The sequence below is a fragment of the Erwinia sp. PPS120 genome, from assembly GCF_047918655.1.
Taxonomy (GTDB): domain Bacteria; phylum Pseudomonadota; class Gammaproteobacteria; order Enterobacterales; family Enterobacteriaceae; genus Erwinia; species Erwinia tasmaniensis_A.
In genome coordinates this window covers 115344-173014 of record NZ_JBLREF010000007.1, presented here as the reverse complement: position 1 = coordinate 173014, position 57671 = coordinate 115344, and the positions used below count along the sequence as shown (strand labels likewise).

The following is a 57671-nucleotide window of genomic DNA, read 5'->3' as shown; positions in this document are numbered from 1 at the left end:
GTCAAAAACTTTTGATAATGGCGTTATCTGTGCTTCCGAGCAGTCCGTTATCGTGGTTGATGCTATTTATGATGCGGTCCGTGAACGTTTCTCCAGCCACGGTGGCTACATGCTGCAGGGCCAGGAGCTGAAAGCCGTTCAGGACATCATTCTCAAAAATGGCGGCCTGAATGCCGCTATCGTCGGTCAGCCAGCGTTAAAAATTGCCGAGATGGCCGGGATTAGCGTACCGGGTAACACCAAAATTCTCATTGGCGAAGTGGAAAGGGTTGATGAGTCGGAACCTTTCGCACATGAGAAGCTCTCCCCTACTCTCGCGATGTACCGGGCAAAAGATTTTGAAGATGCCGTGGCTAAAGCTGAAAAACTGGTTGCGATGGGCGGTATCGGGCACACCTCTTGCCTCTACACCGATCAGGATAATGAGCGTGAACGCGTCAACTTCTTCGGCGACAAGATGAAAACGGCACGTATCCTGATTAATACACCGGCGTCTCAGGGAGGCATTGGCGATCTGTATAACTTCAAGCTGGCCCCTTCACTGACGCTGGGCTGTGGTTCCTGGGGGGGTAACTCCATTTCTGAGAACGTCGGACCTAAACATCTGATCAACAAGAAAACCGTGGCCAAGCGAGCAGAAAACATGTTGTGGCATAAACTTCCCAAGTCTATCTATTTCCGCCGCGGCTCCTTGCCTATCGCTATGGAGGAAGTGGCGAGCGATGGGGCCAAACGCGCCTTTATCGTGACAGACCGTTATCTGTTTAACAACGGCTATGCCGATCAGATCATTACCGTACTGAAATCTCACGGTATTGAAACGGAAGTGTTCTTTGAGGTTGAAGCGGATCCGACGCTAAGCGTAGTGCGTAAAGGCGCTGAACAGATGCACTCGTTTAAGCCCGACGTGATTATTGCCCTGGGCGGTGGTTCGCCAATGGATGCGGCTAAAATCATGTGGGTGATGTACGAGCATCCTGAAACGCACTTTGAAGAGCTGGCACTGCGCTTTATGGATATCCGTAAACGCATCTACAAGTTCCCTAAAATGGGTGTAAAGGCAAAAATGATTGCCATTACCACCACCTCCGGTACCGGTTCTGAAGTCACACCTTTCGCCGTGGTTACCGATGATGCGACCGGTCAGAAATATCCGCTGGCAGACTATGCGCTGACGCCGGATATGGCCATCGTAGACGCCAACCTGGTGATGAACATGCCAAAATCCCTGTGCGCTTTTGGCGGTCTGGATGCGGTGGTTCATTCACTGGAAGCCTACGTGTCAGTACTGGCAAATGAATATTCTGATGGCCAGGCGCTACAGGCACTAAAACTGCTCCAGGAGAACCTGCCTGCCAGCTACAGTGAAGGGGCCAGGAATCCAGTGGCGCGTGAGCGCGTGCACAATGCGGCTACCATCGCGGGCATCGCCTTCGCAAACGCCTTCCTCGGCGTTTGCCACTCTATGGCGCATAAGCTGGGTTCAGAGTTTCATATTCCGCACGGTCTGGCCAACGCCCTGCTCATCGCTAACGTTATTCGCTATAACGCCAACGATAACCCCACCAAACAGGCTGCATTCAGTCAATATGATCGTCCGCAGGCCCGCCGTCGCTATGCCGAGGTTGCTGATCACCTGCGCCTGACCGCGCCTGGCGATCGCACTGCTCAGAAGATTGAGAAGCTGCTTAACTGGCTTGAAGAGATGAAAAGTAAGCTGGGTATTCCAAAATCCATTCGTGAAGCCGGCGTACAGGAAGCAGACTTCCTGGCGAAAGTTGACCAGCTGGCGGATGATGCCTTTGACGACCAGTGTACCGGTGCCAACCCACGTTATCCGCTGATTGCCGAACTGAAACAAATTATGCTGGATAGTTTCTATGGCCGCGATTTTAGTGAACCCTTTAGCAACATAGCAGAAGCCATTGCTTCGCAGTCGGTAGAAATAAATACCCCGGTGAAAAAAAGCAAAAAGGTGAAAGAGTAAAATTTTCGTAAAAAAAAACCCGCTTTTGGCGGGTTTTTTCCAGTAATGTTCAATAAAACTAATAGACCACAGAAATAAGAAGCAGGCTATTCATATACCTGGCTGCTAAAATAACGGTGATCAGCTACTGCCCTTATTGTCGGTTTTACCGTGAATAGCCAGTAGACAGCCCTGTTCGATTGCCGCGTTATAATGCTTACGACAGACGGAAACATAGCGTTCATTTCCGCCAATGACCACCTGTTCACCCTCTTTAAAAGGTGCCCCGTTTTGGTCCAGCCTTAATACCATTCCGGCTTTACGCCCGCAGTGGCAAACGGTTTTTAATTCAACCAGCTTATCTGACCAGGCAAGTAAGTAGTGGCTGCCGGTAAATAACTCTCCCCGGAAATCTGTACGTAAGCCATAGCACAGTACAGGTATATCAAGATTATCTACTACTCTGGAAAGCGCCTTAACCTGATCGCGGGTCAGGAACTGACATTCATCTACCAGCACGCAGTTAACGGGTTCAATACTCTGCTCAGCGTTAATTTCGTCAAACAATGCAGTCTCGTTATTATACAATTTTGCTGGAGATGAAAGTCCAATTCTGGAACTGACCTTACCCACCCCGAAACGATTATCTATTTCAGCGGTATAGACCAGCGTGCGCATCCCTCGCTCCTGATAGTTGTAGGATGACTGCAACAGGGCAGTTGATTTACCTGCATTCATAGCAGAATAATAAAAATACAGCTGAGCCATTTTGCTCGACTCCGGATACAGGTTGCGTGGTAAGCCGTAAAGTATATCACACCTCCCCCGAGCGGCGAACCGCGACACCTTAGCGCTGAGGCTTATAATCTACAGAAGAGGTTCAGATCTGAACCCGGGGTGGACAGGCCCGTGCTGTAAGCTGCGTTGAGGACAGTCACTTTAACAATTTCCGCGCAATAGCTTAGTAATAAATGATATGTAAGCTGAGATTACCCGCAGACTGTTCTAATAGTTAGCCGGTATACCCGCTGAAAAGGCGATCTAATATACTGTCACAAACAGGTAATTTACAGGCTGTTTATCTACTAAATGGCGGCTGTCAGCATGGTGGGTTACCGGGTGATATTGCCTTTCAATTTACTTCCTTACTGCATTATTAAGAGCAGTAAACGCAAGAATGACTTGTTATTCTGAATTCCTTACAAAATTATCTATTGCAGTTAGGATCAACGCCCTCTATTATTATCAGGCAAACAGCCCCCCACTTTTTTATAATTTTGAGATTTAGACAATGAGCGAAGCACTTAAAATTCTGAACAACATTCGTAGCCTGCGTGCGCAAGCCAGAGAATGTACGCTTGAAACTCTGGAAGAGATGCTGGAAAAGTTAGAAGTTGTTGTTAACGAGCGCCGCGAAGAAGAGAGCCATGCTCAGGCAGAGAATGAAGAACGCAGCCGCAAACTGCAGCAATATCGTGAAATGCTGATTGCAGACGGTATTGATCCTAACGAATTACTGTCAACGCTGGCGGCTGTTAAAGCACCGGGTAAAACGAAGCGGGCTGCACGTCCAGCTAAATATAAATATATTGATGAGAATGGCGAATCCAAAACCTGGACCGGCCAGGGTCGTACGCCCGCTGTAATCAAGAAAGCTCTTGATGACGGCAAATCTCTCGATGATTTTCTGCTGTAAATTGAAGTCTGACGGCATTTAAACGTGTCTACGTTGCAGGCCACATTTTAATGGTGTCAAGATTCAACTCTCTGTGGCGTTTCAGATAGCCACAAAAAAAGGAAGCCATGAGCTTCCTTTTTTATTTACTGCCTGCGGTTAAACCTTATAAAACTCACGATACCAGCTAACAAAACGCTGGACGCCGGACTCCACGCCCGTCTGGGGCTTGAAATCAATCGCGTCGAAGAGTGCAGCCGTATCCGCACTGGTTTCCAATACATCGCCGGGCTGCATAGGCATCATATTTTTGTCGGCTTTAATACCCAGTGCTTTTTCTAACGCCTCAATATAGGCCATTAGCGTAACCGGCTGGCTGTTGCCGATGTTATAAACACGGTAAGGCGCTGAGCTACTCGCAGGATTACCCTCCTCCACCGTCCATTCCCGATCGGGCTGCGGGATAACGTCCTGCAGGCGAAATATGGCTTCAGCAATATCATCGATATAGGTGAAATCACGTCGCATCTGACCGTTGTTATAGACGTCAATTTTCTCACCGGCGAGCATAGCACGGGTAAATTTAAACAGTGCCATATCCGGACGCCCCCACGGCCCATAGACGGTGAAAAATCTCAGGCCAGTGGTTGGAATACCATACAGATGAGAATAGGAGTGGGACATGAGCTCATTGGCTTTCTTCGTCGCCGCATACAGCGATACGGGATGGTCCACGCTGTCATTTGTTGAAAATGGCAGCTTGCGGTTAAGACCATATACCGAACTTGAAGAGGCGTACAGCAGATGCCCCACCTGATGATGCCGGCATCCCTCAAGAATATTCAGATGCCCAATCAGGTTAGCGTCGGCATAGGCCAGAGGATTTTCCAGCGAATAACGTACGCCAGCCTGTGCGCCCAGATGGATGACGCGGTCAAATCCTTCGTTGCGAAACAGCTGGGCAATACCCTCGCGGTCGGCGAGATCGCATTTGATAAAGGTAAAGTCAGAGGATTGAATTAACGCCAGGCGGGCCAGCTTGAGGTTTACATCATAATAGTCATTCAGGTTGTCGATACCGACAACCTGGTGACCGGCAGCAAGCAGGCGTTGTGCAACGTGATACCCTATAAAGCCTGCTGCGCCGGTAACCAGATATTTCATACTGCCCTCGTTAATTATGCAATTTGTATTGAAGCACCGCGGCCGATTGCATAATAAACAAACCCGCGTTTGCTGACTCTTTCAGGATCATACAGGTTACGACCATCAAAAATCACCGCTTCTTTCAGGGCATTTTTAATTACGTCGAAATCTGGCGCGCGGAAGTTCTGCCATTCGGTACAGATAACCAGACCATCAGCACCCTGCAGGGCCGCTTCTTTGGTTCCCATCAGCTTAAGGTCGCTGCGGTGGCCGTAAATACGCTGTGCTTCATCCATCGCTTCCGGGTCAAACGCCTGCACGGATGCACCCGCCTGCCAGAGAGATTCCATCAGCACGCGACTGGAAGCCTCACGCATATCATCGGTGTTTGGCTTAAAGGACAGTCCCCAAAGCGCGAAGGTTTTACCCTGCAGATTCTCACCGAAATGACGTTTGATAAAGGCAGGCAGCTTGGTTTTCTGCGAGTCGTTCACGTCTTCTACCGCCTGAAGCAGGCGCGGCTTATAGCCAATCTGTTCTGCGGTTCTGATCAGGGCCTGAACGTCTTTCGGGAAGCACGAACCGCCGTAACCGCAGCCTGGATATATAAACGAGTAGCCAATACGGGAATCTGAACCAATACCCTGACGAACTTTCTCTACGTCTGCACCCAGACGCTCTGCCAGGTTGGATATTTCATTCATAAAGCTGATTTTGGTGGCCAGCATGCAGTTAGCCGCATATTTGGTCAGCTCAGCGCTACGGATATCCATCAGGATCATGCGATCGTGGTTACGGTTGAACGGCTCATAAAGCTCGCGCAGCAGTTCCACCACCTCATCATTATCCGTACCGACCACGATACGCTCAGGACGCATGCAATCGCTGACTGCTGCACCTTCCTTCAGAAACTCCGGGTTAGATACCACATCAAACGCGATCTCAGCACCACGGGTTTTCAGCGTTTCTTCCATTACTGCACGCACTTTGTCAGCGGTACCCACGGGCACGGTTGACTTATCAATCACCACTTTGTGGCTATTCATATGCTGCGCGATGGTTCGCGCAACGGCAGTAACGTATTTCAGATCGGCAGAGCCGTCTTCATCCGGTGGTGTACCCACGGCAATAAACTGCATCACGCCGTGGTTAACGCCCTCTTCCGCGTTGGTGGTGAACCTGAGGCGACCTGCCTCATAGTTCTGCATAACCAGCGGCGTCAGGCCTGGCTCAAATATTGGAATGATCCCTTTCTTCAGATTTTCGACTTTATTTTCGTCGACATCGATGCAAAGAACGTCATGTCCGACTTCGGCCAGAACCGCAGCCTGAACCAGACCAACATAGCCGATACCAAATACGGTGACTTTCATTGAATTGTCCCGGTTAGAAATTAAACTTATTTTTTATTGCCAACAGTGCTTTCAAGCCACTCTTTAAAGTCGCTGCCCAGCGTATTGTGACGTACGCCGTATTCTACGAAAGCCTGCATATAGCCCAGTTTGTTGCCACAGTCATGGCTGATGCCTTTCAGGTGGTAGGCTTCAACCGTCTCTTTATCCATCAGCATGGCGATGGAGTCAGTAAGCTGAATTTCGTCGCCAGCGCCCGGAGGGGTTTTAGCCAGCAGAGGCCAGATATCCGCAGACAGCACATAGCGGCCCACAACGGCCAGGTTAGATGGCGCTTTATCCGCTTTTGGTTTCTCAACGACGCCAACCATAGGCGCACTTTCACCCGCATTGAGCTCTGCACCCTGGCAATCAACAACGCCGTAGGCGGTTACGTCTGCCACTGGCTCAACCATGATCTGGCTGTGACCGGTTTCATCGAAGCGACGCATCATATCGGCGAGGTTATCCTTTGCCAGATCTGATTCGTACTCATCAATGATTACGTCAGGCAGAATAACGGCCACAGGCTCATTGCCGACAACCGGATAGGCACACATTACTGCATGGCCCAGACCCTTTGCCAGGCCCTGACGCACCTGCATAATGGTGACGTGTGGAGGACAGATAGACTGGATCTCTTCCAGTAGCTGGCGCTTAACGCGTTTTTCCAGCATAGCTTCAAGCTCGAAGCTGGTGTCAAAATGGTTTTCAATCGAGTTTTTAGACGAGTGCGTAACCAGCACAATCTCGGTAATGCCTGCTGCGATACACTCATTAACGACATACTGAATTAACGGCTTATCAACCAGCGGCAACATCTCTTTAGGAATTGCTTTGGTTGCTGGCAGCATACGCGTACCCAAACCTGCTACAGGGATTACCGCTTTTTTTACTTTAGACTTATAGGCAGACATCAAAGTACCTCTCTTTAGGCCGTTCAAGTTATTACTTGATATGTCGAGTTTAAAAACGAGATGAGTATACCAGTTGTATACGGGTGGATTTATCCTGGTTGAACCATTTCAACGCAAATTAAGATTATTACCCAAGTGTAAAGCCAATTTTTGGTCCTGCTAATCCGACACAGCGCAAAATAAACCCTTAAACGGTTATTCCGTCGTCAACATCAGGCGCAGTCTGCCGCCCGCGCCCCATACCTGGCACTGCCACGTATCACAGCGCTGGCTTATTTGGTTAAGATGCGTACTACCCAGCGTGCCAAGGGGAATACCATTACTCAGCTGAATTTGATGGGTGTTAACGTTGAGCGTGGCGTTTAAACCCGCGGAAACTAAAATCAGATTTTTTAAACCCTGATGGTAGTAGCCAACCAGCAAAGGAAATTGTCCCTTGAGGTTAGCCTGCCGAAGCAGCAGATTAACCTGTTTTAGCAGGCCGTTTAATTCAGGCAGACGCGGAGCCTGGCCGGATAATTGATCCTGGAGTAACCCGTTGAATAACGCCCGCAGCAGAAGCGCGGCTAACACGCCGTTGTCACCTGCGCGCGTGACGTCCAGACAGTAGAAAGCCAAATCTTTTTCAGACAGGGCTGCCACATCCAGGACCAGTCCCGGCTGCTCGGCCATCGTCAGCTGGCGGTAATTGATACGGCAGTTGGCGATAACCTGCTGCACCGGCGGCTGTAGCTGCTTGAGCAATTTGGCGGCGGCCTGAGGATCGCTAACCAGCGCATCCCAGTCCTGAAACAGCTGTTCGTCCTCTTCCACTTTAGAGGTAAACATAGAGGGATAGAGGCATTCGTAAACCGCCTCCCGCAGCCGGTCCAGATCTTTGAGCGGTTTCAGCAGCACGTCCTGAACGCCCAGGCGCAGCACCCGCGCGATATCCGCCATGTTTTCGGTCGCGGAGATAACCAGAATAGGCACCGCGCTGCCTTTGCTGCGCAGATGTTCTACCAGTTTAAGCCCGTTCATTTTGGGCATAGCAAGATCGCAGATAACCAGGTCGGGTGTTAGCTGGTTCATTTTTTCCAGCGCCTGCAGTCCATCATCTGCCAGTATGTTTGTCGCGCCAAGCGCAATAAGAAAATTGTCCAAAAGAGAGCGGAAAACGACCTCGTCTTCAACAATCAGAATCTGTTTCCCCGTTAATGGTTTGTCCATTATCCCCCCTCACACAGCAGATAACTCAATAGTGGCTCATAATCAACATCCGTGCCCGTCAGAATTACCTTACGTATTCTCATTCAAACATCCGGCAGCGCATTCTGGTGGACCAGGGGAAGTAATTCATCCATTTTCTTCTCAACGGCCAGCCTGCCGGCTTCAATTGCCTCTTCCGCGCGGTGGAAGTCCAGCGTGGAAATTTGCGGGCAAAAGGGTTGTATCAGTATATCCGGTGGATCGCCAGCCATGCGGTTCCGCTTAAGGCGATTCTCCAGCACCTGAATGGATGTTGTCATTATTTCCATCGCGCCCGGGCTTTGATTAACTTTGCGCTGCACCTTTTTCACCAGGCTTTGTCGTAGCCTTCCTCCCCAGCTATTAACCGACTGGCTGGCCTCTTCTTGATCTCCGGGCGTAACGGACAGCAGATCCTGCTGCATCAGGTGCGCATCATGCTGCAGATCAACGGCGATGACGATATCTGCTCCCAGCGCCCGTGTCAGAGAGATGGGGACCGGATTGACCACCGCACCGTCCACCAGCCAGTAGCCATTCCAGCTAACGGGCGCAAGCAGACCCGGCATGCTGCAGGAGGCACGAACGGCCTGATGCAAATCTCCTTCGGTAAGCCAGAGTTCACGACCCGTGCTAAGATTCGTGGCGACAGCGCCAAAAGGCAGCGCGCACTGCTCGATTTTGTCATGCTGAACCAGCCGCCTGACATGATTGAACACGCGTTCGCCTCTGAGCAACCCACCGCGACGCCATGAGAAATCCATCAAGCGGATAACATCCCAGTAGCTGAATGACCGGACCCAGGTCTCCATCAGTGGCAGCCGATGGCTGGCATAAGCCGCACCAACCAGCGCGCCGACGGAACAGCCCGCAACGACATCGATTTTTATACCTGCCCTTTCCAGCGCATGTATAACGCCTATATGAGCCCATCCTTTGGCAGCGCCTGAACCTAGCGCCAGTCCGATTTTAACCTTTCTCATCCCACCTCTGGCGTTGACTTGAGTTACAAATAGCATCATCCCTGCTGCTCGGTTACCATGGTGCCCTGGTTTTAAATCAGCATCTTAATTTTTCTATCGGAGTCAATGTGTCAGACCCTTGCCCCTGCTGTAGCGGATTGGAGTATAGCCTATGTTGCCACCCCTATCTAAACGATATGGCGATAGCCCCAACGCCTGAAACGCTGATGCGTTCGCGCTATACCGCTTATGCAATGCAAAATGCAGATTATTTGATCGCGACCTGGCACCCTTCCTGCGGCGCCGAGGGCTTTCGCCCGGCGCTTGAAGCGAGCTTTGTAACTACCCGGTGGTTAAGTTTACATATTATTGAAGCAAAAAAACCACGGGATTCTTCTGAAGGGTTTGTTACTTTTTTTGCCAGATTCTCTGAAAATCAGTGTCATAGCTTTATCAGCGAACGTTCACGCTTTCTTCGTGAGGAACAACGCTGGTACTATATCGACGGAATATTCCCTGAAACGGGGCGAAATGACCGCTGCCCCTGCGGCTCAGGTAAAAAATTTAAGAAATGCTGCGGCCAGTAGCCTTAGCCATTAACACAAGAATTGCTTCGACAGGACCCCCATCGCAATGCACCCGCAAACACTGCAACGAAAAGTTTTAAGAACAATCTGCCCGGATGCCAAAGGGCTGATCGCAAAAATCACCAATATTTGCTATAAGCACGAGCTGAATATTGTGCAGAACAATGAGTTCGTCGATCACCGTACCGGGCGCTTCTTTATGCGTACCGAACTGGAAGGCATATTTAACGACACGACGCTGCTGGCCGATCTGGACAGCGCACTGCCTGAGGGTTCGATACGTGAGCTTAATTCTGCCGGACGTCGCCGCATCGTTATTCTGGTGACCCGGGAAGCGCACTGCCTGGGCGATCTGCTGATGAAAAGCGCTTACGGCGGACTGGATGTTGAGATCGCAGCGGTCATTGGCAATCATGAAACCCTGCGCACGCTGGTCGAGCGCTTTGATATTCCCTTTATCTTCCAGAGTCATGAAGGTCTGACCCGCGACCAGCACGATAACAATATGGCTGCGGAAATCGATCGCTTTCAGCCCGATTACGTGGTGTTGGCTAAATATATGCGCATACTGACGCCGGAGTTTGTTCAGCGCTACCCTAACCAGATAATCAATATTCACCACTCCTTCCTGCCTGCTTTTATCGGTGCCCGTCCTTATCACCAGGCCTACGAACGTGGTGTGAAAATTATCGGCGCCACGGCGCACTACGTGAATGATAACCTTGATGAAGGGCCTATTATTATTCAGGACGTCATCCACGTTGATCACAACTATACGGCCGAAGATATGATGCGCGCCGGACGTGACGTTGAAAAAAACGCACTGAGTCGCGCGCTTTATCAGGTGCTGGCACAGCGCGTTTTCGTGTATGGCAACCGCACGATTATCCTGTAATGGCCCGGCCTGTAATGGCGTAAAAGGCTTTTTTGACTGACAATGCAGCAGTCAGGGCAAAAAAACGGCAAACGGTTGATATTCGGGGCGCGCGGGGTTTACACCCGTATTTCATCTGATATGATGCGCCCCGCTTGAGTAAACATATCAGGCAAGCAAGGCCAGTGGTGGGGTTCCCGAGCGGCCAAAGGGAGCAGACTGTAAATCTGCCGTCATCGACTTCGAAGGTTCGAATCCTTCCCCCACCACCATTCGCACTGCCGTTCATTGATAGCCTTTTTCAAGCCATCCCGCACCGCAAGGTAAAGGATGAGAAGTTTCAGATTTGATTGTGTTATACGCTACCCCTGGTGGGGTTCCCGAGCGGCCAAAGGGAGCAGACTGTAAATCTGCCGTCATCGACTTCGAAGGTTCGAATCCTTCCCCCACCACCATTATGATAGCCCCGCTTAATCCCGTTTCCTGCCGTTACCCATTGACATACTGCCCCATACACATGCTGCTATATCCGCGTATGCCACCTGCCTTATTTGCGTATGTTACCCCTCTGCCACCTATGTTATCCCCTCATCTACGTATGCTACCCCTTATCTACATATGCTACCCCATTATCCACGCACAAATTTTCGTCTACAACTAACCTGCTCCGTCAGAAAATGCGACAGGTGAGCGTTAGCATGGCGGATGACATATACCGCCAGACTCTGCTACCATCCGGGCTTATTCCTTCGTAAAAACGGCCTCCGCCATGAAATTTGTTTCTTTTAATATCAATGGGCTGCGCGCCCGCCCTCACCAGCTAGCCGCCATCATTGAGCAGCATCAGCCTGACGTTATCGGCCTGCAGGAAACCAAGGTTCACGACGATATGTTTCCGCTTGATGAGGTCGCCAGCCACGGCTACCACGTCTTTTATCATGGGCAAAAAGGTCACTACGGTGTAGCCCTGCTAACGAAAGCCGAACCCCTCACTGTCAGACGTGGTTTCCCGGGAGATGATGAAGAAGCCCAGCGTCGCCTGATCATGGCCGAAATCCCCAGTCCGGCAGGAAAGATCTTGGTGATTAACGGCTACTTCCCCCAGGGTGAAAGCCGTGACCACCCGACCAAATTCCCGGCAAAAGAAAAATTCTATCGCGACCTGCAAAACTTGCTGGAGACTGAGCAGAAGCCCACCAATCAGGTGTTAATCATGGGTGATATGAATATCAGCGCTGCCGATACCGATATCGGCATTGGTGAAGATAGCCGTAAGCGCTGGCTGCGGACCGGTAAGTGTTCTTTTCTGCCTGAAGAACGGGAATGGATGGACAGGCTGATGGGCTGGGGCCTGGTGGATACCTGGCGGGCGCAGAACGCTGAGGTGAACGACCGCTTTTCGTGGTTCGATTACCGCTCAAAGGGCTTTGATGATAATCGCGGTCTGCGTATTGATTTGCTGCTGGCCAGCAGGCCACTGGCCGAACGCTGCGTAGCAACCGGTATAGACTATGACATTCGCGGAATGGAAAAACCCTCCGACCATGCACCGGTCTGGGCGCAGTTTAGTTTTGATTAGTCCGTTAATCTGACCGGGCAAATGCCCGGTTATGCGTTAATCAACAGAAAAGCAGATCTACCTGACCGGCACCCGGTAACGCGTTACTGGTTTGAACACCAGCCTGTCTGACGCACAGGCACCCGATTAACGTTAATTCTGATGCAGCGTTTGCCAGGTCAGGTTATTAGTGCCGACCGAACGTTCGTCACGACGGCACTGCAATAGTACCCCTTCCATTTTCACTACCGATCCTTCGGTATAGCTGCGATTCTCCCAGGTGCAGCAGCGCAGGCACGGTGGCTGATTGCTGTTTTGCCCCTGGGTCCACGCCTCAGGCGGCATCTCCACCACCACGCCGGTATTATTTCTTCCTGCGGGCGCATAGCCGCCGCCCGCCCCGTATTCACTGTTCACGTCACTGCCCTGGCTGCCGCCAAGGTGCAGGCTCTGGCTGGTAGCCGCTGCCTGACCGCTGAACAGCAGTGCAGTAAACAACATCACTACGGCGTTTCTTCTCATTACTCGGTTTCCTTCGCTTTGGACGCCCTGCGACGCGCCGGTTTTTTTCGATTTTCTGCCGCAGGAAGACCACGAAAAGCATGCACGGCGGGCTGCTGCCGGGCCTGCGAAATCAGATTATGCAGCGTCTCTACCAGCGGCATCATAAAATCCTGATAGCGGCACTGCTTTTCACTGATTTTAGTCAGCGTGGACTCCCACTGGGCAGTCATATCCGGTCTGGCTGCCATCTCTGGCAGCGAGTGGATCAGCGCTCGCCCGGCGGGACTGGCATGAATATAGCGTCCTTTCTTAAACAAAAAAGCCCGTTTGAAAAGCAGCTCGATGATCCCGGCACGCGTAGCCTCTGTTCCTAAACCATCGGTCGCACGCAGCACTTTCTTTAGATCTTTATCCTGAACGAAGCGCGCAATGCCGGTCATCGCTGAGAGAAGCGTGGCATCGGTAAAGGGTCTGGGCGGCTGCGTCTGTTTTGCGACCACTTCTCCACGTTCACAGAGTAGCTCATCGCCTTTTGCCACCACCGGTAGCGGCGTACCGTCATTCTCTTCATCCCGTTCTTTACTGCCCAGGAGCGCGCGCCAGCCCGCTTCGGCAAGAAAACGGGCCTTCGCCATAAATTTCCCGCCGTTTATATCAAGTTCAATCACACATTTGCGGTAGACGGCATCGGGGCAAAACTGCATCAGATACTGCGTGGCGATCAGCCGGTAGATACTGCTTTCGTTTTCACTTAAACGAAGGGTGCCGCCACGCGCCGTTGGGATAATTGCATGGTGCGCATCCACTTTTTTATCATCCCAGCAGCGGTTTTTGCGGTCGCTGTCAAAATCGGCGGGTGGTTGCAGATCGGGCTGATGCACCCCTATCGCGTTGAGAACGGCATGACGTCCGGCGAAGTGCTCATCCGGGAGGTAACGACTGTCCGAGCGGGGATAAGTGATCAGCTTGTGGGTTTCGTAAAGCTTCTGGCAGGTATCAAGCACGGTCTGCGCACTGAGGCCGAAGCGCTTCGCCGCCTCAATTTGCAGCGTGGAAAGGGAAAACGGCAGCGGTGCCGTGTCATTTTCCCGCCTGTCGTTATAGCCGTTGACGTGAGCAGGCTGACCGCCAATACGCGCCACCACATGGTCTGCCAGCGGGCGGTGCAGCAAACGCCCCTCTTCGTCCTGCCAGGATTCGCAGGCATCGCTGGGCTGCCATAGTGCGACAAAGCGCTCATCAGCAGGCGTGACAATATGCGCCTTAACCTCGTAAAAATCTTTTGGTACGAAGCCTTCGATATCTTCATCCCGCCGCACCACCAGGCCCAGTACCGGCGTTTGCACCCGACCGACCGACAGCAGGCCATCGTAGCCTGCATTGCGCCCCAGCAGCGTGTAGGCACGGGTCATATTGATGCCGTAAAGCCAGTCAGCCCGCGCCCGCGCCAGCGCAGAGACGCACAGCGGGATAAATTCGCGATTTTCACGCAGCCGCCCCACTGCCCGTTCTACCGCCTGGGGGTTGAGATCGTTAATCAGGCAGCGCTGCACCTTTTCGCGCTTACCTGCCGGCAGCGCCAGATAATCCAGCACCTCGTCCACCAGCAGCTGTCCTTCCCTGTCCGGGTCACCGGCGTGGATCACTTCAGTGGCCTGTTCCAGCAGCGTTCTGATCACATTGAGCTGTTTAGCCACCGAAGGCCGCGGCTGGAGCTGCCATTTTTCCGGGACAATCGGCAGGTCGGCCAGCGACCAGCGCGCATAGCGGCTGTTATAGCTGTCCGGCTGCGCCTGTTCCAGAAGGTGCCCGACGCACCACGTCACCATATTGTCGGGGCCGCAGGCAATGTACCCCTCGCCCCGGCGGTGCGGCTTAGGTAAGACATCCGCTATCGCGCGGGCAAGGCTGGGTTTTTCGGCAATAAACAAACGCATGCGAAGTGACATCCTGCTTAACTTACAATTTTGTTACTGTACGCCCGGCTTAAGGCGGCATCAGTTCACCCGATGACGCCAGAATACGCTGGCGTGCATCTCAACTGCCCTGCTGCGAGGCCGTGGGTATCATGGCCCGCAATGGTAACCTGTCAGGATAAGCGTGGTAAGTCCGGGCGCATAATTGCCTCTCCGTTTGCTTATTATCGCGACAAACTGCAGGGCGGATCACAAGCCTGGAGGTATTGCGCGCTGGTGTCACTCAGAAATAACTGACAAACGGCGCAGTGTCAGGTGGAAAAACGGTGGTAGAAGATTTGAGCTGGGGTGTGCCAAGGTATAAAAAACCTACCAGACTATCCTGCTCACGGCAGCCAAACGCCTCGCGCACCACCTGATGCTCAGTCCATGCGCCGGTGCGCCAGACGCCATTAAACCCCTGCGCCAGCGCGGCCATCTGCATTGCCATGACCGCGCAGCCCGCGGAAACCACCTGCTCCCAGCGTGGCACCTTCGGATGGTCCTCGCAGCGCGCCACAACGGTGATGATCATCGGTGCGCGAAACGGGGACTGTTTTGCCTTCTCAATGGCCTTTAGATCCATATTATCCTGGCGGGCCGTTGATTCCAGCAGCTGGCTGAAGCGCTCGCGCCCCTCGCCCTCTATGATACTAAATCGCCACGGCTGGAGCGTACCGTGATCGGGCGCGCGCATACCGGCGCGAAGAATATTCTCCAGCGCTTCACCTGCAGGCGCCGGTTCGCTGAGTCGTGAGGCCGAACGACGGTTTACCACTAAATCCAGCGCATCCATAAATTTCTCCTGATAATGATTCTGATTTAGCAGAAACTAGCACAGGATGATGATTTGTTACAGCATGGCGCTTTTTCCTGCTGACAATAGCGCCCTTGCTAATTAGGATGTCACCATCCTGCTCCGCTTTCGACGTTGGTGCGCTTTCGCACCCGGTGAAACGGGCTTTATTACCGCGATTATGGAGATAATATGCGCACATTGTGGCGAGCAATTGCTGGTTTTTTTAAATGGACCTGGCGACTGCTGAATTTCGTCCGTGAGGTCATTCTTAACCTGTTCCTGGTGGTATTAATTCTGGTGTGTATCGGGATCTACTTCCAGATCAGCCGCCCTTCCACGCCAGAGCAATCCCCTAAAGGCGCGCTGATTGTCGATTTAACAGGTACGGTGGTGGATAAGCCCTCCGTCAGCAATAAGCTCAGCAAAATTGGTCGCCAGCTGCTGGGCACCAATAGTAACCGTCTGAAAGAGAATTCGCTGTTTGACGTGGTGGATGCCATTCGTCAGGCGAAAGGCGATGACAATATTACCGGCATGGTGCTCGATCTACGCGATTTCGCCGGTGCCGATCAGCCCTCGCTCCAGTATATGGGTAAGGCCCTGCGCGAGTTTCGCGACAGCGGTAAACAGATTTACGCCACCGGTGACAGCTATAGCCAGGCACAGTACTACCTTGCCAGCTTCGCCAATAAAATTTATCTCTCGCCGCAGGGTACGGTTGATATCCACGGTTTTGCCACTAACGGGCTCTACTATAAGTCACTGCTGGATAAGCTGAAGGTCTCTTCACACGTCTTCCGCGTGGGTACTTATAAGTCGGCGGTTGAGCCATTCCTGCGTGATGATATGTCTCCGGCCGCCCGCGAGGCGGATAGCCGCTGGATGGGCGAGCTGTGGCAGAACTATCTCAATACCCTGGCGGCCAACCGTCAGATCACCCCGGACCAGGTTTTCCCGGGTGCGCAGGGCCTGCTCGACGCACTTCAGAAAACCGGCGGAGACACGGCTGAATATGCCAAAAATGCCCGGCTGGTGGATGAGTTAGCTTCGCGCTCAGCGGTTGATCAGCAGCTGACGAAAGTGTTCGGCTGGGATAAAGAGGCAAAAGATTTCAACGGCACCAGCATTTACGACTATCAGGTCAAAGATAAGCAGTCAGCCGACGGCAATATCGCGGTGATTATGGCTAACGGCGCGATTATGGATGGCGAAGAGACGGCGGGCAGCGTGGGCGGCGATACCACCGCGATGGAAATCCGTCAGGCACGTCTGGATCCGAAGATTAAAGCTATCATTTTCCGCGTTAACAGCCCCGGCGGCAGCGTAACGGCCTCTGAAACCATTCGCGAAGAGCTGGCAGCGGCGAAGGCAGCTGGTAAACCTGTGGTCGTCTCCATGGGGGGTCTGGCAGCATCAGGTGGCTACTGGGTTTCCACCCCGGCCAACTACATCATTGCCAGCCCGAATACCCTGACCGGCTCGATTGGGATTTTCGGGGTTATCAATACCGTCGAAAACTCGCTCGGTGCGATTGGCGTTCATACGGATGGCGTGTCTACCTCGCCGCTGGCCGATGTGGCTACCACTAAGGCGCTCCCGCCTGAAGTTCAGCAGATGATGCAGCTGAGCATTGCGAACGGCTATAAAAACTTCCTCGATCTGGTGGCACAGGCCCGTCATAAAACGCCGGAGCAGATCGACCAGATTGCTCAGGGTCACGTCTGGACGGGCAGCGATGCCAAAGCAAACGGACTGGTTGACGCGCTGGGCGACTTTGACGATGCCGTTGCCAAAGCGGCCGAGCTGGCTAAGCTGCAACAGCCCCAGCTAAACTGGTATCAGGACGATCCGGGCATGCTTGATATGCTGTTCAGTCAGATGGATGTTTCCATTCGCGCCGCGCTCCCTGACGTCCTGAAGGTGTGGCTGCCTGCGCCGGTTATGGACACCATGGCAGCGATGAGAAATCAGCCCGGCCTGTTTGATAACCTTAACGATCCGCAAAATCGCTATGCCATCTGCCTGACCTGTGGTCAGGTGAAATAACCCGGTGGCAGCCCGGCATCACGTCGGGCTGCCTTTACCCCTATTCCTGTCATGCGCCTGTACGACAGGCCAGAGCTTATACATGCAAAAGAAATCTATCTACGTAGCCTATACCGGTGGAACCATAGGCATGCAGCGTTCTTCCCAGGGCTATATTCCGGTATCGGGGCATCTGCAGACCCAGCTGGCAAATATGCCTGAGTTTCATCGCGCCGAAATGCCTGACTTTACCATCCATGAGTATCAGCCACTGATTGACTCATCGGATATGACCCCGCAGGACTGGCAGATCATCGCCGATGATATTCGTCTGAACTACCATCGCTATGATGGCTTTGTGATCCTGCACGGCACCGATACCATGGCCTTCACCGCCTCTGCGCTCTCTTTTATGCTGGAAAACCTCGCCAAACCGGTAATCGTGACAGGGTCACAGATCCCGCTTGAGGAACTTCGCTCCGACGGGCAGCAGAATCTGTTAAATGCACTCTTTGTGGCGGCCAACTTCCCGATCAATGAAGTCTCTCTATTTTTTAACAATACCCTTTATCGCGGTAACCGCACGACCAAGGCTCATGCCGATGGCTTTAATGCCTTCGCCTCGCCTAACCTGGCCCCGCTGCTTGAAGCCGGTATTCATATCCGACGTCTGAACACCCCGCCAGCTCCCCACGGCGAGGGTGAGCTGATCGTGCATCCAATTACCCCGCAGCCGGTTGGCGTGGTGACGATATATCCGGGTATCTCAGCAGATGTGGTGAGCAATTTTCTGCTGCAGCCGGTAAAGGCGCTGATCCTGCGCTCTTATGGCGTGGGTAATGCCCCCCAAAATCCTGCCTTCCTGAAGGAACTTAAAGCGGCTTCCTCGCGGGGGATAGTGGTTATCAACCTGACTCAGTGTATGTCTGGTAAAGTGAATATGGGGGGTTATGCGACCGGCAACGCGCTCGCGCTTGCTGGGGTCGTCAGCGGTTACGATTTAACGGTTGAGGCGACACTAACCAAGCTCCACTTTTTACTGTCACAGGGACTTTCAAGCGACAGGGTACGCCAGCTGATGCAGGTAAATCTGCGCGGTGAACTGACGCCTGACGAGAAATAGAGGTAAATAATGAAAACGCAGCAGGCACTGTTACTGATTGATTTACAGAATGACTTTTGTCCGGGCGGCGCGCTGGCCGTGAACGAAGGTGATGCGGTTATTGCCGTGGCAAATCAGATTGCGCTGCGTTTTCACCAGCGTGGTCAGCCGGTGGTCGCCACGCTCGACTGGCATCCGCATAATCACGGCAGCTTTGCCTCCATTGCCGGAGAAGCGCCCGGGACCCTGGGGAAGCTCGACGGGCTGACTCAGGTCTGGTGGCCCGATCACTGCGTTCAGGGGAGTTGGGGCGCAGAACTGCACCCGGAGCTCAATCGCACTCTTATCACCCAGCAAATCCACAAGGGAACACACCCCCGCACAGATAGCTACAGTGCCTTCTTCGATAATGGCCAGCGCAGCCAGACCGGGCTGGATAGCTGGCTGAAATCGCAGGGAGTGACGGCGCTGACGGTGATGGGCCTGGCGACAGATTACTGCGTAAAATACAGCGTGCTGGATGCGCTAAGACTGGGCTACAGCGTCAGCGTGGTTGTCGCGGGCTGCCGGGGGGTAAATCTGGAACCGGACGACAGCGAGCGGGCACTGGCGGAGTTGGTAGCCAGCGGCGCACGGCTTATTGAGGCTGAAGGAACGCTCCTCTAAAGCTTACTGCCGGGAACTACCGGGGGAGCCTGCCGTGAACCCCCAACGATTATTCCTCCAGGAATAATTTATTGCAGCCTGATGCGGGTGACAGTGTCATCAACGATGCCAAATGCTTCCTTAAGCTCTTTTTTGCTTTTTGTCACCATTTCGCCCCCCTTGCCAATGCTCATATGCTGCGGCTGCTCATTATATTTCGCCTGCCACATCATAACCAGCTGCAGGCTGTTCTCTTTCTGCGCGTCAGTCAGCGCGACGCCGTCGGCCCATTTACCCGTTTCAACGGCAGTCAGCAGTCGCTGGTAAACATCGGGCGTCATGGCATTAATCATCTCATCCAGAACCATTGTGGCTATCCTTTAATATTGTTGCCTTCTTCGTCAGAAAAGCTTAACGAAGCGGAGTTGACGCAGTAGCGCTCGCCAGTAGGCTGAGGGCCATCCGGAAAGACGTGCCCCAGGTGGGCATCACAGCTGCCGCAGCGGATCTCAATGCGCTGCATACCGTGCGAGTCATCTTCAATGTAGCGAATAGCATCATCGCTTACGGGCTGATAAAAGCTGGGCCAGCCGCAGCCTGAGTCGTACTTGGTTTCCGACAGGAACAGCGGCGAATTGCACACGAGGCAGTGATACAGACCCTCGCCTTTGTTATGTAACAGCTTGCCGGTAAAGGGTCTCTCGGTACCGTGCTCCTGAGTGACATAACGCTGTACTTCGTTTAAATCGGTTTCTGGGTTCAGATGTTTGTTAGCCATATCAATACTCTCTGGCGGTGTGTCCGGGATAATGTTTAACATTCTAACAAATACCTGACAACGTCAGGGGGTTTTTTCGCTTACAGAGATATCTGAAAGTAAAAGCAGTCGATTATGTGATTCAGATCACCCTTTGATACCCCTGACCCTTTATATTCGTGCAGGAAGGCCCAAGATTAGGTTCTAACGGGTGGCGCGAATCAGGCTTTCAGATAAATTATTCCTGTTCTCAGGTTTGATTTGTCGCAACAATTGAAGCGATTCCGCTTGACGCCTGGTAAGGTTTTTGTAATTTTACAGCCAACCTTTTATTCACTAACCAATAGCTGGTGGAATATATGACTATCAAAGTAGGTATCAATGGTTTTGGCCGTATCGGTCGCATCGTTTTCCGTGCTGCTCAGCAGCGTTCCGATGTAGAAATCGTTGCAATTAACGATCTGCTGGACGCCGAGTACATGGCATACATGCTGAAGTACGACTCTACCCACGGCCGTTTCGACGGTACTGTAGAAGTCAAAGACGGCCATCTGGTTGTTAACGGCAAAACCATTCGTGTTACCGCTGAAAGGGATCCAGCTAACCTGAAATGGGGCGAAATCGGCGTTGACGTTGTTGCTGAAGCAACCGGTATCTTCCTGACCGACGAAACCGCACGTAAGCACATTCAGGCTGGCGCGAAGAAAGTCGTACTGACCGGTCCTTCTAAAGACAACACCCCAATGTTTGTTATGGGCGTGAACCACAAGTCTTACGACGGCCAGGACATCGTTTCTAACGCATCCTGCACCACTAACTGCCTGGCACCGCTGGCAAAAGTGATCAACGATAAGTTCGGCATCGTTGAAGCACTGATGACCACCGTGCATGCAACCACTGCAACCCAGAAAACCGTTGATGGCCCGTCTCACAAAGACTGGCGTGGCGGTCGTGGCGCATCTCAGAACATCATCCCTTCTTCTACCGGCGCAGCAAAAGCCGTAGGTAAAGTGATCCCTGAGCTGAACGGCAAACTGACCGGTATGTCTTTCCGCGTGCCTACGCCGAACGTCTCCGTGGTTGACCTGACTGCTCGTCTGGCTAAGCCTGCCTCTTACAAAGAAATTTGTGATGCAATCAAAGCGGCTTCTGAAGGCGAACTGAAAGGCGTTCTGGGCTACACCGAAGATGACGTGGTTTCTACCGATTTCAACGGCGAAGTTCTGACTTCTGTTTTTGATGCCAAAGCAGGTATCGCTCTGAGCGACACCTTCGTCAAACTGGTTGCCTGGTATGACAACGAAACGGGCTATTCAAACAAAGTTCTGGATCTGATCTCTCACATTGCTAAATAAGCAGGTGAAGGACTAATGAGGGCGACTCCGGTCGCCCTTTTTTTATCGGCTTGAAAAAGGTTTCCTCATGAGCGAAAAACTCTTTTCCCTGGCGGTTATTGACCAGATCACACCCTATATTTCGCAGAGAAAGATGGGCGACCTGCCCCTTTTGACCATCGTTCATCCAAAAGTCAGGGCAGCCATCACCCTACAGGGCGCGCATCTGATTGCCTGGCAGCCAGGCGGTGAAAAGCCCGTCATCTGGCTTAGCGAGAAAACGGCCTTCACTGCCGGGAAAGCCATACGGGGCGGCGTACCCATCTGCTGGCCATGGTTTGGTCCGGCAGGTGAACCCGCTCATGGCTTTGCGCGTAGCCTGCCGTGGACGCTGTCGGCACACGATGAGAATGAAGAGAGCGTGATGCTGACCTTCGTCCTGGAAAGTGACGAGCGCACGAAGAAGCTCTGGCCACATGATTTCACCCTGATTGCACGCTTCCGCTTCAGCGATCGCCTCGAAATTGAACTGGAGGCGCACGGAGACTTTGAGGCAACTGCCGCACTGCACAGCTACTTTAACGTTGCCGACATCGCCGGTGTTGAAGTGAGTGGGTTGGGCCACCCCTATATTGATAAGGTCAGTGACGGGGCTGAGGGAAACTCTGCATCCGGCAGGCAAACCTACCCCGATCGCGTCGATCGGGTGTATACCCAACCTGAAGACTGTAGCGTTATCACCGATACCTCTGGTCAGCGCACTATTGAAGTGTATCACCATCATCATAGTGACGTTGTCACGTGGAATCCTGGCCCTGCGCTTTCATGCAGCATGGGAGACATGGCCAATGAGGGTTACAGAACGATGGTGTGCGTGGAAACGGCGCGTATCTCATCCGCAATGAAGAGTTCTGACGAATGTCCCTCACGGCTGGCTACCACCATCAAAGTGCGTAGAAACGCCTGACGATACGCAGTGAGGCAGTAAAAAAGGGACCGCCTCACCAGGTTCCAGTCCCGTACTGCCTCCTTGCTACCCGATCGGGTTTAACTAACGCTTAACGCGACCCGGCGTCTGAGCCAACTTGTCCGATGTCGAGCGCGACCCTGCATCAGGCCCGGCTTGTACGACGTCGAGCGCGACCCGGCGACTGGCATGGCTTAAACGACGTCGAGCGCCACCTTGCTGGCCGGCGGTGGAAAGGCCTGGTCCATCAGCGTCAGCTCCTCGCTGTTCAGCACCACTTTTAACGCAGCCGCATTCTCGTCAACGTGTTGCACCGATCCCGCTTTGGGGATGGCCATCACGCCGTGCTGTCGAATCACCCAGGCCAACAGCAGCTGGGCTACACTGATAAGCTTTTGCTGTGCAATGTCTGCCAGCACAGGGTTATTCATCAAATCGTGACGCAGACGCCCCGCCTGCGCCAGCGGGCAGTAGGCCATCACCGGAATGCCGCGCTGCTGACAGGCAGGCAGAAGATCGAACTCAATTCCGCGCGAGGCCAGGTGGTAAAGCACCTGGTTAGCCGCGCAGTCCGCTCCCCCTTCTTCTGTCAGCAGGTCCTGAAGATCGCTGTTGTCGAAATTGGAGACGCCCCAGTGCCTGATTTTGCCCGCCTGCTGGAGCCGCTGCATAGCGGTGATGGTTTCCTCAAGCGGAATGCTGCCCGGCCAGTGAAGAAGGTAGAGATCGAGATAATCCGTTTTCAGCCGCCGCAAACTGCGTTCGCAGGCGTCAATAGCGCTCTCCGCCCCGGCATTCCAGGGATAGACTTTTGAGACCAGCCAGGCCTTGTCCCTTCTTCCCTGCAATGCTTCGCCAACCACTTCCTCTGCTCCGCCGTCAGCATACATTTCAGCCGTATCAATTACGTTCAAACCCAGTTCGAGTCCGTGCTGCAAAGCGGCGACTTCTGATTTACGGTGGTCGCTATTTTCGCCCATATACCAGCTCCCCTGACCGATGGAAGGCAGGGTAATCTCGTTTGAAAAATTAATGGATGAGCTCATGTATTTCTCCTGCACTCTTTTGGGGGGTGACTGTCGTGCAAAAGGGCGCAAAGCGCCCTTTTTCGGTGCAATGAATGGCGATCAGAACGTGTAGCTAACGCCCGTCCACAGCATGACCTGGGAATTATTGTCGACCATCGGACTGTCTTTTACTTCGCTGCTCAGACGGGTGTAGCGGCCTGATAGCGAGGCGTTCCAGCTCTGATTAATTGCATAGGCGGCGGTCAGCTCCAGATAGGGGCTCCAGCTATCCCCGGCGTCATAGCTGCTAAGTCCGCTACGGCGCGATTCGCGTCTGGAGACGCCGTAGTAGTAGTCATTTTGATTTTTACTGCTGTACAGCGCACCAATACCCGGCGTCAGGCTGAGATCGCCCATCTGGAAGCGATAAAGATAGGCCAGATCCCAGATAATGCCGTTGCTGTTATCAAGCAGATCGCCCGCGACCACGGTGCGCAGGATGCCCCAGTCACTGGTATGACGGTAAGCAAGCCCGCCCATCGCGGTCATATGGCGATTATCAAGCTTCTTTAGCTGCTTGTTATCGGTGTCGCTGGTTTTGAAATTTTCCGGTGAACCCAGCACGGTCAGCGACAGCTGATCCTGTTTGTCATTCCAAAGGTAGTACCCGGCCTGAAAGCTACGAACGTAGAAGCTGTCACCTTCATAATTAATGATGGGTAAAGGGTAGTAGCGGTTCTGCCCCCCTTTATACGGGCTCTGGCTGTAGATAACAGAAGCCCCGAGGGTTAAGGGGTTGGCCTCGGCCAGGGTTGAAGCCAGAGATGAAGATAAAATTACGGTTAAAGCACTAACTTTGAAATAGTTCACAATTTATTCGTTCCATAAATATAACAATCAGGTACGGCAGTTTAACAATTTCTGCCGCGTGAGTTAAAATTCTTATACAACCTGTAGCACTCAGAATCAATTATTGCCATCACCCCCGGACGAATCAACGGCAGCGGCTTATTTACAAATTTCTGCCAGACCGCACCAGGTAAGGTTATTGCTAAGTTGAATTATAACTTTGTTATTGAAATATCATTGAAAAGCTTTTTGGCGTCAGGACATTTTACGAATGCCAACTACGCTTAACTCTATGACGCTACATTTTCAATGAGCAGAGTAACCCCAGGATTTGCGTATTCCGATAAAAAAATGCCTGGTTGGCATAAGGGTTGCTGTACTCGTTTATCAGTTCCTTCAGGAGCTAATCCCACTTAGGCTCCTGGTTCCTGTGCTAAAAATGAAAGGACGGGCATCGCTATGAATATATTCGATCACTATCGTCAGCGTTATGAAGCTGCCAAGGACGAAGAGTTCACTCTGCAGGAGTTCCTGACCGTATGTCGTCAGGATCGCAGTGCATACGCCAACGCGGCAGAACGTCTGTTAATGGCTATTGGTGAGCCAGTAATGGTAGATACTGCCCTGGAGCCACGCCTTTCCCGCCTGTTTTCCAACCGCGTCGTTGCACGCTACCCCGCTTTTGAAGAGTTCTATGGCATGGAAGAGGCGATTGAACAGATCGTTTCCTACCTGAAACATGCCGCGCAGGGGCTGGAAGAGAAGAAACAGATCCTCTATCTGCTGGGTCCGGTAGGCGGCGGTAAATCCTCCCTGGCCGAACGGCTTAAGTCGCTGATGCAGCGCGTGCCTATCTATGTGCTGAGCGCCGATGGCGAAAGAAGTCCGGTTAACGACCATCCACTTTGCCTGTTCAATCCGCAGGAGGACGCCCATATTCTGGAGAAAGAATACGGTGTACCGCGTCGCTATCTTGGCACCATTATGTCACCGTGGGCGGCCAAACGCCTGCATGAGTTCGGCGGTGACATCTCCCGCTTCCGGGTCGTTAAGGTCTGGCCCTCTATCCTGGAGCAGCTGGCCATTGCCAAAACTGAGCCGGGTGATGAGAACAATCAGGATATCTCCGCACTGGTTGGTAAAGTGGATATCCGTAAGCTCGAGAACCATGCGCAGAACGACCCTGATGCTTATGGTTATTCCGGTGCACTTTGTCGGGCAAACCAGGGGATTATGGAGTTCGTCGAGATGTTTAAAGCGCCAATTAAGGTGCTGCATCCCCTGCTTACGGCCACTCAGGAGGGTAACTATAACGGCACCGAGGGAATTTCTGCCCTGCCGTTCAATGGCATTATTCTTGCGCACTCGAATGAGTCAGAGTGGGTAACCTTCCGTAATAACAAGAATAATGAAGCCTTCCTTGACCGCGTTTACATCGTCAAAGTGCCGTACTGTCTGCGCGTCTCTGAAGAGATCAAAATATATGACAAGCTGCTTAATCACAGTGAGCTAAGCCATGCCCCCTGCGCGCCTGGCACGCTGGAGACGCTGGCCAGATTCAGTATTTTGTCTCGCCTGAAAGAGCCGGAGAATTCCAGCACCCACTCTAAAATGCGGGTTTACGATGGCGAAAGCCTGAAGGATACCGATCCCAAAGCTAAATCCTATCAGGAATACCGTGACTATGCGGGCGTCGACGAGGGCATGAACGGACTCTCAACCCGTTTCGCCTTTAAGATCCTCTCCCGCGTGTTTAACTTTGACCATGCGGAAGTGGCGGCGAACCCGGTGCATCTTTTCTACGTACTGGAGCAGCAGATTGAACGCGAACAGTTTCCGCAGGATGTTGCCGAGAAATACCTGGAGCACCTGAAAGGCTATCTGATCCCGAAATATGCTGAGTTTATCGGCAAGGAAATTCAGACCGCCTATCTGGAATCCTATTCTGAATATGGTCAAAACATTTTTGATCGTTACGTGACCTACGCAGACTTCTGGATCCAGGACCAGGAATACCGTGACCCGGATACCGGACAGCTATTTGACCGCGAATCATTAAATGCTGAGCTCGAGAAAATCGAGAAACCCGCCGGGATCAGTAACCCTAAAGATTTCCGCAATGAGATCGTTAACTTCGTTCTGCGCGCCCGTGCGCACAATAGTGGCCGGAATCCAAACTGGACCAGTTATGAAAAACTCCGCACGGTTATTGAGAAGAAAATGTTTTCCAATACCGAGGAGCTGCTGCCGGTCATCTCCTTTAATGCCAAAACGTCCACGGATGAACAGAAAAAACATGACGACTTTGTCGACCGAATGATGGAAAAAGGCTATACCCGCAAGCAGGTCCGCCTGCTGTGCGAATGGTATTTGCGGGTCAGAAAATCGTCCTGATTGTCGCGGAGTGCATTAATCGGGCCGGAATAATCCGGTCCAGCTTGCAACATTGTTTGGGGGAGCTATGGCCTATTTTATCGATCGGCGTCTTAACGGTAAAAATAAGAGCGCGGTGAATCGCCAGCGCTTTTTGCGCCGCTACAAGTCGCAAATCAAACAGTCGATCTCCGAGGCCATCAATAAGCGTTCGGTAACCGACGTTGATAGCGGCGAATCCGTTTCCATTCCCTTGGGGGATATCAACGAACCTGTCTTCCATCAGGGCCGCGGTGGGCAGCGTCATCGCGTCCACCCGGGTAACGATCACTTTGTGCAGAATGACCGCGTCGAGCGCCCGCAGGGCGGCGGCGGCGGGGGAAGCGGTCAGGGCCAGGCGGGTCAGGATGGTGAGGGCGAAGACGATTTTGTTTTCAATATTTCAAAGGATGAGTACCTCGACCTGCTGTTTGAAGATTTAGCCCTGCCGAATTTGAAGAAAAACCAGCATCGCCAGCTTAATGAGTATAAGGTTCATCGTGCGGGCTATACGTCTAACGGCGTTCCCGCCAATATCAGCGTCGTACGCTCGCTGCAAAATTCGCTGGCGCGTCGTACGGCCATGACCGCCGGTAAGCGTCGGATGCTGGGTGAGCTTGAAGCCAGTCTGGCGCTGATTGAGAATTCTGAACCTGCTCAGCTGCTGGAAGAGGAGCGCCTGCGCAATGAAATTGCTGAACTGCGCGCGCGCATTAAGCGGGTGCCTTTTATTGACACCTTTGACCTGCGGTTCAAAAACTTTGAAAAACGCCCGGAACCCTCCAGCCAGGCGGTGATGTTCTGCCTGATGGATGTTTCCGGCTCGATGGATCAGGCAACAAAGGATATGGCCAAGCGCTTTTATATTCTGCTCTATCTGTTCCTGAGCCGTACCTATAAAAACGTGGATGTGGTCTATATTCGCCATCATACCCAGGCTAAAGAGGTGGACGAACAGGAGTTCTTCTACTCGCAGGAAACCGGGGGCACCATCGTCTCCAGCGCCCTGAAGATGATGGATGAGGTGGTAAAAGAGCGCTACGATCCGGCGCAGTGGAATATCTATGCCGCTCAGGCATCGGACGGTGACAACTGGGCCGATGATTCCCCTCTGTGCCATGAAATCCTGGCCAAAAACATTCTGCCGGTAGTGCGCTACTACAGTTATATCGAGATAACCCGACGTGCGCATCAGACCCTGTGGCGCGAATACGAGCAGCTCCAGGCCCGATTTGATAACTTCGCCATTCAGCATATTCGTGAACCAGAGGATATTTACCCGGTATTTCGTGAACTTTTCCACAAACAGGCGGAAGAAAACCATTAAATTCAGGCCTGATCCTTCCAGCCAGTACAGGTTTACTGGCTGTTCACCCTACCCCCACCACGATATCGGCAGCTAAAATCGTCCTCCTGGCGCTTTTTTTTGTCCAATTCCATAAATACAACACTAATCATACGCACTTAGCGTCGTTTGCAATGGCAAAATGTATGCTATTTTATTCTTCTCTGTCATTTCCGCTCTTTTCACCCTGCGGACCCTCAGAAATTTTGACAGCTGGCGTCGTTTTACAACACACTGTTAAAACACATCTTTACCCACACAGGAGAACTGCCTTTTGGAAGCCAGCGCTATTTACAGTCTGTTTATTATTGGTTCCGTGCTGGTCGCCGCAAGCATTTTGCTGAGTTCGTTTTCGTCAAAGCTTGGCATTCCCATTCTGGTTATTTTCCTTGCGCTCGGCATGCTGGCGGGCGTTGACGGGATCGGCGGCATCGCCTTCGACAACTACCCCGCGGCTTATCTGATCAGTAATCTGGCGCTGGCGGTCATCCTGCTGGATGGCGGTATGCGCACCCAGGCCAGCTCATTCAAAGTTGCACTTGGCCCCGCGCTCTCGCTGGCAACGGTGGGGGTACTGATCACCGCCGGGCTGACCGGGATGGCTGCTGCCTGGCTGTTCAATCTGAACATGATTGAGGGCTTTCTGGTTGGTGCCATTATCGGATCGACGGACGCCGCCGCCGTTTTCTCCCTGCTGGGCGGAAAAGGGCTGAACGAGCGCGTCAGCGCCACGCTGGAAATCGAGTCGGGCAGCAACGATCCCATGGCCGTCTTTCTGACTATTACGCTTATCGAGATGATACAGCAGGGTCAGACCGGGCTGAGCTGGATGTTTGTCGTGCATCTGATCCAGCAGTTCGGGCTGGGCATCGTGCTGGGACTGGGCGGCGGCTGGGCGCTACAGCAGCTAATCAATCGCGTGTCGCTGGCGAGTGGTCTTTATCCTCTGTTAGCGGTCAGCGGCGGCATCCTGGTCTTCGCTTTGACCACCATGCTGGAAGGGAGTGGAATTCTTGCAGTCTATCTGTGCGGCTTTTTGCTGGGCAATCGCCCAATCCGCAACCGTCATGGCATTTTGCAAACGTTCGATGGCATGGCCTGGCTAAGCCAGATTGGCATGTTCCTGGTCCTCGGCCTGCTGGTTAATCCTAAGGATCTGTGGAATATTGCCCTGCCGGCTATGCTGCTTTCGCTGTGGCTTATTCTGTTTGCCAGACCGCTTTCCATTTTTGTTGGACTGCTACCGTTTCGGGGTTTCACAACCCGCGAACGCTTTTTTATCAGCTGGGTTGGGTTACGCGGGGCCGTTCCCATTATTCTCGCCGTCTTCCCGATGATGGCGGGTCTGCCTCATGCCTCGCTGTTCTTCAATATCGCTTTCTTTGTAGTGCTGGTCTCCCTGATGGTTCAGGGTACCTCGCTGGGTTATGCGGCCAGGAAAGCCCGCGTGGTCGTGCCGCCTACCGCCTCCCCCATTTCTCGCGTCGGTCTGGATATTCATCCTGAAAACCCCTGGGAGCAATTCGTTTATCAGCTGGGGGCGGATAAATGGTGCGTGGGCGCTGCGCTGCGCGATCTGAAACTGCCGCGCGAAACGCGTATTGCCGCCCTGTTCAGGGACAATTTGCTGCTGCACCCTACCAGCAGTACCCGGCTGAAAGAGGGCGATGTGCTCTGTGTGATCGGTCGCGAGCGCGATCTGCCCGCTCTTGGTAAACTTTTCAGCTACTCGCCACCGGTAGCGCTGGATCAGCGCTTTTTCGGCGACTTTATTTTGCAGGCGGACGCCCGGCTCCAGGACATTGCTGAAATCTATGGGATTGAGCTAACTGATGAAGTTAATCTCCAGCAGTCGCTGGGACATCTGATAGCCAGTATGATTGGCGGCGCGCCGGTGGTCGGCGATCAGGTCGAGTGGAAAAACATGATCTGGACCGTGGCTGAAAAAGAAGCTAATGAGATAAGCCGCGTAGGCGTCAGGGTGGCGGAAGACAAAGAATAGTCCTGATCCTATCCCTTTTGCGATGGATAGCGTCTACGCTTAAAGTTCGTTTCTGTCAAAAGGGAGGATTACCATGGGTCACGTCGTTAAAATTGGTCGCTATGAGATTGTTGATGCCGATCTGGATACGGAAAATATCGATACGGTCAGCATTCCCTGCAACACCAACCCCGGTCTGAGTTACCAGTTGGATGGTTGGGATACAGAAACCAGCGTACCAGCCTGGATTGATGGCGAGCCGGTGGATCTTGCCATTTGTCACTATGACAAAGAGCACGATCGCTGGGTTTTAAAAAAGCCTGCCTGATTGTGCCATCCCCTTCACCGTAGCGACTTTTCGCTGCGGTGGATTTTTTTAAAATATATCGTTAACTGTTATCTTATTGTCATAAGAAAAAACGATAATAGCAACTTACCGCTTCGTTTAATTCCCTCACCCCTCAGCCTGCTGTCGTTTAAATAGTTTTTTAAGAATTTCCCGTATTAACTAACGCAAATATCTGCTGCATACTCCCCTTGTAGTTTGGATTGGAACTGCGTTGAGCTGCCTGCTGCCACCTGATATTTCAGGCATTTCTTCCGCAGCTGGGTGGATTAAAACAACTAATAAGTCGAATTATCAAGGTATTAAATGCCGTATCATCACCCCTGAACGCGTGCTTGTTCCTCGTCAGGTTACTGATCCCCCATGATGAATAGAGAGCAGCTATTATGGCTAGTACTCTGGTGCTTAATAATGGTCGTCGGGTTTATAGTGGTACTCAGAAAAATATTATTGCTAAGGCAGCGCTCAGCCTTTCAGATTTAATTTCCATTAATCTGGCCCTGTTTTTAGCCGCTGCCACCGTGCAGGGTATTTGGGGTAATTTAGATATTTTTATTCCTCCTCAGCAGCTTGAAATTCGTTTTATTACCCAGCTGGTGATGTCGGTGGTGTGTATCGCGGGATTCTGGATGCGCCTGCGGCATTATACCTACCGCAAACCCTTCTGGTTTGAGCTGAATGAAATCATTAAAACGCTGGTGATCTTCTCTCTCCTCGATCTGGCGCTGATCGCATTCTCAAGATGGGACTTTTCCCGCACCCTGTGGAGCTTCACCTGGATTTACGCGCTGATACTGCTCCCTCTCCTGCGCGCGTGCGTAAAGAGAGCCCTCATCCACGCGGGTCAGTGGCAAAAACAGACCATTATCATTGGCTCCGGTAAAAATGCCCGGGAGGCCTATGCCGCCCTGCAAAGTGAGGAGTTGCTGGGCTATGACGTTATCGCCTTTGTGGCCTGTCAGGGACACGGCGGCGCTGAAAAGCTCAATGGCGTGCCAGTGATCACCGCTAAAGACATTGTCTGGGACCGGGTTGATTTGGAAAACACCCAGTTTGTGGTGGCAATGGAGTATGAACAGCAGGTTATGCGCGATGACTGGCTGAAACTGCTGTCGAAAAAGCGCTGCCGGTCAGTTTCGGTTATTCCTACCCTGCGCGGTGTGCCGCTCTACGGCACCGATATGTCCTATATCTTCAGCCACGAGGTGATAATTCTGCGGGTCAGTAATAATCTGGCTAAACGCTCGTCGCGCTTCCTTAAGCGTACTTTTGATATCCTGGTCGCCTCGCTGTTACTGCTGTTTCTTTCACCCGCTTTTGCGCTTATCTGCTGGATGGTGGGTCGCGATGGCGGTGCCCGCATTTACGGTCATGAACGCGTCGGCCAGCATGGTAAGAAATTCAAATGTCTTAAGTTCCGCTCCATGGTGACCAACTCGAAAGACGTGCTCGACGCCCTGCTGGCGACCAGTGAAGAAGCTCGCGCGGAGTGGGATAAAGACTTCAAGCTGAAAAATGATCCACGAATAACGAAGATTGGCGCCCTCCTGCGTAAAACCAGCCTGGATGAGCTGCCGCAGCTGTGGAATGTTATTCGCGGTGAAATGAGTCTGGTGGGACCGCGACCGGTAATTGAAGCAGAGCTGGCGCGCTATGCGGCGGACGTGGACTATTACCTGATGGCTAAACCAGGCATGACCGGCATCTGGCAGGTAAGCGGCCGTAACGATGTTGATTACGACACCCGCGTTTACTTCGATTCCTGGTACGTAAAAAACTGGGCGCTGTGGACGGATGTGGCCATTATGTTCAAAACAGCAGGCGTTGTATTACGGCGGGATGGTGCCTACTAAGCAGCATCGGTCACATTGGATTCAGACAGGCCTGTACCCTACTGTTTACGCCGACCCTGGCCATTTAGCCGGATCGGCATGAGCCAGAGGTTTCGTTGGCCTCTGTCAACACATTCAGGCGCGCCGGTGCCATTCGCTACCTCATGGCCTCTCTCTTTTGGTTCAGGCCCGTCGCTTTAGACCGAAGACGGAGGTTTAATTTTTATCAGCCTCCCCCTTTCCTTTTCCTGTCGTAGTCTCTACCCTGTGCGGCTGGCTTTCAAACGGATGTCGCCTCGAACGATGCAAAAATTCACCCTGATTCTTCTTAGCCTGGTCCTGCTGGCCCCGCTGGGTATCGATCTCTATTTGCCTACCCTGCCTGATATTGCTCAGGGACTGAACACGCCCGTCAGTACCCTGCAGACCACCATCCCTCTCTTTTTACTGGTGATGGGCCTCGGGCAAATTGTTGCCGGGCCGCTGGTCGATAATTTTGGCCGAAAGCCCGTTGCGCTGATCGGCCTGCTGCTCTACCTGTTTGGCAGCATTCTTGCTGCCACGGCCACCGGCTGGCCGCAGTTTCTCACCGCCCGCGTGGTGCAGGGCTGTGCGGTATGCTGTACCGCCGTGGTGGCATTCAGCGGCGTACGCGATCGCCTGGATGGCGATGACGCGGCCAAAGCCTATGGCTTTCTTAACGGGGCGCTGAATATTGTTCCGGCCCTGGCGCCGATGCTTGGCGGCTTTCTGGCCGAATCCTTTGGCTGGCGCGCCCCCTTCTGGTTTCTTTCATGCTATGCGCTGGCGGTAGGCGTGCTGGTGCTGTTCTTCCTGCCGGAAACCCGCCCGGCCGGCACGCTGCCGGTCAAAGGACTGCCATTAAAGCAGTATGCACGGATCCTGCGCCAGCCGCGCTTTCTGGCCTTTGCCTTCGCTAACGCCGGTGCGCTGGGGATGGTTTTAACCTATGTTTCCCTGGCTCCTCAGGTGCTGATGAACGAAGGCAAACTTTCCGCGCTACAGTTCTCAGTGGCGTTTGGTGCTAACGGCTTCTGGATTATGCTGGTGAGCGTACTGGTCAACAAGATGATCCGCAAAGTGGGCCGCCCGGTCTGTCTGATGATCGGCAGCATGGCAATGACGCTTGGCGCACTTCTGCTGTTTGCCGGGGTCGCCCTTTTTCCCGGCGGTTGGCAAAGTCACTGGGCGCTGTATATGCTTCCCGTGACCGTTGCGGTAGCCGGTCTGGCTTTCACCGTGGGACCGGCCACCAGCTACGCGCTGGAGCCTTATCAGCAGCAGGCTGGCGTTGCCTCTGCGCTGGCGGGTTTTATTCAAATGGCGGGTGGCGCAAGCGGCGGCCTGTTGGTAATGGCGCTACCGATTGCTGAAAAATCCGCCCTCGGCGTGATGATGCTGGCAGGGTCAGTGCTGATCGCGCTGGCATGGATCTACAGCAAAAAGGTGCGCGGTACGCTGACCGCGCTGTAACCTCAGATTACCGTGACCGGCACGCGCGGCGCCAGTGCGCACATTAGCTCATAGCCGACCGTGCCGGACGCATACGCCACCTCATCAATTTTAACGTTGTCACCCCACAGTTCCACCCGACTGCCGATCCCCGCCTGCGGACAGGGCGTCAGGTCAAGAGTAAGCATGTCCATGGAGACAGCCCCCACCGTATGGGTCATCACGCCGTCAACCCATACCGGTGTGCCGCTCGGCGCATGACGCGGATAACCATCCGCATAGCCGCAGGCGACTACTCCAATACGCTGTTCCCCAGCCGCACGATAGCGGGCGCCATAGCCCACGCCGTCGCCACTTTTTAACCTCTGAATACCGATGATCTCACTGCTTAAGCTCATCGCAGGCCGCAGGCCGCTGCTGGCAACGTCCTGCCAACGCCCGCTGGGAGAGGCGCCGTAGAGCACAATGCCCGGTCGCACCCAGTTAAAGTGCGTTTCGGGATGCCAGAGCGTGGCGGCGGAGTTCGCCAGCGAGCGCGGACAGTCCAGTCCTTCCGCTGCCGCATTAATACGCCGCATCGGTTCGACTATCCCCTCACGGCTTTCTGCTTCGGCAAAATGGGCCATCAGCGTCATTTCACCGACATTTTGCAGCGCCCGCAGCGACTGCCACGCCTGATTAACCTGCCCGGGCTGAAAGCCAAGTCGGTTCATACCACTGTTCATTTTCAGGTAAATATCCAGCGGCGCAGACAGCCTGGCCTTCGCCAGCGCCTGTATCTGCCAGTTGCTGTGAACGCTGGTGGTCAACCGGTAACGATCGAGGATCTCCAGTTCGCTGGCATGAAAGAAGCCCTCCAGCAGCAGGACAGGCTTTTTCCAGCCGCGCTCGCGCAGCAAAATCGCCTCATTGAGATCCAGCAGGGCAAATCCATCTGTTTCGGCAAGGCTTTCCCGAACGCGATCGATACCGTGCCCGTAAGCGTTGGCTTTCACCACTGACCAGAGGCGGGAATGGGGGGCTGCCTGGCGGGCAACCGCCAGGTTATGTCGCAGCGCGCTGGTGTCGATAGCGGCGACAATCGGACGAGACATAATTTCTCCTGAATCTGAATACGATAACGATCAGCGGCTGGCGCCATGCAACGTCTGGCCAACGGTCGGGTAGAATCCTGGCAGATAACGCATTACCGACAGATCATCAGCGGCAATGGCGGGTATCTTTCGCGAAATGATATCAGAAAGCAGCTGTCCCGAACCGCATGCCATCGTCCAACCGAGCGTTCCATGACCAGTATTAAGATAAAGATTACTCAGCGGTGTACGCCCCACAATCGGCGTCCCGTCGGGCGTCATGGGGCGCAGCCCGCTCCAGAATGACGCCTGGGCAACGTCCCCTCCGCCTGGGAAAAGGTCGCCGACCACCATTTCCAGCGTTTCACGTCGCGCGGAACGCAGGGACAGGTCATAACCCACAATTTCAGCCATTCCCCCAACGCGAATCCGGTTGTCGAAGCGGGTGACGGCCACCTTGTAGCTTTCATCCAATACCGTTGAAACGGGTGCCGCCTGCGGATCCTTCACGGGAAGGGTCAGAGAGTACCCCTTAAGGGGGTAAACCGGGACGCTGACTGTCTGTTCCAGCACGCCTCTGGACCAGGAACCCAGCGCTACCACGTAAGCATCAGCTATCACCGTTTCCGCGCCGCACTTCACGCCCGTAATCCGGTTCCCCTCCTGCAACAGGGCGTCAATCGGGGTGTTAAAACGGAAGGTCACGCCGGCAGCAGCGGCCATCTCAGCCAGCCGCTGGGTGAAGAGCTGGCAGTCACCGGTTTCATCGTTGGGCAGACGCAGGCCCCCGGTCAGTTTGTGCTGGCTGGCCGCAAGTGCAGGCTCGGCTTCAGCCAGCTGAGCAGCCTCAAGCAGTTGATAAGGCACGCCGGCTTCCCGCAGCACCGCAATATCTTTGGTAGCGCTTTCGAACTGCTGCGCGGTACGAAACAGCTGCAGCGTACCGCCCTGCCTGCCCTCATAGGCAATCCCCGTCTGCTGGCGCAGCGTTTTCAGGCAGTCGCGGCTGTACTCAGCGATGCGTACCATGCGACTTTTATTCTGCTGGTAGTGTTCAAGATTGCAATTTTTAAGCATCTGCCACATCCAGGCCAGCTGGAAGCGGCTGCCGTCAGGCCGAATAGCCAGCGGCGCGTGGCGCTGGAACATCCATTTCATCGCCTTTAATGGCACGCCCGGCGCGGCCCAGGGTGCCGCATAGCCCGGTGAAATCTGTCCGGCATTTGCCGCGCTGGTTTCCTGTGCCACACCGGCCTGCCGATCGATAATCGTGACCTCATGTCCGGCCTGTGCCAGATACCAGGCGCTGGCCACGCCAACCACCCCGCCTCCCAGAATGACAACTCGCATATCTCTCCACCGTCGTTTAAAAAAGAGGATTAAACTGCCTTCACGCGCCTGCTGCGAACGATTACGCTACGTCACTTTATCTAACATTACGCTGACACATTTCACATCTTTTTTACTCTGAGCGGTAACAAAAAGAGTTAGTGCGATAAAATACGGGATTTAATTCCGCCTGGTTGCGATTATCAGCAGCAAATTATCGCGATACGATGTTTTTTATGCTTTCCCAGCAGAATATGATTTGCTCATAACATTCCCTTATAAACAGCATATTATTTTAGCCATTTCACATGAATCTCTATTTACTGCTGCTACAAAAAAATAATCCGTCATCCTCTCTATTTTGTCCTGAATAATTCATTTGTATTCGTCAGAAGGATCGCCGGGAGTGAACTATCATTGGGTTATTGGCTTGCGTTCCGGTTTTTCAGGAGTATATCTATGCTCTGGTAGCCGGGTGTAAACGGATTTTTTGTCGCTACAGGTTGTAACGTCGAAAACCGGTTTTTTAAAAGGGGTGCGCTATGACAACTATCTTTGACGATCCGATTAAGGACAGCAAACGACTCAGTGATGGACCCGACTGGACATTTGACCTGCTGGATGACTATCTGGCAGAGATTGACCGCGTTGCCAAACTCTACCGGCTTGAAACCTATCCTCATCAAATTGAAGTGATTACCTCAGAGCAGATGATGGATGCCTACTCAAGCGTTGGCATGCCCATTAACTATGCTCACTGGTCATTCGGTAAAAAGTTTATTGAAACCGAACAGCGCTATAAGCACGGTCAGCAGGGCCTGGCTTATGAAATTGTTATCAATTCGAATCCCTGTATTGCCTATCTGATGGAGGAGAATACCATCACCATGCAGGCGCTGGTGATTGCCCATGCCTGCTACGGGCACAACTCCTTCTTCAAAAATAACTACCTCTTCCGCAGCTGGACCGATGCCAGCTCCATTGTTGACTACCTTATTTTTGCCAGAAACTATATCAGCCAGTGTGAAGAGCGTCACGGCGTGGAAGAGGTCGAGAAGCTCCTTGACTCCTGTCATGCCCTGATGAACTACGGCGTGGATCGCTACAAGCGTCCGCAAAAAATCTCCCTGCAGGAGGAGACGGCAAGACAGCAAAGTCGCGAAGAGTACCTGCAAAGTCAGGTTAATATGCTGTGGCGCACCCTGCCGCGGCGTGAGCGGGAAGAATCCCAGCAGGCAGCAATGCGCTACCCCTCCGAGCCGCAGGAAAATCTGCTCTATTTTATGGAGAAAAATGCTCCCCTGCTGGAATCATGGCAGCGCGAGGTGCTGCGCATTGTCCGTAAGGTCAGCCAGTATTTCTATCCGCAGAAACAGACACAGGTCATGAATGAGGGCTGGGCGACGTTCTGGCACTACACCATCCTTAACCATCTCTATGATGAAGGTAAAGTATCCGAACGCTTTATGCTGGAGTTTTTGCACAGCCATACCAACGTCATCTATCAGCCCCCCTACAACAGTCAGTGGTACAACGGTATTAACCCTTATGCGCTGGGGTTTGCGATGTTCCAGGATATCAAGCGTATCTGTCAGGAGCCGACGGAGGAAGATCGCTACTGGTTCCCGGATATCGCCGGTAGCGACTGGCTTGAAACGCTGCATTTCGCCATGCGCGAATTTAAAGACGAGAGTTTTATCAGCCAGTTCCTGTCGCCGAAAGTGATGCGCGACTTCCGGTTATTTACCGTTATGGACGACGACCGTAATAATTTTCTGGAGATCGCCGCCATTCATGATGAAGCCGGTTACCGGGCCATTCGTCAGCAGCTTTCGGCACAGTATAATCTGAGTAATCTGGAGCCGAATATCCAGGTGTATGACGTTAACCTGCGCGGTGACCGCTCTCTGACGCTGCGCTATGTCCCTCACAGCCGCGCGCCGCTGGATAAAAGCCGCCGTGAGGTGCTTAAGCACGTTCACCGTCTGTGGGGCTTTGATATCCACCTTGAGCAGCAGAATGAAGACGGCAGCACTGAAATTCTCGACCGCTGCCCGCCGCGCACATCCACGCTTTAACTGGTTGAGCAGATGAAAAAAAGCGGGGTCAGTAATCTGACCCCGCTTTTCCGCACCACAATGGCTTACGCTCAGGCTGATGTAAACTAACCCGCCCCCTGATTACCGACGCTGCGGGGGTAGATCCGTCGGCATGCTGGTTTGCATGTTATGCCAGATCTCACCGCTGCGGCGGCCATAGTCGCGCACGGTATCCACGATAATAGCGTACTGCTGCTGCTGGCAGATAACGTGCAGGTTCTGGTAGAAATCCTGCGCCAGCTTACGCGCATCAGGGTTAGAAAAATAGTGGCGCCCAACGCGGGTATACAGCCCTTTCAGGCCGTTGAGGATCAGCCCATAGATGGGATTGCCAGAAGCGAAGGCCAGACCCCGGAAGATGCTGTAATCGAGGTCGGTATAGGCTTCAGCTTTATCCTCCACCCCTTTGGCCGTTTCCAGCACTTCCAGGGCTTTATCCGGATAGGTTCGAATCGCACGCAGAATAAATATCGAGGAGATATTGGTACGCACCGCAAGCAGGTTATCAATTAGCTGTGGAACGCTGTCATGATCCAGACGTGCCAGCGTTTCCAGAATACTTAAGCCGGACGTCTCCCAGAAATTATTCACCCGGGTCGGTTTACCATGCTGAATGGTCAGCCAGCCATCGCGGGCAAGGCGCTGTAAAACCTCCCGCAAGGTTGTACGGGTCACGCCAATCAGTTCGGAAAGCTCTCTTTCCGCTGGCAGGATTGAGCCTGGCGGGAAGCGACTGTTCCAGATGCTTTCAATTATATACTCTTCAGCGAAACCGGCAGGGCTTTGCGCCTTAATGACCATAGCGTTTTGTTTCCATTGCGTTCGTGACTGCAAAATTGTGCTCATCATACCAGATGCCCCCAACATCACATAGACTGGTAATCTGCTAAAACGCTGAGGTGTTAACAAAAAAATAAAAAGTTATTTGCAGCTGCTCCTGCGCCTTACTCCCGGTAGCCTGAGGCTCAGGCAACTGAAGGTGACGATGCTAAGGGCAGAATGCACCCTACTCAGTTCAATTTTTCGCTGAATACTCACGCTAACATGCTGGTGAACCGGCGCTTTTGGTTTACACTGCCGGTTCAACACCTATTACATGGATTGACTATGTTGAGATATTTGAATAGCTGCTCCCGCGGGCGCGGTGCATGGCTGCTGATGGCCTTTATTGCTTTTGCTCTGGAAATGGTCGCACTCTATTTTCAACACGTCATGATGCTGAAACCCTGCGTCATGTGCATTTATGAACGCTGCGCCCTTTTTGGGATAGTGGCGGCGGGGCTTGTCGGCGCCATCGCGCCAGCAACGCCGCTACGACTGGCAGCGATCGTAATCTGGATTTACAGCGCGTGGGAGGGCGTCCGCCTGGCCTGGGAGCATACGATGATCCAGCTCCATCCCAACCCGTTTGTAACCTGTGATTTTGCCGCCCGCTTTCCGCAGTGGCTGCCGCTGGACAAGATCCTGCCGTCTGTTTTTGTGGCAAGCGGCGACTGCTCGCAGAATCAGTGGTCCCTGCTAACGCTGGGGATGCCGCAGTGGCTGATTGGAATTTTTGCCGCCTTTCTGCTGGTCGGCATTCTGGTACTGCTGGGTCAGCCTTTAAAACCCAAAAGACGCGATCTCTTTTCCCGCTAGCCCTGCCTTCACTAAACCCACCGCCGGTGGGTTTTTTAATGTCCTGCACACCTGATCGCTCCCTGACAATGACCCGGGTTGAAGGACTGTCCCGCGGCGACTACGCTTAAATGACACGATTGAATGAAGAGGATTATTATGAAAAACATCGCGTTAATGCTGGTTCTGTCCTTCTCTGCCGCTGCGCTTTCCGGCTGTGCATGGTGGGGCGGGGAAAATACCCACAGCGCCCCTCCTGCGCCTCCCAGTGGCCAGCAGCCCCCCGGCGCGCCAGGCGGTAGCGGCCCGGTCGGTCAGCCTCAGTCCTGAGTCGGACAGAACGATTACTGACGCCAGCGGCCGATCCCGCTGGCGTCACCCCTGCCCGGGATCAGGAACCCATGCTTTGATGCACGATCCCCAGCACGCTGCTTAAATCCTCCAGCGCAACCTGACCTGAGGCTGAAGCTTCACCAACCATAGCGAAGGTGAGCGCCGACCCTGTCAGCTCACCGCTCATCCGGGTCATCACCCCTAAATCGCCCATCGACATCGTCAGAATCGGACGCTGAGCGTAATGCTGATGCATCTCCCATGTGGCCGTTAGCAGCGTCAGGACGTCGCCCGCATCGGCAGGCATCGCTGCCAGCTTGAGGATATCGGCACCGCGCGCCTGCTGTTCGCGCAGCCGCGAGATAATCTCCTCCTTCGCTGGCGTGGACTTTAGCTCATGGTTAGACAGTATCACCTTAAACCCACGCTGGTGAGCCAGAGCAATAAGCGGATCGGTTTTTGTCCTGTCGCGATACATTTCAATGTCAAGCAGGTCGCCAGTGCCTTCGGCCAGCAGCTGTTGATACAGCTGCACGTACTGCTCATCGCTGACTGCCTTTTTGCCTCCTTCATCTTTGGTACGAAACGTCAGCAGCAGCAGCTTATTACCGAGCCGGGCGCGAACCTGGTGCGTTAGCGCGGCCATGGCGCTGGCTTCAAGGGCGTTCTCCAGCATATCCAGGCGAAGTTCCAGCACGTGGAAATCCTGGCTGGGCGCCACTTTATCGACAAATTTCAGCACCTCCGCCGCGTGGGTGGCAGTGGTAGGGACAATAACTTTCGGACTGCCCTGCCCGATAGTGGTTTCCCGCAGTGTAAGCAGTGGCGGTTTAGCTGAGGAAGCGGGGGATGGCTGCCCGGTGGGCTGACTTCTGGCCGCAGAGGGCGTAATCAGGGAGAGGGCGAGCATGGCGCCGCTGGCACCGAGGAATTCTCTGCGTTGAATCACGTAACTTATCCTTTTTCCTGAAAAACTTAAGGATAAGCATAGCAAAAAACTGGACGGATGGCGGCGACGGGCGGCCTCAGCCCCTTCCCGGCTTATTGATGATATGATCTTCCCAGTCCATCACTTCGCTCTCCCTGACCGCAATGTGCCGCACGGAGATGCGCCCGGCGTGCATCGCCGCTTTGGATCCAGTACGCAGGGGGTGCCAGATGGGAAGGTTTTTTCCTTCTGCCAGCATGCGATAGGCACAGGTGGGCGGCAGCCATGAGAAAGTGGGCAGGTTGTCACGCGTGAGTTTAATGCAATCCTCTTCATATTCGAAACGACGCTCGTAATTGCGACACTGGCAGGTTTTGATATTCAGCTGGTTGCAGGCAACGTTAGTGAAGTAAATCTCATTGGTGTCGGCGTCCTGCAGTTTATTCAGACAGCACTGACCGCATCCATCACAGAGGGATTCCCACTCTTCATCGCTCATTTGTTCCAGCGTTTTACGCTGCCAGAAAGGGGTGTCAGTCATAGCGGTATCCGTTAAAGTGAAAAGCCCGCACCTTATAAACAGTTCGGGCTTCAGTTGCAAGCCTTATAGCACCCGCGTGATAAACAGTTCGGGCTTCAGTTCCAGGCCTTACAGCACCCGCGTGGCGATGCCGTGACCGCCGAGTGAGATTTCAAGCCGGTCGCCGGACATCATCGGCCCCACGCCCTCAGGCGTACCGGTGAGGATCACATCCCCGGCGCGCAGCGTGAAATAGCGGCTCATAAAGGCGATGAGCGGCAGAATGGGGTGGATCATATCAGAAGTATTCCCCTGCTGGCGCACCTCACCGTTAACCACCAGCCGGAGATCGACATTTTGCGGGTCGGCATCAAATTCGTTGACCGGAATAAAACCGGACAGCGGGCAGGAATTATCGAACCCCTTGGCTTTTTCCCACGGCTGGCCGGCCTTTTTACAGCCCGCCTGAATGTCGCGCAGAGTCAGGTCAAGCGCCACGCCGTAGCCTGCAATAGCCTTTGCGACGTGCTGTTCTGATGCCTGCTTGAGGGTAGAGCCAATCAGCACGGCCAGCTCCACCTCATGATGAACGGCACCAGAGTCTTTCGGAATAGATAGCGGCTGACGGATGTCGCAGATCGCTGTTTCCGGCTTAATGAACAGTACGGGTTCGGTCGGTGTGGCACTGCCCATCTCTTTAATGTGCTTAGCGTAGTTACTGCCCACGCAAACGACTTTGCTTACCGGAAAGTCTAATAATGCGCCCTGCCAGTTATGATGCTGATACATATCCTTCCCCTGCCTGATTTAATGAGGTAAAGCCCATCACGGGCTTCCATTCAGTTACTGAGACATTGCATCGGCCATCATGCCAACGCTGATAGCGAAATACCAGGAGCGATTCCAGCGCAATAGCGTGCGGAAATTGTCATACACCATAAATGCGCTGGCGGGTGAATCCTCGGGGATGATGATCCATGCTTTTTGTTGCGGATCAGGCCGATCGGCCTCGCTGGTCAGGCGTACACCCAGCTTCTGCCATTCGCCGACGGTTTTCGCCTGATTCGCTTTCGTACCCGCCATTTCCGGCACGAAATCAGCGGGGAGGATCGCCGCCTGGCCCCAGCGCTCGCCCGCTTTCCAGCCCTCTTTAGACAGATAGTTGGCCGTTGAGGCGAAAACATCAGCGGTGTTATGCCAGATGTCGATCCTGCCGTCTCCGTCGCCGTCTGCACCATAGCGTAAAAACGAGCTGGGCATAAACTGATTCTGGCCCATGGCACCTGCCCAGGACCCCTGCAACTCAGCGGGAGCAATATGCTGCTGCTGAATAATCTGCAGCGCCGCCATCAGCTCCCGGGTGAAAAAGGCTTCACGTCGCCCTTCAAAGGCCAGCGTGGAAAGCGCCGAAATCACCTCTTCCCTGCCCTGAATCGTGCCAAAGTGACTCTCCAGCGCCCACAGTGCCACAATGTACTGTGGCTCCACGCCCGAGCGCTGGCTGACCGGGGCTAACTGCGCCTGGTATTGCCGTAAGCTGTCGCGCGCCTGCTCAATCTTCGCTGTCGTCAATACGCGCTCCAGATAGTCGCTAAGAGTGAGTTTATTCTCAGGCTGATTGCGATCGGCTGAAATAGCGTGGTCTACAAAGTGTACCCCCGCAAAGGCGGTATTGAGGGTGGTATCATCGATACCCTGCTGCCTTGCCTGGGCTTTCAACTGGGCAGCATAGGCCGGGAATTGTGCGGGGTCGCGTCCTTCCGTCGCCAGCGTGGTTTTGCTCACGGATGAAAGAAAGTGTCCGCGGGTGTTGGCAGATCCGGCTAAAACCGGTGCCCCCTGCGCAGGGGGCGCTGATGCCTGCGTGGAGGATGCTGGAGTCGGCGTGGGGGCCGCGCTGTTTTTACTGGCGCATCCCGCCAGCGCAAGCGCGAGAATAATTGTGCTGACCGAGGGAGACTTCATGCGGCATCCTTTTTGATTCAGACACCGCCACAAATTAAATCTGAACGACGAAACCAGCAGCGGTGAATAGTTGCAGATGATTCTTAATCCGGCTTCTTCGCCGTTTCCAGATGACTCTTAAGTAAACTTTCCAGCGGCGGCGGAACCTGTAAATAATAACCCTGTTCTTCCATACTGGCTTTTACCTTATCAAGGCTGGCATTGACCAGACGCTTACTGCCATCAAGCGGCAGCATCATCGCCAGTTGCGGTTTGCCGAAGCCACTGAGCAACGCTTCCGGCACGCGGGAGAAATCGTCCTTTTTTTCAACATAAAGATAAGTCTGGTCACGCTTTGGACTTCTGTAGATCACACAAAACATATTTTTTACTCGAATTAACCTGGCTGGCACCTTGCCTGAATATAGTAGTAACTATAACATGCTTGCAGACCTTCGGAATATTTCCCCATTACGATTAAATGCCGGTTCAGCTGGCCTGATTGGGGAGTTTGAATAACAGGACTGAGCCGGGCCAGATGTCACAAACGCCAATCGAGTTAAAAGGCAGCAGTTTTACTCTGTCAGTTGTTCACCTGCACCATGCCGATCCGGGCGTGGTTCGCCAGGCGATTCAGGATAAAGTCAATCAGGCGCCAGCCTTTTTGAAGAATGCACCCGTCGTTTTAAACGTGGCCTCATTAACCCGCGACGTCAACTGGCGACAGATGCAGGAGGCGATTACCTCCGCCGGATTGCATATTGTTGGCGTCAGTGGCTGCAAAGACGAGTCGTTAAAACGTGTTATCAGCCGGGCCGATCTGCCGCTGCTGTCGGAAGGCAAAGAGCAGCAAAGGAGCACTGAGGTTATTGAGCCTCCCGCCCCGCAGTCTGCCGCTGAACCTGCCGTGGTCAAAACCCGATTAATTAATACGCCGGTCCGATCCGGTCAGCAAATTTACGCTAAAAACAGCGATCTGATTGTGACCAGCAGCGTCAGCGCAGGGGCGGAACTGATTGCTGATGGCAATATTCATATTTATGGCATGATGCGCGGGCGCGCCCTTGCTGGCGCGAGCGGCGATCGCGACTGCCAGATTTTTTGTACCAGCTTATCAGCCGAGCTGGTCTCCATCGCCGGTGAATACTGGATTATGGACCAGATCCCTGCTGAATTCTTTGCAAAAGCTTCGCGTCTTTGTTTGAAAGATGGCGAGCTGACTATACAGACACTGAACTGAGCCAGGCTCACGAGCCCTTTCTTTTCTTAAGGAAATTATTATATGGCACGCATTATTGTAGTTACTTCGGGTAAAGGAGGCGTGGGAAAAACCACGTCCAGCGCGGCCATCGCTACCGGTTTAGCCCAGAAAGGTAAAAAAACCGTGGTGATCGATTTTGATATCGGCCTGCGTAATCTCGATCTGATTATGGGCTGTGAGCGCCGCGTAGTGTACGACTTTGTGAACGTCATACAGGGTGACGCTACGCTGAACCAGGCTCTGATTAAGGACAAGCGTACCGAAAAACTCTTTATTCTGCCTGCTTCGCAGACCCGTGATAAAGACGCGCTGACGCGTGAAGGCGTTGAAAAGGTACTGGATGATCTTGGGAAAATGGATTTCGACTTTATCGTCTGTGATTCCCCGGCCGGGATCGAAACCGGTGCGCTGATGGCGCTTTACTTCGCCGATGAGGCCATCATCACTACCAACCCTGAGGTCTCCTCGGTGCGTGACTCCGACCGCATTCTGGGTATTCTCTCGTCGAAGTCCCGTCGGGCAGAAAATGGCCAGGATCCGATTAAAGAACATCTGCTGTTAACCCGTTACAATCCGGGCCGCGTTAACCGTGGTGATATGCTGAGCATGGAAGACGTACTGGAAATTCTGCGTATTCCACTGGCGGGCGTTATCCCGGAAGATCAATCCGTGCTGCGTGCGTCCAACCAGGGCGAGCCGGTCATTCTTGACGCTGAATCCGATGCGGGCAAAGCCTATGCCGATACCGTTGACCGTATTCTCGGTGAAGAACGCCCCTTCCGCTTCATTGAAGAAGAGAAGAAGGGTTTCCTGAAACGCCTGTTTGGGGGATAAACCATGGCCTTACTCGATTTCTTTTTATCCCGTAAAAAGAGCACAGCCAATATAGCCAAGGAACGACTGCAGATTATCGTGGCGGAACGCAGGAGGGGCGACAGCGAGCCCCACTATCTGCCACAGCTGAAGAGGGATATTCTGGAAGTCATCTGCAGGTATGTGAAAATCGATCCAGAAATGCTGAGCGTAAAGCTGGATCAGAAAGACGACGACATTTCGATTCTGGAGCTGAACGTCACGCTCCCGGAGGCAGAAGACGCCCCGAAATGAGCCGCTTCAACGTATGGCTTTCCCCTGCGGTTCGCAGGGGAAACCATCAGGCGTATTCAGCCTGCAGTAGCGTCATGATATCGTTGCCTAACAGCTGACCCCGCCAGCCATCAATTAGCTCAGGTCTGTTTTCCTGCGTTTTTATTTTCCAGTGCCAGTTTAACAGCTGATTAATCTGACGACGGGAAGCCAGCAGTTCCTGGCTGACGCCGTGCCGTTCAGCAGCGGCCGCCACCAGCGCTTTTAGCGCCTTGAATGCCGCTTTATAGGCAGGATAGTCAATCAGATTGACTATCGGTTCGGGTAGCTCGCTGTCATCGAAGGCATTTGCCTGGGCCACCATTGCCACCAGCGCCCTGCCGTGAAAACGGATCTCCTGACCGGCCAGACCGAGGTGATCGAGTTCACCCAGCGACCCCGGCATAAAGCGCGCCACCTTCCACAGATTCTCTTCACGCACGACAAAATTAACCGCCATATCCTTTTCGCGGGCCATTTCCAACCGCCAGGCCGCCATCAGTCGCAGCGCCGCCAGCTGGCGCGGACGCAGCTGCCAGGCGTTGGTGATGTCGCGGTAGGCCTCTTCAGGCGCAACCACTCCCTGTCGACGTCGGCACAGCAGTCCACACTCATCAAGTGCAGCATCCAGCTTACCGGCAGCCCTGGCTTCGGCCATCAGCTTATGGGCGATGGGCAGCAGATAGAACACGTCGGCGGCGGCATACTGGCACTGCTTTTCCGTCAGCGGTCGCGCTATCCAGTCGGTACGGGATTCACTTTTATCCAGTGCGATGCCGGTAAAGGATTCGACAAGCGTGGCAAAGCCGCAGGACATTGGGCGTCCGGTAAAGGCAGCCAGAATTTGGGTATCAATCATTGGCGTGGGAAGAACGCCAAATTCATGCAGAAAGACCTCCAGGTCCTCGCTGCCTGCATGCAGGAACTTGATGACTCTCTCGTCAAGCAGCAGGTCGCGAAACGGTGCCCACTCGGTAATGGGTAACGGGTCAATAAGCGCGATTTGCTCACCGTCGTACAGTTGAATCAGACCCAGCCGGGGATAATAGGTGCGGGTACGGACGAATTCAGTATCCAGCGCCAGCGCGGGGTACTGACGGGCAGACTGACAAAGTTCAGCCAGCGCCTCGTTGGTGGTTATCATGATGTAATTCAAAACGATCCTCTCGCTGCGGCGATCTGCGCCTCAGTGTCATCACAAAAAAACGCCGGGAAACCCGGCGTGATAGCGTTTATCGGCGGTGTTATCACTGCGTCAGGATGCTTTCGCTATCCTGATTGCCTCATCCCGGAGTTCGCGCCGCAGGATTTTTCCCACGTTACTCTTGGGAAGGTCGGTACGGAATTCGACAATTTTAGGGACCTTATACCCGGTAAGGTGCTTTTTGCAGTGGATGATCAGCTCTTCCTGGGTGAGAGTGGGATCTTTTTTTACCACGCAGATTTTTACCGTTTCGCCCGCAGCCACATTCGGCACGCCGATGGCGGCGGCTTCCCTGACCTTAGGGTGCAGCATCAGTACGTCTTCAATTTCATTAGGGTAAACATTAAACCCTGAAACCAGAATCATATCTTTCTTGCGATCGACGATGCGGATAAAACCTTCGTCATCAACGGTAACAATATCTCCGCTGTGAAGCCATCCATTTTTCAGCACTTCATCGGTAGCCTCGGGCTTCTGCCAGTATCCCCGCATCACCTGCGGGCCTTTAATGCACAGTTCACCTGCTTCACCTGCGGCGACTTCATTGCCCTGCTCATCCACCAGCCGAATATCCGTTGATGGCACCGGCAGGCCAATGCTGCCGCTGTGGTAGCGAATATCGTAAGGGTTGACGGAGACCAGCGGCGCGCATTCAGTCAGGCCGTATCCCTCCAGCAAATAATGCCCGGTCAGTTTTTCCCAGCGCTCGGCAACCGCCTTCTGCACCGACATGCCTCCGCCAGCCGACAAACTCAGGCTGGAGAAGTCCAGCTTTTGAAAATCACTGTCGTTCAGCAACGCATTAAACAGGGTATTGACGCCGGTGATGGCGGTAAAGCGCGTTTTAGCCAGCTCCCTGACCAGTCCCGGAATATCCCGGGGATTAGTAATCAGCAGGTTTGCACCACCCAGTTCGATAAACAGCAGGCAGTTTACCGTAAGCGCAAAAATATGGTAAAGCGGCAGCGCGGTCACGACCGTTTCCTTACCGTCTTTCAGCAGAGAACCGTAGGTTGCCCGGGTTTGCTCCAGATTCGCCTGCATATTACGGTGGGTCAGCATCGCCCCTTTGGCAACGCCGGTGGTGCCGCCGGTATATTGCAGAAAGGCCAGATCGTCGCTGGCCACAGCCGGGCGCACATACTGCATCCGGTAACCCTTATGCAGCGCACTGCGGAATGAGATAGCGTCCGGCAGATGATACTTAGGCACCAGACGCTTGATATATTTGACCACAAAATTAACCAGCGTCCCTTTGGCGGGCGAAAGCTGGTCGCCCAGGCGGGTGAGGATCACATGTTTAACCTGGGTTTTCTCAACCACTTTTTCCAGCGTATGGGCAAAGTTCGACACGATAACGATAGCGCTGGCACCGCTGTCGTTCAGCTGGTGCTCAAGCTCGCGCGGCGTGTAAAGGGGATTGACGTTGACCACCACCATCCCTGCGCGCAGGATGCCGAACAGGGCAATCGGGTATTGCAGCAGGTTAGGCATCATCAGCGCCACCCTGTCGCCCTGTTTCAGCCCCAGCCCTTCCTGTAGCCAGGCGGCAAAAGCCCGGCTACGCTCCTCGAGCTTACGAAAAGTCATCACCTGCCCCATATTGATAAAGGCGGGCTGATCGGCATAGCGTTTCACCGCCTGTTCAAAGAGGTCAATCAGCGATGTATAACGATCGGCGCTGATCTCTGCGGGCACATCGGCGGGATAGCGCTTCAACCAAATTTTGTTCAAATAAGTTCCTCCTGAACTCGTAATATTTTCCATCGCACCCTCATCTCATCGCGTTTGTTAACATTATTTTAACTCAGCGTACCAGTTTGCTTACTTCTCCGTGATGAGGTTGCGAAGTCCATCACTAAAAACATTTTCATTCAAAAAATATAAAAAAATGACCCGCCGGCGAATAGAAAGCCTGCGGGTCACCTGGAATGTGTCTGACGGCGTTACTCAGTCAATATGGTCTGTACCTGTGCCGGGCCCTGATTGTAGTAGCCAAACGGCGGCGGTCCCCAGTAGCCGCCGCCGTGACGTCCGCGTGGCGGGCCATACCAGATCCACGGATCAAGCGGCTGTGGCGGAGAAACTACCTGCTGCGTCAGGTGCCAGCGCTGGTAGCCGGTCACGCTCACCACCACGAAGTTATAGGCGGCCTGACCAATCACGCCCTTTTCAGTTCCCTTAATCGGACCGACAACGGTGACCATCTGATTATTAAAATCAACCGGATCGACAAAGCCACTGATTTCCGCATAGATACGCCCTACGGACGCACTGCCTAAAATCGGCCTGGCGGTATCATCCAGCCGCATCGCGGCAATTTCCAGGCGGGTACTGCCGTTTTGATTCATCACCTTCACCACCCGGCCACCAAACCGAGACTCCTGACCAACAAAAAGCTGCGGCGCACTCATCACGCGCGTCAGATCCTGCTGGGGTGTAGCCGACGTGCCTTTGACTGAGTCCGGGATGCTTACGCAGCCGAAAAGCAGCATGCTGGCCAGTAGTAGACTGCCTGTCTGTACTAAAAATCGTTTACGCATAGTGTTCTCCTGGATACCGTTCCTTTTGACTCCGGGTGGGTTAATTAGTTGCCAACTCACTCACGGCCCGGCAACTTTTTCCATGCGACTTCATTACGCAGATAGGTCGGTTCCGCCTGCTCAACCGCCACGGTTCTGCCCTGCATAAGCGCCAGCGCGGCCAGTGGCAGCATGTCTTCCGCCTGCGGCAGCGCGACCCCGGTCTGCTGTAAATCGAGATGAGTACTTTCCGCCATCTGAGGCCAGGCCTTCCAGCCTGTCCCCACCAGCGCCCAGCGGCCCGTGAGCCGGGACATTCTCTCCTGCGCCGCCTCGGGGTTGAGCACCGCTTCGCTGTCGTCTCCCCGCCAGATCCCCTGCTCATCCCGCTGGTATTCCGCCCAGTAGACCTCGCCCATTCTGGCATCAATTGCGGCCAGAACGCGGCTGGCGCCGTGGCGCCGCCATGCCCCTTCCGCCATGGTTTTCAGCGTGGACACGCCAATCATCGGCAAACCGGCGCCCAGCGCCAGCCCCTGGGCAATGCCGATACCGATGCGTACGCCGGTGAAACTGCCCGGCCCCTGACCAAACGCCAGTGCATCCAGTTCGGTCAGCGCCGTATTACCCTGCTGGAGGATCGCCTGCACCATCGGCAGTATGCGCTGGGTGTGTTCGCGGGCGCAAAGTTCAAACTGGGCGGTGACCTGCTGGTCGTTAAGCAGCGCCACGGAGCAGGCCTCCGTGGCGGTATCAATGGCTAAAATTCGCGTGGACATACTCACCTCTGGCGGGGGGAAATTTTCGGCGCGCAGGATAGCATACTGCGCAATAAATTACTGCCGACATCCGGCTTAAATCAGGTCTTTGCCGACGCGGTGACTGCGCGTCGGGCTCAAGGACGCGCTGACTACGCGTCCGGCTTAAGAAAGGCCACCGCCCGCTGAATATCACGCGTGCGCGGCGTCGGCGGCAGGCTGTTAAGAAACACTGCACCGTAGGGGCGCATAACCAGACGGTTATCGCAGATAACCAGCACCCCGCGATCGTCAACATCACGGATCAGGCGTCCCACGCCCTGCTTAAGGGTGATCACGGCATCGGGCAGCTGGACTTCGTCAAAGGGGTCGCCGCCCCGCAGTTTACAATCTTCCATTCTCGCCTTAAGTAGCGGGTCATCGGGCGAGGTAAACGGCAGTTTATCTATGATAACCAGCGACAAAACGTCGCCGCGCACGTCGACGCCTTCCCAGAAGCTACTGGTCGCCACCAGCAGGGCGTTTCCCGCCGCGATAAACTGCTTCAGCAGTTGCCCTTTACTGGTTTCCCCCTGTAACAGAACCGGCAGCGTCAGCAGCATCCGGAACTGTGCCGCCAGGTCGCGCATCATTTTGTGGGAGGTACAAAGGAAAAAGCAGCGACCATTATTGGCCTCAATCAGCGGCAGCAGCATCCGCGCCATCCGGCTGGCGCTGTCAGGCTGGTTAGGCGAGGGCAGGTTTCTCGGCACGCAGAGCAGTGCCTGACTGGCGAAATCAAACGGGCTGGTGAGGATCAGCGTTTTGGCCTGGCTGACCCCCAGCCTTTCCACGAAGTGGGTCATCTGCTCATTTACCGCCAGCGTCGCCGAGGTAAATATCCAGGTCGCCGGGCGTTCGTCCATCACTTCACGAAAGCGATCGGAGACGGAGAGCGGCGTCAGCGCCAGCACAAAATGACGGGAGTTGCACTCATACCAGTAGCTGAACCCGGGCTGGGAGACATCTTTCAGCCGCTTCAGGCGACCCCGATACAGCGCCGCGCGCTCGAAAGCGGCATCCAGCAGCGCCGAACGGCCAAGCGACATTTTCGCCACGTCATAACAGAGTTCGAGCGCATCATCCAGCAGCGTCAGTGCGCGCTGGATACTGGCATCGCTGAGCAGATCGCGCAGATTGCCGCGAAAGCCCGGATCGCCAAGCGCCAGACGGAAATCCTGTGCGCACTGCGCCAGACGGTCCGCCGATTTTTGCAGCTGCTGCGCATCCCGCACTTCGGTACGGTAGGCAATGCTGATGTCTTTGGCCAGGTCGAGAAGCTGCCTGCTGGAGAGCTGCTGCCCAAAATACTGGCTGGCGATATCCGGCACCTGATGCGCTTCGTCAAAGATCATTACGTCAGCATCGGGGATAAGCTCGGCAAATCCACTCTCTTTTACCACCATGTCCGCGAGGAACAAATGATGGTTGACCACCACGATGTCGGCATCCATGGCTTTGCGACGCGCCTTCACCACAAAGCACTCCTGATACAGCGGGCAGTCGCTGCCGAGGCAGTTATCATTGGTACTGGTCACCAGCGGCCACACCGTACTGTCTTCGGCCACGCCGCCGCAGGTGCTGATATCACCGTCCAGGGTTTCAGACGACCAGCCACGCAGATGGACCAGATCGCTCATCGCCTGCGCCGCCAGTTCACCGCCCGCCATCGACTGCTGCTCAAGGCGCTCCAGACAGAGATAGTTTGAGCGTCCCTTAAGCAGCGCGAGGGAGCCTTTATACTTAAGCGCCCGCGCAACGGTGGGAAGATCGCGACTGTAGAGCTGGTCCTGCAGCGCTTTTGAGCCGGTCGAAATAATCACTTTTTTGCCGGCGCGCAGCGCCGGTGCCAGGTAGGCAAACGTTTTACCCGTGCCGGTACCCGCTTCAACCACCAGCTCGCGCTTATTTTCGATAGCCTGAGCCACCGCTTCTGCCATCTGACGCTGCGGTTCACGCGGTTTAAAGCCCGGAATAGCCAGCGCCAGCGCGCCGTCTGCTGCAAAATCGTCTACCACATACCCTCACCACCCGTAAGAAAACACTGTAATTATGTCAGTATCCGCCCTGTCACTCCACCCTTTAGGTGACAGCAGCAATAAATCTGTGGCAGGCTGGCTGCAAATTTGTACTGCTATAAATGAGGGAAGTCATGAGCATTGAACGTCTGGATCCAGAACACCGTATGTCGGAATTGGTTATCCATAACGACACTATCTACTACACCAGCGTGCCGGAGAACCTTGATGAGGATGCGCATGCGCAAACGGCCAACGCGCTGGCGGTGATTGACCGGGTACTGGCCCGCGTAGGGTCGGATAAGAGCCGCATTCTGGATGCGACTATTTTTCTGGTGGAAAAAGAAGATTTCGCCGCGATGAATCGCGCATGGGATGCCTGGGTTTCACCGGGGAATGCGCCGGTTCGCTGCACCGTTCAGGCCAGCCTGATGAACCCTAAATATCGGGTCGAGATAAAAATCATCGCAGCAAAATAATCGTTATTAACCGATCGCGGGCACTGGACGTTGCAGCCAGCGCGTTCCGGGTGGCGTTGCAAGTCGCCACCCTCAGTCAACAATGACGTAATGCCCTTAGCACAAAGGCCAGGCAACCTGTGCAGGGGCGAAAGAGGATACCTGACGCAGGCGACAACGTCACTCCGTCAGAATGCCAGCCCGCCGAAAATGGTAAATAACACGACGGCACTAAAACGTTATCACCTCTCAGACAGCAAAATTACTCCTCATAACCCTCTTCATCGTCATCCCCGTAATCGTCATTATCATGATAGCGTTGATCCTCGTTTTCGTCGTCATCCTCTTCATCATCAAAGCGGGCCGTTATCATCTCGCCCGTGTGATTTTCACGGATCTCAGCCGCGACCCGCTGTATTGCCTGCCCGCTGCTCATCCCTTCTGACATCAGCTGCTGAATGCGCTCTACCGCCTGCTGCTGCTGGTCGTACGTAAGCGCTGGTAATCCCGTAATCATATTCACTCCAGTAAAAATTGCCTGGCCCGTCTGCGCGTAACAAACAGATGTCAGCTTTAAAAAAATATGTCAGGCTTGTACTCTGTTTGGTCCAGACCTGCTGAATTATCATGCCACGTGTTTATCATCCTTTGAAGTATACGCCTGAAGCGCTGTTGAATCTGTTTAACTGTGTGGCGTCGCAGCCCTGGTCAATGCTGCTTCACTCAGGCTTTGCCGAGCACCATGATAATCGCTTTGATATTATGGTGTCCGATCCGCGTATTACCCTGACAACGCGTGGCGAAGTAACTACCATTGAGCGCGATGATGCGGCAGAGCAAAGTAAAGAGGATCCCTTGACGCTGCTTGACCGGGTCATTGCGCAAACCGGCCTGAACGTTCCTTCGCATCCTGACCTGCCCTTTCAGGGCGGCGCGGTGGGTCTGTTTGGCTACGATCTTAGCCGCAGATTTGAGTCACTCCCCCGGCGGGCACAGCAGGACTTAACCACGCCCGATATGGCTGTTGGCCTCTATGACTGGGCACTGATTGCGGACCATCATCTCAAGGCGCTGACGCTGGTGGTTCAGGACGATACGGGTAAGCGTCTGGCGTGGCTTAACGCCCTGACGCCGCCCCGTATCAATCCGTTCCGGTTAACCTGCCCCTGGAAGTCAAATATGACGCGCGAAGCCTACGGTGAAAAGTTTCGTCGCATACAGCAGTGGATCCAGGCTGGAGACTGCTATCAGGTTAATCTCGCCCAGCGCTTTAGCGCCTGCTACAGGGGTGACGAGTGGCAGGCGTTCAGGCAACTAAACCGGGAAAATCGCGCCCCCTTCAGCGCATTTATCCGCCTGTCTGAAAGCGCAATTATCAGCCTCTCCCCTGAACGCTTTCTTAAAATCGACGGCCGCTATATCAAAACCCGACCGATTAAAGGCACGCTTCCGCGCCTGAGCGATCCCGTCGCCGATCGCCAGCAGGCAGAAAAGCTGGCGATCTCAGCAAAAGATCGGGCAGAAAACCTGATGATTGTCGATCTGCTGCGTAACGACATTGGCCGCGGGGCCGTTCCGGGTAGCGTACGCGTTCCCGAGCTGTTTGTGGTGGAGCCATTCCCGGCGGTGCATCATCTGGTAAGTACCGTTACCGCAGAGCTTAAAGCATCGATGACGCCCTGCGACCTGCTGCGCGCCTGTTTTCCCGGCGGATCTATTACCGGTGCGCCCAAGCTCCGTGCGATGGAAATTATTGATGAGCTGGAACCGCACCGTCGCAATGCCTGGTGCGGCACTATTGGCTATATCAGCTTTTGTGGCCGGATGGACACCAGCATTACTATCCGCACGCTGACCGCTGAGCACGGGCAGATTCACTGTACCGCCGGCGGCGGTATAGTTGCCGACAGCGACGAGCAGGCGGAGTATCAGGAAACCTTTGAAAAGGTTAGCCGCATCCTGCCCTGCCTGGACGCGGCCGATGTCTGAGGGTCAGCTGACGCTTGAGCAGTTTATCAGCCGCTTTGTGCTGCAACCCCCGCGGCCTGACGCGGGACCGCTGCCGCTGCGTCGGGCCGCGGTGCTGGTGCCGATTATTGCGCATACCCGCCCCACCTTACTGCTCACGCGGCGGGCTGCGACGCTGCGTAAACATGCGGGTCAGGTGGCCTTTCCCGGCGGCATGGTGGATGAGGAGGATAGCTCGCTTATCTGCACCGCCCTGCGTGAGGCCTTTGAAGAGGTGGCGATCCCCCCCGAGGCCGTACGGGTGGTGGGCATGCTCCCTGCCGTCACCAGCAGCACGGGCTTTCAGGTCACACCGGTGGTGGGGGTCCTGCCCGATACGATGGAATGGCGTCCGAATGCGGACGAGGTCGAATCGGTATTTGAAATGCCGCTTCAGGAGGCGCTGCGTTTAGATCGCTATACGCCGCTGGATATCCCTCGCCGGGGCGTGCAGCACCGCGTGTGGCTCTCCTGGTATGAGCAGTATTTTATCTGGGGAATGACCGCAGGGATTTTACGTCAGCTGAGCCTGCAGGTATCAGCATAGCGTATGCTCACGCCTTAACCGACAGAAAACCTGCCTGGAGCATATCTGTCCCTATTTTAAACCAACTTTTTACCGTTTCTTCCGGTCAAATCACTTCACAAATGCCCTGAATCATTTATATTGCAGCGCCAGATAGCAGAAGTCAGCCCCATCAGCATCCCGTTCCGACGGCCTGCGGCCCTCGAGGAGTTTTTGTGATTAGCGTTTTCGATATGTTTAAAATCGGTATAGGCCCGTCCAGTTCGCACACCGTCGGTCCGATGAAAGCCGGAAAACAGTTTGTCGACGATCTGGTCAGCAGCGGCAGGCTGAATGACGTAACCCGCATTGCCGTTGACGTGTACGGCTCGCTCTCCCTGACCGGCAAAGGCCATCATACCGATATCGCCATCGTAATGGGTCTGTCGGGTGCTTCGCCGGATAGCGTCGATATAGATGCCATTCCCGGCTTTATCCGTGACGTCGAACAGCGGCAGCGTCTGCTGCTGGCTAACGGTGCGCATGAGGTGGATTTCCCGCGTGAGGGAGGAATGGTTTTCCGCAGTGACAGCCTCTCTCTGCATGAGAACGGGATGCGCATTCATGCCTTCGCAGGCGAGACGGTAATTTACAGCAAAACCTATTACTCCGTCGGCGGCGGGTTTATCGTCGATGAAGAGCATTTCGGCCAGACCACCCTGGAAGAGGTCGAGGTTCCCTACCCGTTCAACTCGGCAAAAGAGATGCTGGCCCACTGCCATGAGACTGGGCTGTCGCTATCCGGGATGATCATGAAGAATGAGCTGGCGCTGCATGATAAGCAGGAGATTGAGAAGTACTTCTCTGATATCTGGCAGAGTATGCGCGACTGTATCGATCGCGGGTTAAATACCGAGGGCGTCCTGCCCGGCCCACTGCGCGTTCCCCGTCGCGCCTCCGCGCTGCGCCGCCTGCTGGTTTCCTCTGATAAACTCTCCAGCGATCCGATGAACGTCATCGACTGGGTCAATATGTTTGCCCTGGCGGTAAATGAAGAGAACGCAGCCGGCGGACGTGTGGTCACTGCCCCCACCAACGGCGCCTGCGGCATCGTTCCCGCCGTACTGGCCTACTATGACCACTTTATTGAGTCGGTCAGCCCGGACATTTTTATCCGCTACTTTCTGGCCTCCGGCGCGGTAGGTATTCTCTATAAAATGAATGCCTCAATTTCAGGGGCGGAGGTCGGCTGTCAGGGCGAAGTCGGCGTTGCCTGCTCCATGGCGGCAGCCGGGCTGGCTGAACTGCTGGGTGCCAGCCCGGAGCAGGTATGCGTAGCGGCGGAGATTGGCATGGAGCACAATCTGGGACTCACCTGCGACCCGGTTGCCGGGCAGGTGCAGGTACCCTGCATTGAGCGCAACGCCATCGCCTCGGTCAAGGCCATCAATGCTGCCCGCATGGCGATGCGACGCACCAGCGCGGCCCGGGTATCGCTCGATAAGGTGATTGAAACCATGTACGAAACGGGAAAAGATATGAACGCCAAGTACCGTGAAACCTCGCGCGGCGGCCTGGCCATTAAGGTCCAGTGCGACTAAGCCCGCCCGTGACTATTGTCTTTCCTCACCCCCTCGCTTAAGGTGGGCCAGTGCTGATACCTGTTCGGGTAACAGAGCACAGGCCTGCCCTCACCCTGAACGAGAATCATTTCGCGGCAGAGCCAGATAACCTACTGTTTTAGTTAATCATGCTTTTATCTTCAGCATGGCTAAACTTAATGACTGGCAGGCCGATAACAGGTGCTCAGTCTCTGTATAAGCGTCTCGATTTAGGGTGGTTACTGATGCAAATGTCCCAGGAAGTATTCGGACAATTTCGGCGCAAGCGATTATTAATCGCGATTACTGTCGCCGCGTTAGTGCTCATCCTCACGCTAGCCTTCCGCTTTATGGAAGAGAAAAGCCGCATTGAACAGCAGTCCCATATTTTCGCCAATAATGCCATTCAGCGCTTCGATCGCTTATTTTCTCCCCTTGACGTTGCGGCTAATAATACCCTGGGGCTGGTCGGCCTCTCCTGCGAGCAGGTGCGTTTTCCGCTGATTGAAAAGCTGGCGTCATTGCAGACCGTGCGAACCATTGTTTTGGTGAATAATGACACCCTTTACTGTTCCAGCCTGTCCGGTGCCGGTAACCTCAGCTTCAGTCATTACTATCCCGAACTGGCGGTCAATAACCAGCGCATGATGCTCAGTACGGATCAGCAGCTGCTTAAAGGCTCCCCAGTTCTGCT

The 57671-nt window shown here is 54.0% G+C and carries 54 protein-coding genes and 2 tRNA genes (2 of these 56 cut by a window edge); 29 read left to right on the top strand and 27 right to left on the bottom strand.

The genetic code is table 11. The features are described 5' to 3' along the window. A protein-coding gene (gene adhE, locus ACLRGG_RS04460) for a bifunctional acetaldehyde-CoA/alcohol dehydrogenase (protein ID WP_416248604.1) crosses the window boundary here: on the top strand, positions 1-1987 show its 3' portion. 707 nt of this gene lie to the left of the window's left edge; 1987 of the gene's 2694 nt are visible here — the last part of the coding sequence; its start codon lies off the left edge, out of view; the stop codon is at positions 1985-1987. A gap of 120 nt (positions 1988-2107) precedes the next feature. Here adhE and tdk read toward each other — a convergent pair whose 3' ends face one another. Then, positions 2108-2734, bottom strand: a complete 627-nt coding sequence (gene tdk / locus ACLRGG_RS04455; protein ID WP_416248603.1) for a thymidine kinase — start codon at positions 2732-2734, stop codon at positions 2108-2110. A gap of 523 nt (positions 2735-3257) precedes the next feature. On the opposite strand from tdk, the gene hns reads away from it, so the two are divergent. Then, entirely contained in the window at positions 3258-3662 is a 405-nt protein-coding gene (hns, locus tag ACLRGG_RS04450) for a histone-like nucleoid-structuring protein H-NS (RefSeq protein WP_067701407.1), read from the top strand. A gap of 138 nt (positions 3663-3800) precedes the next feature. Here hns and ACLRGG_RS04445 read toward each other — a convergent pair whose 3' ends face one another. The 5 genes from ACLRGG_RS04445 to rssA form a co-directional block, all read right to left on the bottom strand. Beyond that, positions 3801-4805 carry an NAD-dependent epimerase gene (locus ACLRGG_RS04445; protein WP_416248602.1) on the bottom strand — a complete coding sequence of 335 codons (1005 nt, stop codon included), beginning with the start codon at positions 4803-4805 and terminating at the stop codon, positions 3801-3803. 14 nt (positions 4806-4819) lie between these two features. Further along, positions 4820-6160 (bottom strand): UDP-glucose dehydrogenase family protein, encoded by a 1341-nt coding sequence (locus ACLRGG_RS04440; RefSeq protein WP_416248601.1) that lies wholly within the window; start codon positions 6158-6160, stop codon positions 4820-4822. Between the two features lie 26 nt (positions 6161-6186). Beyond that, positions 6187-7095 carry a UTP--glucose-1-phosphate uridylyltransferase GalU gene (gene galU / locus ACLRGG_RS04435; RefSeq protein ID WP_416248600.1) on the bottom strand — a complete coding sequence of 303 codons (909 nt, stop codon included), beginning with the start codon at positions 7093-7095 and terminating at the stop codon, positions 6187-6189. 195 nt (positions 7096-7290) lie between these two features. Continuing rightward, positions 7291-8304, bottom strand: a complete 1014-nt coding sequence (rssB, locus tag ACLRGG_RS04430) for a two-component system response regulator RssB (RefSeq protein WP_416248599.1) — start codon at positions 8302-8304, stop codon at positions 7291-7293. Between the two features lie 83 nt (positions 8305-8387). Beyond that, positions 8388-9305: a patatin-like phospholipase RssA gene (rssA, locus tag ACLRGG_RS04425; protein WP_416248598.1), complete on the bottom strand. Its 918-nt coding sequence runs from the start codon at positions 9303-9305 to the stop codon at positions 8388-8390. Positions 9306-9412: 107 nt separating this feature from the next. Here rssA and ACLRGG_RS04420 point away from each other — a divergent pair, with 107 nt between their 5' ends. The 5 genes from ACLRGG_RS04420 to xthA all read left to right on the top strand — a co-directional run bounded on the left by ACLRGG_RS04420 (position 9413) and on the right by xthA (position 12324). Next, entirely contained in the window at positions 9413-9871 is a 459-nt protein-coding gene (locus ACLRGG_RS04420) for a YchJ family protein (RefSeq protein ID WP_416248597.1), read from the top strand. Positions 9872-9917: 46 nt separating this feature from the next. Further along, positions 9918-10766 (top strand): formyltetrahydrofolate deformylase, encoded by an 849-nt coding sequence (gene purU, locus ACLRGG_RS04415; protein WP_416248596.1) that lies wholly within the window; start codon positions 9918-9920, stop codon positions 10764-10766. Between the two features lie 166 nt (positions 10767-10932). Then, positions 10933-11017, top strand: a tRNA-Tyr gene (locus tag ACLRGG_RS04410). Between the two features lie 98 nt (positions 11018-11115). Further along, positions 11116-11200 (top strand) — tRNA-Tyr (locus ACLRGG_RS04405). Positions 11201-11514: 314 nt separating this feature from the next. After that, the gene (xthA, locus tag ACLRGG_RS04400) at positions 11515-12324 is read left to right on the top strand and encodes an exodeoxyribonuclease III (protein ID WP_416248595.1); all 810 of its coding nucleotides are present in this window, start codon (positions 11515-11517) and stop codon (positions 12322-12324) included. A 132-nt stretch (positions 12325-12456) separates the two neighbouring features. Here the strand turns inward: xthA and ACLRGG_RS04395 are convergent, their stop codons facing one another. The 3 genes from ACLRGG_RS04395 to ACLRGG_RS04385 all read right to left on the bottom strand — a co-directional run bounded on the left by ACLRGG_RS04395 (position 12457) and on the right by ACLRGG_RS04385 (position 15558). Continuing rightward, positions 12457-12825 carry a DUF1496 domain-containing protein gene (locus ACLRGG_RS04395; protein ID WP_416248594.1) on the bottom strand — a complete coding sequence of 123 codons (369 nt, stop codon included), beginning with the start codon at positions 12823-12825 and terminating at the stop codon, positions 12457-12459. Beyond that, positions 12825-14744 carry a DNA topoisomerase III gene (locus ACLRGG_RS04390; protein ID WP_416248593.1) on the bottom strand — a complete coding sequence of 640 codons (1920 nt, stop codon included), beginning with the start codon at positions 14742-14744 and terminating at the stop codon, positions 12825-12827. The genes ACLRGG_RS04395 and ACLRGG_RS04390 overlap by 1 nt, the downstream gene beginning before the upstream one ends. Positions 14745-15006: 262 nt before the next feature. Further along, positions 15007-15558 (bottom strand): NAD(P)H nitroreductase, encoded by a 552-nt coding sequence (locus ACLRGG_RS04385; RefSeq protein ID WP_416248592.1) that lies wholly within the window; start codon positions 15556-15558, stop codon positions 15007-15009. Positions 15559-15750: 192 nt separating this feature from the next. Between ACLRGG_RS04385 and sppA the strand changes: the two genes are divergently transcribed. The 3 genes from sppA (at position 15751) to pncA (ending at position 19354) form a co-directional block, all read left to right on the top strand. Next, positions 15751-17607, top strand: coding sequence for a signal peptide peptidase SppA (gene sppA / locus ACLRGG_RS04380; protein ID WP_416248591.1), 1857 nt, complete (start codon positions 15751-15753; stop codon positions 17605-17607). Between the two features lie 82 nt (positions 17608-17689). Further along, positions 17690-18709, top strand: a complete 1020-nt coding sequence (ansA, locus tag ACLRGG_RS04375; RefSeq protein WP_416248590.1) for an asparaginase — start codon at positions 17690-17692, stop codon at positions 18707-18709. A gap of 9 nt (positions 18710-18718) precedes the next feature. Continuing rightward, entirely contained in the window at positions 18719-19354 is a 636-nt protein-coding gene (gene pncA, locus ACLRGG_RS04370) for a bifunctional nicotinamidase/pyrazinamidase (RefSeq protein ID WP_416248589.1), read from the top strand. A gap of 68 nt (positions 19355-19422) precedes the next feature. On the opposite strand, the gene ACLRGG_RS04365 is transcribed toward pncA, so the two are convergent. Together ACLRGG_RS04365 and msrB are read right to left on the bottom strand one after the other, a co-directional pair. Further along, the gene (locus ACLRGG_RS04365; protein ID WP_416248588.1) at positions 19423-19701 is read right to left on the bottom strand and encodes a YeaC family protein; all 279 of its coding nucleotides are present in this window, start codon (positions 19699-19701) and stop codon (positions 19423-19425) included. Between the two features lie 5 nt (positions 19702-19706). After that, positions 19707-20111 carry a peptide-methionine (R)-S-oxide reductase MsrB gene (msrB, locus tag ACLRGG_RS04360; protein ID WP_416248672.1) on the bottom strand — a complete coding sequence of 135 codons (405 nt, stop codon included), beginning with the start codon at positions 20109-20111 and terminating at the stop codon, positions 19707-19709. Positions 20112-20449: 338 nt separating this feature from the next. Here msrB and gapA point away from each other — a divergent pair, with 338 nt between their 5' ends. Together gapA and ACLRGG_RS04350 are read left to right on the top strand one after the other, a co-directional pair. Further along, positions 20450-21445: a glyceraldehyde-3-phosphate dehydrogenase gene (gapA, locus tag ACLRGG_RS04355; protein ID WP_345827716.1), complete on the top strand. Its 996-nt coding sequence runs from the start codon at positions 20450-20452 to the stop codon at positions 21443-21445. A 67-nt stretch (positions 21446-21512) separates the two neighbouring features. After that, positions 21513-22391 carry a D-hexose-6-phosphate mutarotase gene (locus ACLRGG_RS04350; protein WP_416248587.1) on the top strand — a complete coding sequence of 293 codons (879 nt, stop codon included), beginning with the start codon at positions 21513-21515 and terminating at the stop codon, positions 22389-22391. Positions 22392-22585: 194 nt separating this feature from the next. Here the strand turns inward: ACLRGG_RS04350 and ACLRGG_RS04345 are convergent, their stop codons facing one another. Together ACLRGG_RS04345 and ACLRGG_RS04340 are read right to left on the bottom strand one after the other, a co-directional pair. Continuing rightward, complete coding sequence (locus tag ACLRGG_RS04345; protein ID WP_416248586.1) at positions 22586-23437, bottom strand: aldo/keto reductase; 852 nt, start codon at positions 23435-23437, stop codon at positions 22586-22588. An 81-nt stretch (positions 23438-23518) separates the two neighbouring features. Continuing rightward, positions 23519-24268, bottom strand: coding sequence for a MipA/OmpV family protein (locus ACLRGG_RS04340; RefSeq protein WP_416248585.1), 750 nt, complete (start codon positions 24266-24268; stop codon positions 23519-23521). A 438-nt stretch (positions 24269-24706) separates the two neighbouring features. Here ACLRGG_RS04340 and yeaG point away from each other — a divergent pair, with 438 nt between their 5' ends. The 6 genes from yeaG to ACLRGG_RS04310 all read left to right on the top strand — a co-directional run bounded on the left by yeaG (position 24707) and on the right by ACLRGG_RS04310 (position 33657). Then, positions 24707-26641, top strand: a complete 1935-nt coding sequence (gene yeaG, locus ACLRGG_RS04335) for a protein kinase YeaG (RefSeq protein ID WP_067701343.1) — start codon at positions 24707-24709, stop codon at positions 26639-26641. 67 nt (positions 26642-26708) lie between these two features. Then, complete coding sequence (locus ACLRGG_RS04330; RefSeq protein WP_416248584.1) at positions 26709-27986, top strand: YeaH/YhbH family protein; 1278 nt, start codon at positions 26709-26711, stop codon at positions 27984-27986. Between the two features lie 292 nt (positions 27987-28278). Then, positions 28279-30006, top strand: a complete 1728-nt coding sequence (locus ACLRGG_RS04325; RefSeq protein WP_416248583.1) for a potassium/proton antiporter — start codon at positions 28279-28281, stop codon at positions 30004-30006. A 73-nt stretch (positions 30007-30079) separates the two neighbouring features. Beyond that, the gene (locus ACLRGG_RS04320) at positions 30080-30313 is read left to right on the top strand and encodes a DUF1480 family protein (RefSeq protein ID WP_416248582.1); all 234 of its coding nucleotides are present in this window, start codon (positions 30080-30082) and stop codon (positions 30311-30313) included. A gap of 404 nt (positions 30314-30717) precedes the next feature. After that, complete coding sequence (wbaP, locus tag ACLRGG_RS04315; RefSeq protein ID WP_416248581.1) at positions 30718-32184, top strand: undecaprenyl-phosphate galactose phosphotransferase WbaP; 1467 nt, start codon at positions 30718-30720, stop codon at positions 32182-32184. A gap of 282 nt (positions 32185-32466) precedes the next feature. Further along, positions 32467-33657, top strand: coding sequence for a multidrug effflux MFS transporter (locus ACLRGG_RS04310; protein ID WP_416248580.1), 1191 nt, complete (start codon positions 32467-32469; stop codon positions 33655-33657). 2 nt (positions 33658-33659) lie between these two features. Here ACLRGG_RS04310 and dadX read toward each other — a convergent pair whose 3' ends face one another. After that, complete coding sequence (gene dadX, locus ACLRGG_RS04305; RefSeq protein ID WP_416248579.1) at positions 33660-34730, bottom strand: catabolic alanine racemase DadX; 1071 nt, start codon at positions 34728-34730, stop codon at positions 33660-33662. Positions 34731-34760: 30 nt separating this feature from the next. Further along, positions 34761-36089 (bottom strand): D-amino acid dehydrogenase, encoded by a 1329-nt coding sequence (locus ACLRGG_RS04300; RefSeq protein WP_416248671.1) that lies wholly within the window; start codon positions 36087-36089, stop codon positions 34761-34763. A gap of 491 nt (positions 36090-36580) precedes the next feature. On the opposite strand from ACLRGG_RS04300, the gene ACLRGG_RS04295 reads away from it, so the two are divergent. Beyond that, entirely contained in the window at positions 36581-38116 is a 1536-nt protein-coding gene (locus tag ACLRGG_RS04295) for a SpoVR family protein (RefSeq protein WP_416248578.1), read from the top strand. Between the two features lie 102 nt (positions 38117-38218). Here ACLRGG_RS04295 and fadR read toward each other — a convergent pair whose 3' ends face one another. After that, positions 38219-38938 (bottom strand): fatty acid metabolism transcriptional regulator FadR, encoded by a 720-nt coding sequence (fadR, locus tag ACLRGG_RS04290; RefSeq protein WP_416248670.1) that lies wholly within the window; start codon positions 38936-38938, stop codon positions 38219-38221. A gap of 306 nt (positions 38939-39244) precedes the next feature. On the opposite strand from fadR, the gene dsbB reads away from it, so the two are divergent. Next, positions 39245-39775, top strand: a complete 531-nt coding sequence (dsbB, locus tag ACLRGG_RS04285; RefSeq protein WP_416248577.1) for a disulfide bond formation protein DsbB — start codon at positions 39245-39247, stop codon at positions 39773-39775. Between the two features lie 138 nt (positions 39776-39913). Beyond that, on the top strand, positions 39914-40084 hold the full coding sequence (locus ACLRGG_RS04280) for a hypothetical protein (RefSeq protein ID WP_156484920.1): 171 nt from the start codon (positions 39914-39916) through the stop codon (positions 40082-40084). Positions 40085-40145: 61 nt separating this feature from the next. On the opposite strand, the gene aroD is transcribed toward ACLRGG_RS04280, so the two are convergent. The 5 genes from aroD to ACLRGG_RS04255 all read right to left on the bottom strand — a co-directional run bounded on the left by aroD (position 40146) and on the right by ACLRGG_RS04255 (position 43862). Continuing rightward, entirely contained in the window at positions 40146-41036 is an 891-nt protein-coding gene (aroD, locus tag ACLRGG_RS04275) for a type I 3-dehydroquinate dehydratase (RefSeq protein ID WP_416248576.1), read from the bottom strand. 76 nt (positions 41037-41112) lie between these two features. Continuing rightward, the gene (gene ycgN / locus ACLRGG_RS04270; RefSeq protein ID WP_416248575.1) at positions 41113-41556 is read right to left on the bottom strand and encodes a cysteine cluster protein YcgN; all 444 of its coding nucleotides are present in this window, start codon (positions 41554-41556) and stop codon (positions 41113-41115) included. A 108-nt stretch (positions 41557-41664) separates the two neighbouring features. After that, positions 41665-42324 (bottom strand): fumarylacetoacetate hydrolase family protein, encoded by a 660-nt coding sequence (locus ACLRGG_RS04265; RefSeq protein WP_416248574.1) that lies wholly within the window; start codon positions 42322-42324, stop codon positions 41665-41667. 54 nt (positions 42325-42378) lie between these two features. Beyond that, positions 42379-43500 carry a lytic murein transglycosylase gene (locus ACLRGG_RS04260; RefSeq protein WP_416248573.1) on the bottom strand — a complete coding sequence of 374 codons (1122 nt, stop codon included), beginning with the start codon at positions 43498-43500 and terminating at the stop codon, positions 42379-42381. A gap of 83 nt (positions 43501-43583) precedes the next feature. Further along, complete coding sequence (locus ACLRGG_RS04255; RefSeq protein WP_416248572.1) at positions 43584-43862, bottom strand: YcgL domain-containing protein; 279 nt, start codon at positions 43860-43862, stop codon at positions 43584-43586. A 155-nt stretch (positions 43863-44017) separates the two neighbouring features. On the opposite strand from ACLRGG_RS04255, the gene minC reads away from it, so the two are divergent. Genes minC through minE form a run of 3 tightly spaced genes read left to right on the top strand, consistent with a single transcriptional unit; the run spans position 44018 to position 45847 of the window. Beyond that, on the top strand, positions 44018-44719 hold the full coding sequence (minC, locus tag ACLRGG_RS04250) for a septum site-determining protein MinC (protein WP_416248571.1): 702 nt from the start codon (positions 44018-44020) through the stop codon (positions 44717-44719). 42 nt (positions 44720-44761) lie between these two features. Further along, a complete protein-coding gene (gene minD / locus ACLRGG_RS04245) occupies positions 44762-45574 on the top strand; it encodes a septum site-determining protein MinD (RefSeq protein ID WP_067701297.1) in 813 nt (270 codons plus the stop codon). A gap of 3 nt (positions 45575-45577) precedes the next feature. Further along, on the top strand, positions 45578-45847 hold the full coding sequence (minE, locus tag ACLRGG_RS04240) for a cell division topological specificity factor MinE (protein ID WP_067701294.1): 270 nt from the start codon (positions 45578-45580) through the stop codon (positions 45845-45847). Positions 45848-45893: 46 nt separating this feature from the next. Here minE and rnd read toward each other — a convergent pair whose 3' ends face one another. The 5 genes from rnd to yoaA form a co-directional block, all read right to left on the bottom strand. Continuing rightward, positions 45894-47009, bottom strand: a complete 1116-nt coding sequence (rnd, locus tag ACLRGG_RS04235; protein WP_416248669.1) for a ribonuclease D — start codon at positions 47007-47009, stop codon at positions 45894-45896. Between the two features lie 111 nt (positions 47010-47120). Next, the gene (fadD, locus tag ACLRGG_RS04230) at positions 47121-48803 is read right to left on the bottom strand and encodes a long-chain-fatty-acid--CoA ligase FadD (RefSeq protein ID WP_416248570.1); all 1683 of its coding nucleotides are present in this window, start codon (positions 48801-48803) and stop codon (positions 47121-47123) included. Positions 48804-49015: 212 nt separating this feature from the next. Next, positions 49016-49612 carry a Slp family lipoprotein gene (locus ACLRGG_RS04225; protein ID WP_416248569.1) on the bottom strand — a complete coding sequence of 199 codons (597 nt, stop codon included), beginning with the start codon at positions 49610-49612 and terminating at the stop codon, positions 49016-49018. A gap of 56 nt (positions 49613-49668) precedes the next feature. Continuing rightward, positions 49669-50370, bottom strand: coding sequence for a tRNA (adenosine(37)-N6)-threonylcarbamoyltransferase complex dimerization subunit type 1 TsaB (gene tsaB / locus ACLRGG_RS04220; RefSeq protein WP_416248568.1), 702 nt, complete (start codon positions 50368-50370; stop codon positions 49669-49671). A 131-nt stretch (positions 50371-50501) separates the two neighbouring features. Then, positions 50502-52406: a DNA repair helicase YoaA gene (gene yoaA / locus ACLRGG_RS04215; protein WP_416248567.1), complete on the bottom strand. Its 1905-nt coding sequence runs from the start codon at positions 52404-52406 to the stop codon at positions 50502-50504. A 134-nt stretch (positions 52407-52540) separates the two neighbouring features. Between yoaA and ACLRGG_RS04210 the strand changes: the two genes are divergently transcribed. Then, the gene (locus ACLRGG_RS04210; RefSeq protein WP_416248566.1) at positions 52541-52885 is read left to right on the top strand and encodes a RidA family protein; all 345 of its coding nucleotides are present in this window, start codon (positions 52541-52543) and stop codon (positions 52883-52885) included. Positions 52886-53126: 241 nt separating this feature from the next. Here ACLRGG_RS04210 and ACLRGG_RS04205 read toward each other — a convergent pair whose 3' ends face one another. Further along, on the bottom strand, positions 53127-53381 hold the full coding sequence (locus ACLRGG_RS04205; RefSeq protein ID WP_416248565.1) for a YoaH family protein: 255 nt from the start codon (positions 53379-53381) through the stop codon (positions 53127-53129). Between the two features lie 110 nt (positions 53382-53491). On the opposite strand from ACLRGG_RS04205, the gene pabB reads away from it, so the two are divergent. The 4 genes from pabB to pdeD form a co-directional block, all read left to right on the top strand. Then, positions 53492-54853 (top strand): aminodeoxychorismate synthase component 1, encoded by a 1362-nt coding sequence (gene pabB, locus ACLRGG_RS04200; protein ID WP_416248564.1) that lies wholly within the window; start codon positions 53492-53494, stop codon positions 54851-54853. Continuing rightward, complete coding sequence (locus ACLRGG_RS04195; protein ID WP_416248563.1) at positions 54846-55418, top strand: CoA pyrophosphatase; 573 nt, start codon at positions 54846-54848, stop codon at positions 55416-55418. Before pabB ends, ACLRGG_RS04195 begins: the two co-directional genes overlap by 8 nt. Positions 55419-55612: 194 nt before the next feature. Further along, entirely contained in the window at positions 55613-56977 is a 1365-nt protein-coding gene (gene sdaA / locus ACLRGG_RS04190; RefSeq protein ID WP_416248562.1) for an L-serine ammonia-lyase, read from the top strand. A 245-nt stretch (positions 56978-57222) separates the two neighbouring features. After that, positions 57223-57671: the 5' portion of a cyclic di-3',5'-guanosine monophosphate phosphodiesterase PdeD gene (gene pdeD, locus ACLRGG_RS04185; protein ID WP_416248561.1), read on the top strand. It continues 1114 nt past the right edge of the window; 449 of the gene's 1563 nt are visible here — the first part of the coding sequence; it begins with the start codon at positions 57223-57225; the stop codon falls past the right edge of the window.

Bases quoted from the DNA above. Each gene is read 5' to 3' on its own strand.
- ACLRGG_RS04255 (WP_416248572.1), bottom strand. From the start codon at position 43,862: ATGTTTTGTGTGATCTACAGAAGTCCAAAGCGTGACCAGACTTATCTT.
- ACLRGG_RS04295 (WP_416248578.1), top strand. From the start codon at position 36,581: ATGACAACTATCTTTGACGATCCGATTAAGGACAGCAAACGACTCAGT.
- minE (WP_067701294.1), top strand. From the start codon at position 45,578: ATGGCCTTACTCGATTTCTTTTTATCCCGTAAAAAGAGCACAGCCAAT.
- gapA (WP_345827716.1), top strand. From the start codon at position 20,450: ATGACTATCAAAGTAGGTATCAATGGTTTTGGCCGTATCGGTCGCATC.
- tdk (WP_416248603.1), bottom strand. From the start codon at position 2,734: ATGGCTCAGCTGTATTTTTATTATTCTGCTATGAATGCAGGTAAATCA.
- minD (WP_067701297.1), top strand. From the start codon at position 44,762: ATGGCACGCATTATTGTAGTTACTTCGGGTAAAGGAGGCGTGGGAAAA.
- ansA (WP_416248590.1), top strand. From the start codon at position 17,690: ATGCAAAAGAAATCTATCTACGTAGCCTATACCGGTGGAACCATAGGC.
- xthA (WP_416248595.1), top strand. From the start codon at position 11,515: ATGAAATTTGTTTCTTTTAATATCAATGGGCTGCGCGCCCGCCCTCAC.
- purU (WP_416248596.1), top strand. From the start codon at position 9,918: ATGCACCCGCAAACACTGCAACGAAAAGTTTTAAGAACAATCTGCCCG.
- sppA (WP_416248591.1), top strand. From the start codon at position 15,751: ATGCGCACATTGTGGCGAGCAATTGCTGGTTTTTTTAAATGGACCTGG.
- ACLRGG_RS04330 (WP_416248584.1), top strand. From the start codon at position 26,709: ATGGCCTATTTTATCGATCGGCGTCTTAACGGTAAAAATAAGAGCGCG.
- ACLRGG_RS04260 (WP_416248573.1), bottom strand. From the start codon at position 43,500: ATGAAGTCTCCCTCGGTCAGCACAATTATTCTCGCGCTTGCGCTGGCG.
- rssB (WP_416248599.1), bottom strand. From the start codon at position 8,304: ATGGACAAACCATTAACGGGGAAACAGATTCTGATTGTTGAAGACGAG.
- ycgN (WP_416248575.1), bottom strand. From the start codon at position 41,556: ATGACTGACACCCCTTTCTGGCAGCGTAAAACGCTGGAACAAATGAGC.
- ACLRGG_RS04280 (WP_156484920.1), top strand. From the start codon at position 39,914: ATGAAAAACATCGCGTTAATGCTGGTTCTGTCCTTCTCTGCCGCTGCG.
- fadR (WP_416248670.1), bottom strand. From the start codon at position 38,938: ATGGTCATTAAGGCGCAAAGCCCTGCCGGTTTCGCTGAAGAGTATATA.
- ACLRGG_RS04390 (WP_416248593.1), bottom strand. From the start codon at position 14,744: ATGCGTTTGTTTATTGCCGAAAAACCCAGCCTTGCCCGCGCGATAGCG.
- ACLRGG_RS04205 (WP_416248565.1), bottom strand. From the start codon at position 53,381: ATGATTACGGGATTACCAGCGCTTACGTACGACCAGCAGCAGCAGGCG.
- hns (WP_067701407.1), top strand. From the start codon at position 3,258: ATGAGCGAAGCACTTAAAATTCTGAACAACATTCGTAGCCTGCGTGCG.
- ACLRGG_RS04440 (WP_416248601.1), bottom strand. From the start codon at position 6,160: ATGAAAGTCACCGTATTTGGTATCGGCTATGTTGGTCTGGTTCAGGCT.
- wbaP (WP_416248581.1), top strand. From the start codon at position 30,718: ATGGCTAGTACTCTGGTGCTTAATAATGGTCGTCGGGTTTATAGTGGT.
- ACLRGG_RS04195 (WP_416248563.1), top strand. From the start codon at position 54,846: ATGTCTGAGGGTCAGCTGACGCTTGAGCAGTTTATCAGCCGCTTTGTG.
- pabB (WP_416248564.1), top strand. From the start codon at position 53,492: ATGCCACGTGTTTATCATCCTTTGAAGTATACGCCTGAAGCGCTGTTG.
- dadX (WP_416248579.1), bottom strand. From the start codon at position 34,730: ATGTCTCGTCCGATTGTCGCCGCTATCGACACCAGCGCGCTGCGACAT.
- ACLRGG_RS04320 (WP_416248582.1), top strand. From the start codon at position 30,080: ATGGGTCACGTCGTTAAAATTGGTCGCTATGAGATTGTTGATGCCGAT.
- tsaB (WP_416248568.1), bottom strand. From the start codon at position 50,370: ATGTCCACGCGAATTTTAGCCATTGATACCGCCACGGAGGCCTGCTCC.
- ACLRGG_RS04445 (WP_416248602.1), bottom strand. From the start codon at position 4,805: ATGAAATATCTGGTTACCGGCGCAGCAGGCTTTATAGGGTATCACGTT.
- ACLRGG_RS04345 (WP_416248586.1), bottom strand. From the start codon at position 23,437: ATGAGCTCATCCATTAATTTTTCAAACGAGATTACCCTGCCTTCCATC.
- rnd (WP_416248669.1), bottom strand. From the start codon at position 47,009: ATGATAACCACCAACGAGGCGCTGGCTGAACTTTGTCAGTCTGCCCGT.
- minC (WP_416248571.1), top strand. From the start codon at position 44,018: ATGTCACAAACGCCAATCGAGTTAAAAGGCAGCAGTTTTACTCTGTCA.
- msrB (WP_416248672.1), bottom strand. From the start codon at position 20,111: ATGGCTAACAAACATCTGAACCCAGAAACCGATTTAAACGAAGTACAG.
- pncA (WP_416248589.1), top strand. From the start codon at position 18,719: ATGAAAACGCAGCAGGCACTGTTACTGATTGATTTACAGAATGACTTT.
- ACLRGG_RS04365 (WP_416248588.1), bottom strand. From the start codon at position 19,701: ATGGTTCTGGATGAGATGATTAATGCCATGACGCCCGATGTTTACCAG.
- ACLRGG_RS04310 (WP_416248580.1), top strand. From the start codon at position 32,467: ATGCAAAAATTCACCCTGATTCTTCTTAGCCTGGTCCTGCTGGCCCCG.
- dsbB (WP_416248577.1), top strand. From the start codon at position 39,245: ATGTTGAGATATTTGAATAGCTGCTCCCGCGGGCGCGGTGCATGGCTG.
- ACLRGG_RS04225 (WP_416248569.1), bottom strand. From the start codon at position 49,612: ATGCGTAAACGATTTTTAGTACAGACAGGCAGTCTACTACTGGCCAGC.
- ACLRGG_RS04210 (WP_416248566.1), top strand. From the start codon at position 52,541: ATGAGCATTGAACGTCTGGATCCAGAACACCGTATGTCGGAATTGGTT.
- galU (WP_416248600.1), bottom strand. From the start codon at position 7,095: ATGTCTGCCTATAAGTCTAAAGTAAAAAAAGCGGTAATCCCTGTAGCA.
- yeaG (WP_067701343.1), top strand. From the start codon at position 24,707: ATGAATATATTCGATCACTATCGTCAGCGTTATGAAGCTGCCAAGGAC.
- ACLRGG_RS04395 (WP_416248594.1), bottom strand. From the start codon at position 12,825: ATGAGAAGAAACGCCGTAGTGATGTTGTTTACTGCACTGCTGTTCAGC.
- ACLRGG_RS04385 (WP_416248592.1), bottom strand. From the start codon at position 15,558: ATGGATGCGCTGGATTTAGTGGTAAACCGTCGTTCGGCCTCACGACTC.
- rssA (WP_416248598.1), bottom strand. From the start codon at position 9,305: ATGAGAAAGGTTAAAATCGGACTGGCGCTAGGTTCAGGCGCTGCCAAA.
- ACLRGG_RS04265 (WP_416248574.1), bottom strand. From the start codon at position 42,324: ATGTATCAGCATCATAACTGGCAGGGCGCATTATTAGACTTTCCGGTA.
- ACLRGG_RS04350 (WP_416248587.1), top strand. From the start codon at position 21,513: ATGAGCGAAAAACTCTTTTCCCTGGCGGTTATTGACCAGATCACACCC.